Annotated in this window: 56 protein-coding genes and 4 pseudogenes (2 of these 60 only partly in view); 34 read left to right on the forward strand and 26 right to left on the reverse strand. The window is 58.9% G+C overall.

The window, feature by feature from the left end; all coding sequences use genetic code 11:
* A protein-coding gene (locus tag ACVWSC_RS28235; RefSeq protein WP_442110816.1) for a UvrD-helicase domain-containing protein crosses the window boundary here: on the forward strand, window positions 1-1,051 show its 3' portion. The gene continues 326 nt to the left of window position 1, outside the view; only the last 1,051 of its 1,377 coding nucleotides appear in the window; the start codon falls outside the window, past its left edge; it ends in the stop codon at window positions 1,049-1,051.
* An 87-nt stretch (window positions 1,052-1,138) separates the two neighbouring features.
* Here the strand turns inward: ACVWSC_RS28235 and ACVWSC_RS28240 are convergent, their stop codons facing one another.
* Window positions 1,139-2,335, reverse strand: coding sequence for an MFS transporter (locus ACVWSC_RS28240; RefSeq protein ID WP_442110817.1), 1,197 nt, complete (start codon window positions 2,333-2,335; stop codon window positions 1,139-1,141).
* Between the two features lie 135 nt (window positions 2,336-2,470).
* On the opposite strand from ACVWSC_RS28240, the gene ACVWSC_RS28245 reads away from it, so the two are divergent.
* Genes ACVWSC_RS28245 through ACVWSC_RS28255 form a run of 3 tightly spaced genes read left to right on the forward strand, consistent with a single transcriptional unit; the run spans window position 2,471 to window position 4,838 of the window.
* Complete coding sequence (locus tag ACVWSC_RS28245) at window positions 2,471-2,968, forward strand: MarR family winged helix-turn-helix transcriptional regulator (protein WP_442110819.1); 498 nt, start codon at window positions 2,471-2,473, stop codon at window positions 2,966-2,968.
* A gap of 59 nt (window positions 2,969-3,027) precedes the next feature.
* Entirely contained in the window at window positions 3,028-3,543 is a 516-nt protein-coding gene (locus tag ACVWSC_RS28250; protein WP_442110821.1) for an arsinothricin resistance N-acetyltransferase ArsN1 family A, read from the forward strand.
* Window positions 3,540-4,838 (forward strand): NAD(P)-binding domain-containing protein, encoded by a 1,299-nt coding sequence (locus ACVWSC_RS28255; RefSeq protein WP_442110823.1) that lies wholly within the window; start codon window positions 3,540-3,542, stop codon window positions 4,836-4,838. The genes ACVWSC_RS28250 and ACVWSC_RS28255 overlap by 4 nt, the downstream gene beginning before the upstream one ends.
* 268 nt (window positions 4,839-5,106) lie before the next feature.
* Here ACVWSC_RS28255 and ACVWSC_RS28260 read toward each other — a convergent pair whose 3' ends face one another.
* The 6 genes from ACVWSC_RS28260 to ACVWSC_RS28285 all read right to left on the reverse strand — a co-directional run bounded on the left by ACVWSC_RS28260 (window position 5,107) and on the right by ACVWSC_RS28285 (window position 12,999).
* Window positions 5,107-5,457 carry a copper-binding protein gene (locus tag ACVWSC_RS28260; RefSeq protein WP_442110825.1) on the reverse strand — a complete coding sequence of 117 codons (351 nt, stop codon included), beginning with the start codon at window positions 5,455-5,457 and terminating at the stop codon, window positions 5,107-5,109.
* Entirely contained in the window at window positions 5,454-8,612 is a 3,159-nt protein-coding gene (locus tag ACVWSC_RS28265) for an efflux RND transporter permease subunit (protein WP_442110826.1), read from the reverse strand. Before ACVWSC_RS28265 ends, ACVWSC_RS28260 begins: the two co-directional genes overlap by 4 nt.
* Entirely contained in the window at window positions 8,609-10,087 is a 1,479-nt protein-coding gene (locus tag ACVWSC_RS28270; RefSeq protein WP_442110828.1) for an efflux RND transporter periplasmic adaptor subunit, read from the reverse strand. Before ACVWSC_RS28270 ends, ACVWSC_RS28265 begins: the two co-directional genes overlap by 4 nt.
* Entirely contained in the window at window positions 10,084-11,340 is a 1,257-nt protein-coding gene (locus tag ACVWSC_RS28275) for a TolC family protein (RefSeq protein WP_442110830.1), read from the reverse strand. Before ACVWSC_RS28275 ends, ACVWSC_RS28270 begins: the two co-directional genes overlap by 4 nt.
* A gap of 99 nt (window positions 11,341-11,439) precedes the next feature.
* Window positions 11,440-11,781, reverse strand: a complete 342-nt coding sequence (locus tag ACVWSC_RS28280; RefSeq protein ID WP_442110832.1) for a hypothetical protein — start codon at window positions 11,779-11,781, stop codon at window positions 11,440-11,442.
* Window positions 11,782-12,105: 324 nt separating this feature from the next.
* A complete protein-coding gene (locus ACVWSC_RS28285; RefSeq protein ID WP_442110834.1) occupies window positions 12,106-12,999 on the reverse strand; it encodes a cation efflux transmembrane domain-containing protein in 894 nt (297 codons plus the stop codon).
* 100 nt (window positions 13,000-13,099) lie between these two features.
* Between ACVWSC_RS28285 and cadR the strand changes: the two genes are divergently transcribed.
* On the forward strand, window positions 13,100-13,513 hold the full coding sequence (gene cadR, locus ACVWSC_RS28290; RefSeq protein WP_442110837.1) for a Cd(II)/Pb(II)-responsive transcriptional regulator: 414 nt from the start codon (window positions 13,100-13,102) through the stop codon (window positions 13,511-13,513).
* A 581-nt stretch (window positions 13,514-14,094) separates the two neighbouring features.
* Here the strand turns inward: cadR and ACVWSC_RS28295 are convergent.
* The 3 genes from ACVWSC_RS28295 to ACVWSC_RS28305 form a co-directional block, all read right to left on the reverse strand.
* Complete coding sequence (locus ACVWSC_RS28295) at window positions 14,095-14,892, reverse strand: sulfite exporter TauE/SafE family protein (protein WP_075046334.1); 798 nt, start codon at window positions 14,890-14,892, stop codon at window positions 14,095-14,097.
* Between the two features lie 328 nt (window positions 14,893-15,220).
* Window positions 15,221-15,742, reverse strand: a complete 522-nt coding sequence (locus tag ACVWSC_RS28300; RefSeq protein ID WP_442110839.1) for a hypothetical protein — start codon at window positions 15,740-15,742, stop codon at window positions 15,221-15,223.
* Between the two features lie 299 nt (window positions 15,743-16,041).
* A complete protein-coding gene (locus ACVWSC_RS28305) occupies window positions 16,042-16,260 on the reverse strand; it encodes a GDCCVxC domain-containing (seleno)protein (protein WP_442110841.1) in 219 nt (72 codons plus the stop codon).
* Window positions 16,261-16,384: 124 nt separating this feature from the next.
* Here ACVWSC_RS28305 and ACVWSC_RS28310 point away from each other — a divergent pair.
* Window positions 16,385-16,867: pseudogene (locus tag ACVWSC_RS28310) on the forward strand (arsenic resistance protein); the annotation flags it as partial.
* A gap of 29 nt (window positions 16,868-16,896) precedes the next feature.
* Here ACVWSC_RS28310 and ACVWSC_RS28315 read toward each other — a convergent pair.
* Both ACVWSC_RS28315 and ACVWSC_RS28320 read right to left on the reverse strand, forming a co-directional pair.
* Window positions 16,897-19,926 (reverse strand): Tn3 family transposase, encoded by a 3,030-nt coding sequence (locus ACVWSC_RS28315; RefSeq protein ID WP_065761565.1) that lies wholly within the window; start codon window positions 19,924-19,926, stop codon window positions 16,897-16,899.
* Window positions 19,910-20,512 (reverse strand): recombinase family protein, encoded by a 603-nt coding sequence (locus ACVWSC_RS28320; protein ID WP_010465829.1) that lies wholly within the window; start codon window positions 20,510-20,512, stop codon window positions 19,910-19,912. Before ACVWSC_RS28320 ends, ACVWSC_RS28315 begins: the two co-directional genes overlap by 17 nt.
* 191 nt (window positions 20,513-20,703) lie before the next feature.
* Between ACVWSC_RS28320 and ACVWSC_RS28325 the strand changes: the two genes are divergently transcribed.
* The 6 genes and pseudogenes from ACVWSC_RS28325 to ACVWSC_RS28350 all read left to right on the forward strand — a co-directional run.
* On the forward strand, window positions 20,704-21,081 hold the full coding sequence (locus ACVWSC_RS28325) for a type II toxin-antitoxin system RelE/ParE family toxin (protein WP_003151133.1): 378 nt from the start codon (window positions 20,704-20,706) through the stop codon (window positions 21,079-21,081).
* Window positions 21,062-21,397, forward strand: coding sequence for a helix-turn-helix domain-containing protein (locus ACVWSC_RS28330; protein ID WP_001172026.1), 336 nt, complete (start codon window positions 21,062-21,064; stop codon window positions 21,395-21,397). The genes ACVWSC_RS28325 and ACVWSC_RS28330 overlap by 20 nt, the downstream gene beginning before the upstream one ends.
* Window positions 21,398-21,411: 14 nt before the next feature.
* Window positions 21,412-21,747: a hypothetical protein gene (locus tag ACVWSC_RS28335; RefSeq protein WP_000741275.1), complete on the forward strand. Its 336-nt coding sequence runs from the start codon at window positions 21,412-21,414 to the stop codon at window positions 21,745-21,747.
* A 23-nt stretch (window positions 21,748-21,770) separates the two neighbouring features.
* On the forward strand, window positions 21,771-22,097 hold the full coding sequence (locus ACVWSC_RS28340) for a hypothetical protein (RefSeq protein WP_000091614.1): 327 nt from the start codon (window positions 21,771-21,773) through the stop codon (window positions 22,095-22,097).
* Window positions 22,094-22,465: a hypothetical protein gene (locus tag ACVWSC_RS28345; RefSeq protein WP_023103794.1), complete on the forward strand. Its 372-nt coding sequence runs from the start codon at window positions 22,094-22,096 to the stop codon at window positions 22,463-22,465. The genes ACVWSC_RS28340 and ACVWSC_RS28345 overlap by 4 nt, the downstream gene beginning before the upstream one ends.
* Window positions 22,466-22,507: 42 nt before the next feature.
* A pseudogene (locus ACVWSC_RS28350) lies at window positions 22,508-23,020 on the forward strand (arsenic resistance protein); the annotation flags it as partial.
* Between the two features lie 58 nt (window positions 23,021-23,078).
* On the opposite strand, the gene ACVWSC_RS28355 reads toward ACVWSC_RS28350, so the two are convergent.
* Window positions 23,079-24,170 carry an NAD(P)-binding domain-containing protein gene (locus tag ACVWSC_RS28355; protein WP_442110844.1) on the reverse strand — a complete coding sequence of 364 codons (1,092 nt, stop codon included), beginning with the start codon at window positions 24,168-24,170 and terminating at the stop codon, window positions 23,079-23,081.
* 41 nt (window positions 24,171-24,211) lie between these two features.
* Entirely contained in the window at window positions 24,212-24,550 is a 339-nt protein-coding gene (locus ACVWSC_RS28360; RefSeq protein WP_084589153.1) for an ArsR/SmtB family transcription factor, read from the reverse strand.
* 115 nt (window positions 24,551-24,665) lie between these two features.
* On the opposite strand from ACVWSC_RS28360, the gene ACVWSC_RS28365 reads away from it, so the two are divergent.
* From ACVWSC_RS28365 to arsJ, 8 genes are read left to right on the forward strand one after another with little or no spacing between them, the layout of a single operon-like run.
* Window positions 24,666-25,079, forward strand: coding sequence for an arsenate reductase ArsC (locus ACVWSC_RS28365; protein ID WP_442110847.1), 414 nt, complete (start codon window positions 24,666-24,668; stop codon window positions 25,077-25,079).
* An 8-nt stretch (window positions 25,080-25,087) separates the two neighbouring features.
* A complete protein-coding gene (locus ACVWSC_RS28370) occupies window positions 25,088-25,444 on the forward strand; it encodes a metalloregulator ArsR/SmtB family transcription factor (protein WP_028944961.1) in 357 nt (118 codons plus the stop codon).
* Window positions 25,445-25,463: 19 nt separating this feature from the next.
* Window positions 25,464-25,934 (forward strand): arsenate reductase ArsC, encoded by a 471-nt coding sequence (locus ACVWSC_RS28375; protein ID WP_442110849.1) that lies wholly within the window; start codon window positions 25,464-25,466, stop codon window positions 25,932-25,934.
* An 18-nt stretch (window positions 25,935-25,952) separates the two neighbouring features.
* A complete protein-coding gene (arsB, locus tag ACVWSC_RS28380) occupies window positions 25,953-27,014 on the forward strand; it encodes an ACR3 family arsenite efflux transporter (RefSeq protein ID WP_442110851.1) in 1,062 nt (353 codons plus the stop codon).
* Window positions 27,015-27,018: 4 nt separating this feature from the next.
* A complete protein-coding gene (gene arsH / locus ACVWSC_RS28385) occupies window positions 27,019-27,735 on the forward strand; it encodes an arsenical resistance protein ArsH (protein ID WP_442110853.1) in 717 nt (238 codons plus the stop codon).
* Window positions 27,736-27,746: 11 nt separating this feature from the next.
* Complete coding sequence (locus tag ACVWSC_RS28390) at window positions 27,747-28,250, forward strand: cyclin-dependent kinase inhibitor 3 family protein (protein WP_197875463.1); 504 nt, start codon at window positions 27,747-27,749, stop codon at window positions 28,248-28,250.
* A gap of 32 nt (window positions 28,251-28,282) precedes the next feature.
* Window positions 28,283-29,287 (forward strand): ArsJ-associated glyceraldehyde-3-phosphate dehydrogenase, encoded by a 1,005-nt coding sequence (locus tag ACVWSC_RS28395; RefSeq protein ID WP_442110855.1) that lies wholly within the window; start codon window positions 28,283-28,285, stop codon window positions 29,285-29,287.
* Between the two features lie 9 nt (window positions 29,288-29,296).
* Window positions 29,297-30,529 carry an organoarsenical effux MFS transporter ArsJ gene (arsJ, locus tag ACVWSC_RS28400; RefSeq protein WP_442110857.1) on the forward strand — a complete coding sequence of 411 codons (1,233 nt, stop codon included), beginning with the start codon at window positions 29,297-29,299 and terminating at the stop codon, window positions 30,527-30,529.
* Between the two features lie 24 nt (window positions 30,530-30,553).
* Here arsJ and ACVWSC_RS28405 read toward each other — a convergent pair whose 3' ends face one another.
* Both ACVWSC_RS28405 and radC read right to left on the reverse strand, forming a co-directional pair.
* Window positions 30,554-31,630: an ArsO family NAD(P)H-dependent flavin-containing monooxygenase gene (locus ACVWSC_RS28405; protein WP_442110859.1), complete on the reverse strand. Its 1,077-nt coding sequence runs from the start codon at window positions 31,628-31,630 to the stop codon at window positions 30,554-30,556.
* 400 nt (window positions 31,631-32,030) lie between these two features.
* A pseudogene (gene radC, locus ACVWSC_RS28410) lies at window positions 32,031-32,543 on the reverse strand (RadC family protein); the annotation flags it as partial.
* A 132-nt stretch (window positions 32,544-32,675) separates the two neighbouring features.
* On the opposite strand from radC, the gene coaBC reads away from it, so the two are divergent.
* The 4 genes and pseudogenes from coaBC (at window position 32,676) to argB (ending at window position 36,794) form a co-directional block, all read left to right on the forward strand.
* Window positions 32,676-33,884 (forward strand): bifunctional phosphopantothenoylcysteine decarboxylase/phosphopantothenate--cysteine ligase CoaBC, encoded by a 1,209-nt coding sequence (coaBC, locus tag ACVWSC_RS28415; RefSeq protein ID WP_442110861.1) that lies wholly within the window; start codon window positions 32,676-32,678, stop codon window positions 33,882-33,884.
* A gap of 6 nt (window positions 33,885-33,890) precedes the next feature.
* The gene (gene dut, locus ACVWSC_RS28420) at window positions 33,891-34,346 is read left to right on the forward strand and encodes a dUTP diphosphatase (RefSeq protein ID WP_442110863.1); all 456 of its coding nucleotides are present in this window, start codon (window positions 33,891-33,893) and stop codon (window positions 34,344-34,346) included.
* Between the two features lie 136 nt (window positions 34,347-34,482).
* Window positions 34,483-35,859, forward strand: a pseudogene (locus tag ACVWSC_RS28425) (phosphomannomutase/phosphoglucomutase); the annotation flags it as partial.
* Window positions 35,860-35,888: 29 nt separating this feature from the next.
* On the forward strand, window positions 35,889-36,794 hold the full coding sequence (argB, locus tag ACVWSC_RS28430; protein WP_442110865.1) for an acetylglutamate kinase: 906 nt from the start codon (window positions 35,889-35,891) through the stop codon (window positions 36,792-36,794).
* 110 nt (window positions 36,795-36,904) lie between these two features.
* Here argB and pyrE read toward each other — a convergent pair whose 3' ends face one another.
* On the reverse strand, window positions 36,905-37,546 hold the full coding sequence (gene pyrE, locus ACVWSC_RS28435) for an orotate phosphoribosyltransferase (protein WP_442110867.1): 642 nt from the start codon (window positions 37,544-37,546) through the stop codon (window positions 36,905-36,907).
* A gap of 80 nt (window positions 37,547-37,626) precedes the next feature.
* Here pyrE and ACVWSC_RS28440 point away from each other — a divergent pair, with 80 nt between their 5' ends.
* Window positions 37,627-38,406, forward strand: a complete 780-nt coding sequence (locus ACVWSC_RS28440) for an exodeoxyribonuclease III (protein WP_028942456.1) — start codon at window positions 37,627-37,629, stop codon at window positions 38,404-38,406.
* A 168-nt stretch (window positions 38,407-38,574) separates the two neighbouring features.
* Here ACVWSC_RS28440 and ACVWSC_RS28445 read toward each other — a convergent pair whose 3' ends face one another.
* The 4 genes from ACVWSC_RS28445 to rph all read right to left on the reverse strand — a co-directional run bounded on the left by ACVWSC_RS28445 (window position 38,575) and on the right by rph (window position 40,969).
* On the reverse strand, window positions 38,575-39,411 hold the full coding sequence (locus tag ACVWSC_RS28445; RefSeq protein WP_442107850.1) for an IS3 family transposase: 837 nt from the start codon (window positions 39,409-39,411) through the stop codon (window positions 38,575-38,577).
* Window positions 39,408-39,710, reverse strand: coding sequence for a transposase (locus tag ACVWSC_RS28450; RefSeq protein WP_442107852.1), 303 nt, complete (start codon window positions 39,708-39,710; stop codon window positions 39,408-39,410). Before ACVWSC_RS28450 ends, ACVWSC_RS28445 begins: the two co-directional genes overlap by 4 nt.
* Before the next feature lie 143 nt (window positions 39,711-39,853).
* Entirely contained in the window at window positions 39,854-40,222 is a 369-nt protein-coding gene (locus tag ACVWSC_RS28455) for a DUF4870 domain-containing protein (RefSeq protein WP_442110870.1), read from the reverse strand.
* A 24-nt stretch (window positions 40,223-40,246) separates the two neighbouring features.
* Window positions 40,247-40,969, reverse strand: a complete 723-nt coding sequence (rph, locus tag ACVWSC_RS28460) for a ribonuclease PH (protein ID WP_133213791.1) — start codon at window positions 40,967-40,969, stop codon at window positions 40,247-40,249.
* A 241-nt stretch (window positions 40,970-41,210) separates the two neighbouring features.
* On the opposite strand from rph, the gene ACVWSC_RS28465 reads away from it, so the two are divergent.
* Both ACVWSC_RS28465 and gmk read left to right on the forward strand, forming a co-directional pair.
* Window positions 41,211-42,074: a YicC/YloC family endoribonuclease gene (locus ACVWSC_RS28465; RefSeq protein ID WP_442110872.1), complete on the forward strand. Its 864-nt coding sequence runs from the start codon at window positions 41,211-41,213 to the stop codon at window positions 42,072-42,074.
* 13 nt (window positions 42,075-42,087) lie between these two features.
* On the forward strand, window positions 42,088-42,708 hold the full coding sequence (gene gmk, locus ACVWSC_RS28470; RefSeq protein ID WP_442110874.1) for a guanylate kinase: 621 nt from the start codon (window positions 42,088-42,090) through the stop codon (window positions 42,706-42,708).
* A 21-nt stretch (window positions 42,709-42,729) separates the two neighbouring features.
* Here gmk and ACVWSC_RS28475 read toward each other — a convergent pair whose 3' ends face one another.
* The 4 genes from ACVWSC_RS28475 to ACVWSC_RS28490 form a co-directional block, all read right to left on the reverse strand.
* Window positions 42,730-44,280 carry an APC family permease gene (locus ACVWSC_RS28475; protein ID WP_442110876.1) on the reverse strand — a complete coding sequence of 517 codons (1,551 nt, stop codon included), beginning with the start codon at window positions 44,278-44,280 and terminating at the stop codon, window positions 42,730-42,732.
* Between the two features lie 112 nt (window positions 44,281-44,392).
* Window positions 44,393-45,172 (reverse strand): gamma-glutamyl-gamma-aminobutyrate hydrolase family protein, encoded by a 780-nt coding sequence (locus tag ACVWSC_RS28480; protein WP_442110878.1) that lies wholly within the window; start codon window positions 45,170-45,172, stop codon window positions 44,393-44,395.
* A gap of 14 nt (window positions 45,173-45,186) precedes the next feature.
* Window positions 45,187-46,680, reverse strand: coding sequence for an aldehyde dehydrogenase (locus ACVWSC_RS28485; RefSeq protein ID WP_442110880.1), 1,494 nt, complete (start codon window positions 46,678-46,680; stop codon window positions 45,187-45,189).
* Between the two features lie 18 nt (window positions 46,681-46,698).
* The gene (locus tag ACVWSC_RS28490; protein ID WP_442110882.1) at window positions 46,699-48,081 is read right to left on the reverse strand and encodes a glutamine synthetase family protein; all 1,383 of its coding nucleotides are present in this window, start codon (window positions 48,079-48,081) and stop codon (window positions 46,699-46,701) included.
* 243 nt (window positions 48,082-48,324) lie between these two features.
* On the opposite strand from ACVWSC_RS28490, the gene ACVWSC_RS28495 reads away from it, so the two are divergent.
* The 5 genes from ACVWSC_RS28495 to ACVWSC_RS28515 all read left to right on the forward strand — a co-directional run bounded on the left by ACVWSC_RS28495 (window position 48,325) and on the right by ACVWSC_RS28515 (window position 53,061).
* Window positions 48,325-49,203 carry a LysR family transcriptional regulator gene (locus ACVWSC_RS28495; protein ID WP_442110884.1) on the forward strand — a complete coding sequence of 293 codons (879 nt, stop codon included), beginning with the start codon at window positions 48,325-48,327 and terminating at the stop codon, window positions 49,201-49,203.
* Window positions 49,204-49,428: 225 nt separating this feature from the next.
* Complete coding sequence (gene rpoZ / locus ACVWSC_RS28500; RefSeq protein ID WP_028942466.1) at window positions 49,429-49,695, forward strand: DNA-directed RNA polymerase subunit omega; 267 nt, start codon at window positions 49,429-49,431, stop codon at window positions 49,693-49,695.
* A 60-nt stretch (window positions 49,696-49,755) separates the two neighbouring features.
* Window positions 49,756-51,864 carry a bifunctional GTP diphosphokinase/guanosine-3',5'-bis pyrophosphate 3'-pyrophosphohydrolase gene (gene spoT, locus ACVWSC_RS28505; protein WP_442110887.1) on the forward strand — a complete coding sequence of 703 codons (2,109 nt, stop codon included), beginning with the start codon at window positions 49,756-49,758 and terminating at the stop codon, window positions 51,862-51,864.
* Between the two features lie 23 nt (window positions 51,865-51,887).
* Window positions 51,888-52,268 carry a RidA family protein gene (locus ACVWSC_RS28510; RefSeq protein ID WP_038615925.1) on the forward strand — a complete coding sequence of 127 codons (381 nt, stop codon included), beginning with the start codon at window positions 51,888-51,890 and terminating at the stop codon, window positions 52,266-52,268.
* A 58-nt stretch (window positions 52,269-52,326) separates the two neighbouring features.
* Window positions 52,327-53,061, forward strand: coding sequence for a hypothetical protein (locus tag ACVWSC_RS28515; RefSeq protein WP_442110888.1), 735 nt, complete (start codon window positions 52,327-52,329; stop codon window positions 53,059-53,061).
* Between the two features lie 8 nt (window positions 53,062-53,069).
* Here the strand turns inward: ACVWSC_RS28515 and ACVWSC_RS28520 are convergent, their stop codons facing one another.
* Window positions 53,070-53,930 (reverse strand): SDR family oxidoreductase, encoded by an 861-nt coding sequence (locus ACVWSC_RS28520; protein ID WP_442110890.1) that lies wholly within the window; start codon window positions 53,928-53,930, stop codon window positions 53,070-53,072.
* Between the two features lie 195 nt (window positions 53,931-54,125).
* Here ACVWSC_RS28520 and exbB point away from each other — a divergent pair, with 195 nt between their 5' ends.
* Both exbB and exbD read left to right on the forward strand, forming a co-directional pair.
* Window positions 54,126-55,142: a tonB-system energizer ExbB gene (gene exbB, locus ACVWSC_RS28525; RefSeq protein ID WP_442110892.1), complete on the forward strand. Its 1,017-nt coding sequence runs from the start codon at window positions 54,126-54,128 to the stop codon at window positions 55,140-55,142.
* Window positions 55,143-55,145: 3 nt separating this feature from the next.
* Window positions 55,146-55,390 carry the 5' portion of a TonB system transport protein ExbD gene (gene exbD / locus ACVWSC_RS28530; protein ID WP_133213767.1) on the forward strand. The gene runs 181 nt beyond the window's last position, so the window shows 245 of its 426 coding nt (coding positions 1-245); its start codon is at window positions 55,146-55,148; its stop codon lies off the right edge, out of view.

Here is a 55,390-nt window from a genome sequence, read left to right on the forward strand (position 1 = left end):
TGAGGTGGTCAAAACCGTCATCAAGGCATCTTACGACCGCATCTTGATAGACGAATATCAGGATTGTGAGCTACACCAGCATGGAATTGCTATGGCGCTCTCCTCGATCGTCCCGACTGTAGTGTTCGGCGACCCCATGCAGGGGATCTTCGAGTTTGTAGAAACGCGGATCCGATGGAGTGAGCATATCGACAACAGCTTCACCACCGCTTACGAGCTGACAGAGCCTCATCGGTGGAACACTGCGAACGCAGAATTAGGCCAGTGGATTTCCTACGCGCGACAGCAGCTCATGACCGGGCAACCGCTGGACCTGCGCACGGGCCCAATGAATTTCCTGCCATGTAACGACGCTTTCGAGATGGGGCTGTTTTTCAATGGCCTCGAGCAACGAGATGGAACTACGGCCGCGATTCATTGCCGGCGGGGAGTCTGCAACCGACTGGCTCAATCCACAAACGGGGCTTACCAAGCGATTGAAGAGATCGCCGCAGCACGGCTGATGGATTTCGCTGCGGCGTGGGACGGGGCCCAAACCCCCAATGACCGAGCCAACGCCCTTCGGGCCATCCTGAACGACACCATGACTCAGGCGAATGCTGATGGAGAAGTATCAGCGGATTACACAGCGCCCATAGTTGCGGCCTGGCAGTCCTTGCGTCAGACAGGCTCAGCCACCCATGCACTAGAGGTGATTACACGTGAGCGTGCTCATCCGCTGGCTAGGACTTATCGCGCGGAGTTGCTCAATGATGCAAAACGAGCGCTCAAAGACCTTGAAGCTGGAAGGCGTGTGAACCTGGTTGTGGCCTGCGAAGCCGTGCGGCACCGGTTGAGTCATACTGGGCGCGCGCCAACAGTGCGCACAATATCGACGCCTCTACTGCTCAAAGGGCTTGAGTACGACCATGTGCTAATTCCGGACGCCACGCATTTCCTGACAGAAACGGCCGCCGCGAAGCTTTTCTATGTGGCGATATCCCGAGCACGCTGGTCGTTGACCATTGCCTCCCGTAACCCAGTACTTCAGTTCCCGATACCCAACTTGTGAGTTTGTTGCCGCTCACTCTTGCATACCCTCGAAACCGACAAGATGAAAGCGCAGTTCCCCCGAGTCGGTCGCCATAGGAAAGGATGATTACGCTGATGGCCGCGTGGGCAGCATGAGACTGCCGTACAACGCCACAGCGACCATAATCGCCATTAGCACAAGCATTGATGATGCACCCTGACCACTCAGTACAAACGCCGCAGCAAATGGCCCGGCGGCTTGCGCTAGGAGCATGGGACGCGCCAGTGCTCCCATCCGTGCGCCATATCCTTGGGGACCAAAGAGCACCAGAGGCAGTGTCCCTCTAGCGATGGTGAGAATCCCATTACCCGCGCCGTAAAGCGCTGCAGCAACGAATGCCAGCCACGGCACGCCCGGGATGAACAGGCAAATGCCAAGGAGGCTCACAAGGACGCCGACGCGAGACGACCAGGTCGGATGAAGGTGCCGCGCGATAGAAAACTCCAACACCCTGGCCACCACCTGAGCGGGCCCGATGACCATTCCAACCGCCAACACCGTGACGGTTGGAAGCCCCAGTTGCTGAAGCGAGGTCAGCAGGTGGACAGATAGGCTCGCCATCACAAAGGCAATGATCGTCAGCAGCCCTGCAAGGAGCCAAAATAGTCGGCGGCTACCATAGTCCAGCGTGAGGGGCTCCTGAGCTTCCGGCGCTGGCCCCCTTCCTGCGTTGAGCGGCTTGGGTACTGCCAGCCAATGAATCGGCAGGCCGACCAGTAAATGCACTGCAACCAGCACCAAGCAGGTTTCTCTCCAGCCGATCCAGGACTCCAGCGCGGCCATTGCGGGCCATCCGACGGTGCTTGCAAACCCACCAATCAACGTTAATCCCGTGATCGCTCCCCGCGCCCGCTCTCCCAACAGCGTCCCCAGTGTGGCAAACGCTGCATCGTACAAGCCGGTGGCCATGGCCAAACCAAGTAGCGACCAGGCCAGGTAATAGAGCCACAAATTACTTGCCACTGACATCACCAGCAGCCCTGCACTCAGCATCAGCGAACTGAAGACAAGTACAGCACGCCCTCCGCGCCGATCAATCAATCGACCGGCAAGAGGTGAGCAAATGCCCGCAACCAGCATGCCCCCGGACAGGCCACCTACGACAGACGACAGAGACCAGCCCATGTCCCGAGCAATCGGCCCAGCCAGGACTGCCGGCAGGTAGAACGTCGACCCCCACGCCAAGATTTGGGTGATGCCCAAAGCGACCACCAACCGTACGCTGTTCACGCTAACTGGCAGGTGCGATTCAAGTCGAGTCATGGCAATCCACTTTAATAGTTGTTAGTGACAACCAAAGTAGTCGACCAAGCGTCGACAGGTCAATCTGATGGTAGGAGAGTTGACGAAATCAATCAGCGCCCATATTGTTGTAGGTAACAACCAATTGGAAAAGACATGCCCAACAAACTTGACGACGACCTGAGCCAGGATGCGGAAGCCCTTTATGAAGCGGTGAACCAGTTGGTGCGGGTCTACCAATTCAGGGATCGCGACCGCATCTGCTGCTACGACGTTTCCGTCACTCAGTGCTACGCCGTGGAAACGTTGGTGAAGCAGGGACCGCTACGCCTCCAGGCGTTGGCAGAAGAGATGTTCTTGGACAAGAGTACTGCCAGTCGTGTTGTCGATACGCTGGAGCGCAAAGGTTACGTCTCTCGCGTAGAAGATCCGGAAGACCGTCGGGCCGTCCGCGTCCAAGCCACTGACGCCGGCGCCGACTTGTATGAGCGAATTCGCGCTGATCTGATCGCTGAAGAGAAAGCAATGATCAACAGCATGGCACCCGAGGTACGGCAGGGAGCATTGACGCTTCTGCGTCAATTGACCCGCGCCGCTGAGATCCGTTGCGGCTTGGCTAACGACTGTTGCCCGGTCCAACCGAAAGAAAAATGAAGGGGGAAACCCCTTTTTTTACCCATATTGTTGTTACTACCAACCGAAAAGGAAGCCAGATGCATATCCGCCTCGCTCAACTCGGTGATGTTCAGGCCATCGCCGACATTTACAACCAGGGGATCGAAGACCGTAGTTCCACCTTTGAGACCCAACCGCGTACCGCCAAGGATGTGCTGCCCTGGGTTACCGATATGTCTCGCCATCCGGTACTGGTCGCGGAGCTCGACGGTGCTGTGGTGGCCTGGGCAAACCTGAGCAGCTATCGAGCGCGGTCCTGCTATGACGGGATCGCCGACTTCTCGATCTACCTGCGGCGTGATGCCCGGAGGCGCGGCATCGGTAAAGCATTACTAAACGCATTACTGAGCGAGGCAGAGGCACGTGGATTCTGGAAAGTCCTCTCCCGAATTTTCACGTTCAACGAAGCGAGCCTCGCGCTCTGCCAATCCTGCGGTTTCCGAAAGGTCGGCGTCTACGAAAAGCACGCTCGCCTTGAAGGCCGCTGGCTGGATTGCGCCATCGTTGAACGAGTCTTCCCCTCCAACCAACCTGACACAGGAGAACGAGCATGAGCCAATCTAATCTTCCCATCGTAATCATCGGCGCCGGCCCCGTGGGGCTGGCGGCTGCTGCGCACGCACTGGCTCGGGGCATGGACCCAATCATTTTTGAAGCAGGCAGCCAGGCTGGAGAAAGCATCAGCCAATGGAGCCACGTCAGTATGTTCTCACCCTGGGAATACAACGTGGACAAGGAGGCCGCAAAGTTACTGGCGGCAACGGGCTGGCAAGCTCCTAAATCCGACACGTACCCCACAGGACGTGAACTGCTGGATTACTACCTACTTCCGCTAGCTGCGCTGCCGGCTATCAAGGAACGACTTCATTTGAACACCCGCGTCACTGCTGTCACAAAAGTCGGCGCCGACGTACAGAAAACCAAAGGCCGCGCAGTTGCCCCGTTCCTAGTGCGCGTTCAGGGGCCGAAGGGCGAGCAAGACATCCAGGCTCGCGCAGTCATAGATGCCTCGGGCACGTACGAGACCCCCAACTGGATGGGCGCCTCTGGCATTCCGGCATTGGGAGAGCTGAGCGCTAAAGCGCGCATTGCCTATGGCCTTCCAGATGTGAGTGGCAAGGCACACAATCGTTACCTCGGGCGCCGAGTACTGGTTGTCGGCGGCGGACACTCGGCATTCAACGCTCTTCAGGATCTGGCCCAACTGCCCGGTACTCAGGTTTCGTGGGCGATCCGCGGACACTCACTAGACAAAATTCTAGGGGGTGGTGCCAATGACAAATTGGCCGAACGTGGCAGCCTGGGTCTGCGAATTCGTGCACTGCTCGAACAAGGAAAGATCTCGCTGTACCAGGATATTTCCATCAGCCGGGTCGACACCACCGAACAGGGTCTCGTCGTGCACAGCAATGGCCAACCTCTGCCAGAGGTGGATGAAATCATCGTGGCCACTGGCTTCCGCCCAAATCTGCAGCTCCTGGGCGAGCTACGACTGGCAATTGACCCCGCCACTCAAAGCCCTGTCCAGTTGGCTCCGCTAATCGATCCGAACGAGCACAGTTGCGGTACCGTTCGCCCCCATGGCATCGATGAGCTATCCCATCCTGACGAAGGCATCTTTATCGTGGGCATGAAGAGCTACGGTCGTGCACCGACTTTCTTGATGATTACAGGGTATGAGCAGGTCCGCTCAATCGTGGCTGGACTTGCGGGCGACTGGGATGCTGCTCGGCGTGTTGAGCTCGAACTGCCTGAAACCGGTGTCTGCAGCCTTCAGTTCGAGGAGCAGGAAGAAACTTCTAGCTGTTGCGCACCTGCGACGCCTGCCCAAGCTAGCTGCTGTAAATAGCAGGAGCCACTGCCAGCGTATTCAGCACAGAAAGCAAGCTGCTGCACGCCAACGGCCTGCGAATAAAGACGCAATCCTTTGGCTCCGTCGCCCTGCCAGAGGTCAAATCTGGCGGGGCGAAGCTGGCAGCTGGAAAACTCACGTCAATTGATCAGCAGAGAACGACCAGAAGCAGCTATTCACGCTTCGTTTCCGAAATGCTGATTATTTTGAAAAGTAGTTAAAACCGCCACGACGATGCGTGCCGGTTACAAACAACATCAATAACTCATTTTTTGATGGAAACAATCGTTGCTTTTCCACCCTCCAACCGGAAGGAGAACGATACATGGTCTCCCACATTCAACCCTGTCAACTGCTCTTCTGCGACGGAAAAGGCCATGGTCATCGGCGGCCATTGCACAGCAGGAACAGCCCCGTGAGCGAGGGTCACCGTGTGCTTCGCAGGATCGATAGCCTTGATCGTACCCTCGGCACTGGCAACAGGAGCCTGCTTCGATTCCTGCTTCATTTCCATGCCCTCCATTCCGTCCATTTTCATTCCTTGCATGTCTTCTGCACGCGTAGCGAAGGAGAACATAATGGCGGTGCTGGCTACTGTAATAAGAGTCAGTTTCATACGAATTTTCCTTCCAGGACGGCGGGTTTGATCGGGATATTTCGGCGGCGCATCAAGCGATAGGCGGCCGGGATGACAAACAGGGAAAGCAAGGGCGCCGAGACCATGCCGCCGACCATAGGCGCGGCGATGCGGCTCATCACTTCGCTACCCGTGCCGCTGCCCAACAGGATGGGTAGCAGGCCGGCAATGATGACGGCCACAGTCATGGCCTTCGGGCGAACTCGCTGCACAGCGCCTTCTCGAATCGCTGCCAGAAGCCCCTGGTCAGAGTGATCGCCAAGGTCTTCACGTTCGGCCCAAGCATTCTTCAGGTAGAGCAGCATGATCACTCCAAACTCCGCAGATACGCCGGCCAATGCGATAAAGCCTACCCCGGTGGCAACCGACAGGTTGTACCCCAGGAGATAGAGGAACCATGCTCCGCCAGTCAGTGCAAAAGGTAACGTGGCCATGATCAGCAAGGCCTCATCAAAGCGAGCGAACGTCAGGTAGAGCAGCACAAAAATGATTAATAGCGTGGCCGGCACCACCAGCTTGAGGCGTGCGTTGGCCCTTTCGAGAAACTCGAACTGCCCCGAGTAGCTCAGGCTCGTGCCGGGTTGCAACTTGACCTGCTCATTGACGGCCCGGCGGAGATCGGCGACCACCGAGGCAATGTCCCTACCTCGCACATCGATGTATACCCAGCCTGAAGGTCGTGCGTTTTCGCTCTTGAGCATCGGCGGACCGTCGGTGATCCTGATCTTCGCCACCGTGCCAAGCGTGATCTGGCCGCCTGACGAGGTGTAAACGGGCAATTGCTCCAGGGCAACCGGCGAGTCGCGCCACTCACGTGGATAGCGAACATTGATCGGGAAGCGCGCCAGCCCTTCAATTGTCTCCCCGACATTTTCTCCCCCTATGGCACCGGCCACGATGGACTGGACATCGGCGATATTCATTCCATAGCGGGCCGCCGCCTTACGGTCGATGTCCACGTCGATGTATCGGCCACCGGTCAGGCGTTCAGCCAGGGCCGAACTCACGCCTGGCACGCCTTTGGCCACTCGCTCAACCGCCTGGGTGACCGCGTCAATTTCCGTCAGGTTAGTGCCGGCCACTTTCACGCCGATTGGACTCTTGATACCCGTCGCCAGCATATCGATGCGGTTACGAATGGGTGGTATCCAGATATTGGTCAAGCCGGGCACACGCACCACGCGATCCAGTTCCTCCACCAGCTTTTCCTGGGTCATCCCCGGCCGCCATTGCTCATGGGGTTTGAACTGAATCGTGGTTTCAAACATTTCCAAAGGTGCCGGGTCGGTCGCGGTCTCAGCACGACCCGCTTTACCAAAGACGTGTTCAACTTCAGGCACGGTCTTGATCAGGCGATCAGTCTGTTGCAGCAGTTGCGCAGCCTTCTGCGCCGACAGCCCCGGCAGGGCCGACGGCATATAGAGCAGATCACCCTCGTCCAGTGGCGGAAGAAACTCGCCACCCAAACGAGACATCGGCCACAACGCACTGACAAACACCATTAATGCCACCAGAAGAGTGACTTTGGGACGACGCAGCACCGCATCCAGAGCAGGTTGGTAGATCCGGATCAACCACCGATTCAACGGGTTCTGTTGTTCACTCGGAATTCGCCCCCGAATCCAGTAACCCATCAGCACCGGCACCAGAGTCACCGACAACCCTGCCGCCGCGGCCATGGCGTAGGTCTTAGTGAACGCCAACGGCCCAAACAGCCTTCCCTCCTGAGCCTCCAGTGTGAACACCGGAATGAACGAAAGCGTAATGATCAACAGGCAAAAGAACAGCGCCGGGCCCACCTCTGCCGCCGCTTCAGTCATTACATGCCAATGTCGCTCGCCCTTTAACTCCTCTCCAGGATTGGCCGCGTACCACGCCTCGATTTTTTTATGTGCGTTCTCGATCATCACCACAGCGGCATCGACCATGGCACCGATGGCGATAGCGATCCCGCCCAAGGACATGATGTTGGCGTTGATGCCCTGGTAACGCATGACAATGAAGGCAATCAACACACCAACCGGCAGTGAAATGATTGCCACCAGGGATGAGCGCAAGTGCCAGAGAAATATCCCGCACACCAACGCCACGACAATGAACTCTTCGAGCAGCTTGTGACTGAGGTTTTCCACTGCACGGTCGATCAGCTTGCTGCGGTCATAGGTGGTGATGATTTCCACGCCCACTGGCAGGCTGCTTTTCAGCTCGTCTAGTTTGATCTTGACTGCCGCAATGGTCTCGCGGGCATTCTTGCCACTACGCAGAATTACCACGCCGCCGACTGTCTCCCCTTCGCCGTCGAGTTCGCTAATGCCACGGCGCATTTCCGGGCCCAACTGGATCGTGGCGACATCACCCAGGGTCACAGGGACCCCACCCGCACCGAGTTTGAGCGGGATCGCCCGAAAGTCATTGAGCGACTTCAGGTAACCAGAAGCGCGCACGATGAACTCTGTCTCAGCCATTTCCAACACTGCGCCACCGGTTTCCTGATTGGCCTTGCCGATCGCCTCGGTTACTTCCGCCTGAGTGACACCGAGACTCGCCAGTTTGAGCGGATCAAGCTGTACCTGATACTGCTTGACCATCCCGCCCACCGTAGCCACTTCCGCAACATTGGGCAGGGTCTTGAGCTCGAACTTGAGGAACCAGTCCTGAAGTGCGCGCAGCTGTGCCAGATCGTGCCCGCCCGTGCGATCCACCAGCGCGTACTGATAGATCCAGCCTACCCCTGTCGCATCCGGCCCCAGTGCCGGTTTGGCACTGGCCGGCAAGCGGCTTTGTACTTGACTCAAGTACTCCAAAACCCGCGAACGAGCCCAGTACAGATCGGTCCCGTCCTCGAACAGCACATACACAAAGCTGTCGCCAAAGAACGAGTAACCACGCACTGTCCTGGCGCCAGGGACTGAGAGCATGGTGGTGGCCAACGGGTAGGTCACCTGGTTCTCGACGATTTGCGGGGCTTGTCCCGGAAATGGAGTACGGATGATAACTTGCACGTCAGACAGATCCGGCAGCGCATCGATGGGCGTACTCTGTACCGACCAGATGCCCCATGCCGTGACGAACAGCGTCGTAAGTAGTACTAGGAACCGGTTGGCCACAGACCAGCGAATAAGGGCAGCGATCATGGCTGACCTCCCGATTTATCCAGGCTTTCGACCTGCAATCCATCGTCGGTCTGGCTCACCGAGACTCTAACCTTATCTCCCGTTTTGAGGCCTTGCTTCAAAGCCGGATTGGCTAATGGAAAAGTCATCGTCATACCAGGCATGCCCAGTGTCTTGAAAGGACCATGAGCGAGCGTGACTTCTTTATCGCTGATCTCGACAATCTGCCCTTCCGCGTCATGCAAACCGGAGCCTGCGCTGGGTGGCGACACCTCTCCTGAACCTGCGACGATGCCCTTGAGACTGGCCTCAGAGTCGAGCAGAAACTGACCCGACGTGACCACTTTCTGGCCCTCATCCAGTCCATTCACGATGGCTATCCTGTCATCGCTTTCCTGGCCGATCTGTACTTCCACGGGACGATAGCGGCCAGCGTCTTCAGCAACCATCACCAAGGCACGTCGGCCCGTACGGATGACAGCCTCACTCGGCACCCACAACACACTCTGTCCGGTTGAACGGTTCAAGCGTACTTGCGCGGTCAAACCGGGCCTGAGGAGTCCGTCTGGATTGGCGAGTTCCACCCGTACCCGCAAGGTGCGGCTGTCCGGGTTGGTTTCCGGCAGAATTGCGCTGACTTTGCCGTTGACCTTTATCCCTGGAAAGGCTGGCAATTGAGCGTCAACCGTTTGCCCCACGGTTATTGATCCTGCCTCAGACTCTGGGACGGCCACTGCCAGCCAGACACTGCTCAAGCCATTGACGCGCGCCAGTGTCTGGCCTGCGGACACGGTCATTCCCGTGCGGATATTCAACTCTTGTAACACCCCGGCAATGGGGCTGGTTAGCGCCAGGTAAGGTTGAACCTTACCGCTACGCTCTACCTGAGTAATCAGTGCTTCGGGCATTCCCGTGAGCCGTAATCGCTGGCGAGCTGCAGCTAACAAATCGGTATCACCGTTGCGTTTGAGGGCAAGGAATTCGGTCTGAGCTGCCGCCCACTCTGGCACCAGGATTTCCGCCAACGCTGCGTTGGCTTTGAGCACATCCCCGGGGGCATGGGCATAGACTCGCTCCACAAAGCCGGGGGTGCGAGCCTGTATCACCGCGACATCCCGTTCGTTGAATGCCAGGACACCAGTCACGTCGAGAGTCGAATCAAAGACGCCACGGGTGACCGTGGCAAAACGTAGACCGAAATTCTGAGTCAGGCCTGGATCGATGCTGACCGTCGCATGATCGCTGCTTCCACTGGCATATTGAGGGACCAGTTGCATGTCCATGAAGGGCGACTTGCCTGGCTTGTCGAACTTTTGCTGCGGGTACATCGGGTCATACCAATACAATGCCTTGCGTTCGTCCGGCGAATTGACGCTCTGCTCTGGGGCAGTACCAGGCATGCCGCTTAGGCGTTGATGAGCAAACCAATAACCTCCGGCAACACCCAATACCATTGATACGCCCGCCAGCAATGCCCCGCTCCATTTAAGATTCATTGGCTGTACTCCCCGTACGCAAAATAGAGCTTCGCACTGGTCAGCGCCCGTTGTTCCTCCACGTCGACTTGTTTGAGGCGAGCCTCGATGAGCTCACGCCGGGCTGCGACAACAGTATTCAAATCGCCTTTACCAGCACGGTAGCTGGCCATGCTGAGCTCGACCTTTTCCCTGGCCAGCGGCAACAGGCTTTGCGTACTCCGCTGTACCGCACGATTCAGGAGCTCAAGGTCAGCAAGGTCCGCCTCCAGTTGCTGGGTGTGCTCACGTGATAGGGCTTCGCGCTCCGCCTCAAGCTGACTGAGTTCAGCCTGCTTGGCAGCGATTTTCGGATTTTGGCGGGTGTCAGGAAACAGCGGCAGATCCCATGAAAACTGCACGCTGACCATGTCGCCGAACTGACGGTCACGGTGCTGATAATCAAGCTCCCAACTCCAGTCGGACTTTTTCTCTGCCTCTGCCTCCCGGACTTTCGCTTGTGCTTCCCGGCTCATCGGCTCATACGCTGCCAACTCGGGGTGGTGTTTTAGCTTATGGGGCAAGCCTGAAGCATCGATTGACCATTGCGGCAAACTCCCCACTGGCCTCTCGTTAGCAGCGGAACCGATCCAGCGTTTCAGCGCCGCACGCGCTTGAGCGCGCTGGCGAACCAAATCATCCTGCTGCTCTGCCAGTTGAGCCGCCTCCTGGCGGGGAGTTACTGCATCGGCAGGTTGAGCCCGACCGCCTGCAATCTGCGCCCGGACGATATCGGTCAGCAGTCGGTTCTCCTTGTAGAAGTCCTGGAAAAGCGCATCTTTGCGTTCAACCGAATAGCTGCTGATCCAGGCCAATGCAGTGGAACGGCGCACGTTCAGGCGTTCAACTCGACGCTCTGCGGCTGCACGATCAACGGCGGCGTTGGCGACCTCGATACGGGCCTTACGCTTGTCACCGTTGGGCATTTCCTGCCTGACTCCAATCATTTGCATGGTCATGAAGTCGTCGTTAACGCTCCAGCGATCCGGGCCGCCAATGGGATAGTTCTGCACGCCTGCCAGCAACTTGGGGTCAGGTAATTCACCGGCTGGAATAGCCGCGCTGCTGGCGGCCTGAATCTTTGCATCTTGTGCTGCCAGCGACGGCGCGTTGTTTTCGGCCAGCCGCAATGCTTCGTCGAGTGTCAAAGCAGCAGCGAAGCTCGGCAATGCCAGTACGCTTGCCGCCAAGCCGACCGCAAGCGACCAACCTGTGCAAAAGCACTTGGAGTTCATGTTTACGATTCCTGTGATGATCCACTGCTCGCGTCAAAAGATCTGCGCACAGCGATGCCATCTCGCTAAAGCGGGATGAGGTTCAAAGGGGGACAGGAATCAAGCGCGAGGGGGTCGCCATACCCCCGACGGGGTGGGCAAAGGTACGGAATCGCTGGAAAAGTAAAGTACTACGGGACTGAACAAGGTAACGGGAGGCTTGAGGATCGAGACTTGCAGCATACCGCCAGTCTTGCATTCCTGGCCCGGCTTGCAGGGTTTGCCATGTTCGCTCGGGCTTTTCATATCGTTGCAGCAGTCCATCCCCATGTCGTCCATCATCGCCATGCCCATCGCCTTCATCGGGCAAGGTTCTGTCGGCGCCTGAACGCCCGCCATCCCGCTGAGGGGAAGCGACAGGCTAATCAAGAAAATAAGGCAAAACCGCAGATAGCGTTTCATGGGATGGAGTGTAGTCGCCGAAAATTGCTCTTACAATTGGGTGCATGGCATAAACGGCTTGTCGTGAGGCACCGCTTGGACGATACCACCCCACTTGAATTAAACCAGCATTACGGACATTCAACCGAAGCTAGAGGTAGGCTTTTTCAAGTTCCGGTTCAACCGGACCAGTCCACCTTGGTTGACGATTCATGTCTGCTGTAGATGGTGAGTCTCCCGCTGCAGCCCCTACGCCTTGTGCCTGCGCTGCTCTTGCTCACGCTGATCCTTGCTTGTGCATCGGTCGTGCTGAAGTGAATCACGGACCCGCCGGTGCCCGATTGGTCAGGCTTTCAATGCCAGTATTCGGCGTGCACCGTTCAGTACTATGAGGCCCACGACAGTTCCAATTACCAAATCTGGGTAGGAAGAACCTGTCCAGGCAACCAATGCCCCTGCTGCAATCACACCAATGTTTGCGATGACATCATTGGCTGAAAAAATCCAACTCGCCTTCATGTGTGCTCCACCTTCGCGGTGACCATAGATCATCAAGAGACAGCTCACATTTGCGACCAGTGCAACTATGCCAACTCCCATCATCAGCATCGACTCAGGTTCGCTGCCGTAGACGAAGCGTCTAGCCACCTCCACAAGCACGCTCAGAGCCAACACGATCTGAAGGACCCCCGCCAGGTGGGCCGCCCGAACTTGAAGCCGTGCACTCCGGCCGACCGCATACAGAGCAAGCCCGTAGACGGCAGCATCAGCAAACATGTCCAACGAGTCAGCAACCAGGCCAGTCGACTGGGCGATCAAACCTGCCCCCATCTCGATGACAAACATTGCGGCATTGATACCGAGCAGGATCTTCAGCGTGCTTGCCTGTTTCGAAGCAGTCAGCTTTTCATTGGCACGATTTGCTGAGGCGGCTTCCTGACTGGCCGGCTCAGTACCCAACAACGCCGCACCTAGGCCAAGTGACTCCAGCTTGGTAGCGATCTGGTCAACCGCCCCCTCATGGAAAGCGCGTACTTGTCTGCTGGTCAAATCAAAGGACAACGAATTGAGCTCAGGCAAACCATTCAGCGCGAGCCGAATCATTCGTTCTTCTGAAGGGCAATCCATCTTAGGCACAGAAAAACTGCTGACCCATGTGCCTTCATTCAAAGGCGTGGTTGCCGCTCCTGTCGTTGCAGATTTAGGGCCGCAGCCACAGGACTTCTCACAAGAAGTCATGATTCGCTTCTCCTATCAGACGCAATTTTTTCGATTAAAAACCATATAGCAGGTATAGGGTCAAGCATAGGTATACTGGGTGCTCACTCAGGAGAAGGCCATGCGCATCGGCCAACTTGCAAAGCTGACAGGGGTGGAAATTCAGACGATTCGTTTTTATGAACGTCAGGGACTGCTCCCACCTCCTAGCCGTCAGGACAACAGCTACCGAATCTACAAAACAGATCATGTGGAGAAACTGCTGTTCATTCGCCGCTGCCGATCTTTTGGAATGTCACTGGAAGAGATTGGTGTTTTACAGGGTTTCCAAGAGCAACCGCATCAACCATGCACAGCGATCAACACGCTCCTTGATACACATATCGCCCAGGTAAGGGCTCAGATCGCATCCCTACTTGTCCTCGAAAACCAGTTGGTGACGTTGCGGGGCTGCTGCGATAACGAACGACAAAGTCAGGACTGCGGAATACTTTCGGGTCTGCTGGACGGCGGCACTCCACGTCTACAACCCTGAGGTCAATGACCCTGTTTTTGATCGAGGGTCAAGCGCTAGACCTCAGAGGCGTCGGTGATCATCGACCTACCGTACGGGCAAGAAACGCTGACCGTGAAATAACCAGCCTCCGATCCAATGATCTCTACCTCAAGTATGTGGTTACGCGACTACCGACACAGAGGACGCGTGAGATCGGACAATTTCTGCCGCATAAATAAATAGGTTCCAATCGGAACCCACACGAAGAGCTAGAAAATCTCTGCCGATATCGCGCAGCAGGCCTCGATCTTGCAAAAGCGGTATTGGTAAAGCGGGGACCACCCCTTACAGGTAGCGGTTGTAGAGGGCTAGTTATGATCCGAGAAGCATACTACTTCACGATTGCGATGATCACGATAGTGGTAGCTGTGGATCTGCTAGCTATCTACATCTACTTCCGTCACAAGCCTTAAAGCTCGGAGCGATCGAAAAAATGACCCATTTTTCCCTAATGTGGGGAAATAGGTTACTCACCGGCTTCATTCCCCGCTGTCGGATTTCCCAAGGGTGCAATCTTGGAATAAACCCTGGTGGCGAGAGCTGTATTTCAGAGCTTTGCATCACGTGTGCCGCCAAACTTTAACTGATGAGATCAGCAAAATTGCTGCCAACAGGGGAAGAAGGTAGGCCGTTGGAATGAGCCCCAATAGCTGCCCGCCAATAAACGTCCCAGCAATTGATCCCAACGCCATTATCAGAATGAATGGCAGTTGTGCTCGTATTACGGAAAAACTCTTATCTCGACTGTACCGCGTAAAGCCAACAATCATAGTGGGCAGACTCACAGCAAGTGACAGGCTGCCGGCGAGCTTGATATCCGCACCAAAGAGTAGAACGATGGTGGGAATAAGTAGCTCCCCACCGGCGACGCCCATCAGCGCTGCAACTACGCCAATGCCGAAGCCCACGATAATTCCTACCACTGCCAACGTCACCCCCTGAAACAGAGGTGAGCCCGTGCTGCTGGTCTCATGGCCCAACAACAGAGCAAACGCGATTCCTACCAGCATTACCGCTAAAACTCGGTAGAGCGTTTGGCTTTTCAGCTTCGTGGCCCATCCAGCGCCGTACCAAGCACCTGCCAGGCTTCCCGCAAGCAATGTGACAATGATATCCCAACGCTCGAAAACGGCCGTGTAAGGAACACTAACGGCGCGAAAAGGCAGCGCGGTCGCTACCACAACCAGACTCATCGCCTTGTTGAGAATGACAGCTTCCAAGGCACCAAAGCCAAAAATCCCAATCAGGAGTGGCAGCCTGAACTCTGCTCCGCCAAGCCCTATCAATCCTCCCAGCGCTCCAATCAAGGTGCCACTACTAAATACCGTCAGCTTGTTTTCTGTTTTATTAGTGGTCATAGGTCGTCTATCACGCGTGTGAACGCTAGCGCGGCAGTTCCCTTACGCCAGCTGGAGATCATCTGCATCTGGGTGTCAATGGATCTTGGCCGGATTTTCGGCGAGCCAACGTTATATGGCAGGACTGACGATGTCCACGCGCGGGCTTTGCTGAAATGAGACTCGTATTCCTATTTGAGGATGTGCTGACGCGATTGCCGACGCAACGGAGGTATGAGATCGACCAGGTACTGCCACATCGGAGGGGCCTTTCCAACTTACGCCAGGTGAGTTGGAAAGGCGATTAAAATTGAGAATCAGGCGCTTGCCGTGGAATAACCGTGAGGACTTAGTGAATCGGCGTGCCCATGTGTTGCTGATGCTGCATCATCTGATCCATCATCATCTGTTGCATGCCCATGTACCTGTCCATCATGTATTGATGTTGTTTCATCTGTTCAGGTGTCATCTGGGAGTAGTGGCTTCCCATTTGGCCCCAGCCCATCATATGGCCGTTTCCTATCATATGGTCGCCCCCCATCATATGCCGGCCCATCTTACCGCCTCCACAGCAACCCATCATTCCGTCGCCCCACATCCCACTCATCATTTGCATTCCATGCTGCATCATAGCTTCGTGCTGTTGCATCAACTTCTGGCGCTGCGCAGGATCGGTTGTCTTCTGGATTAGGCTCATTTGCTCCTGCATGTTCTTCAGGTTTTCCTGCGCCTTCGCCATCTCTTGGTCAAATTGCTCGATGTTGATCGACTGCTGCGTCGGCTTGGTGGCACTAGCGTCCTGCTGCGCAAAAGCTAGGGCAGGGAAAAGCATGGCCGCTAAAGCGAGGGCGGCGAGTTTGGATGCTTTCATAATTCAGATCCTCGCAGACGATGGGAGTCAGAGAATGGTTTGCCACTAGTTAATATAGGCCTCGGTCATGAGCGTAAATTGATGTAAATCAAAGGCTGTCACTGACACCTCGATACACGTAATGAAGTAGACAGCGCATGCCTGCATTTGGCCAGGTTCTGCCGACAGCGCCGGCGTTTGGGGCTGAAGTCGCCTGGCTGTAGTAAGGATAGAAAGATTCGCCTCGGGAGGATGACGCTAATTCAGAGCATCAGTTTTGAGACAATTCAGGAGCGTCTAATAAAACGAGTAATCATAGGTCAAGTCGCTCCACAGCAACCGCGCTGCTCCTGGATCGGCGGGCACTTCACCGAACCAAACGAACAGAACACACAGCAGTCACCAGGATTCGGGCGTAGCAGAGCCTTGCAGCGGTCACACTCGTAGAAGAACTGGCAGGCGTCCGTGGGCATGACTTCCTGCTTGGCGAAGCCACAATGCGGGCAGGTCAACACAGATTCGAGGATGATGGCGCTCATGGCTGCCCCACTTATGTACGGTGCCTACCTGTAAAATACTGGAGCAGGAGCGATGGCGCGAGCAGAGGATGCTCTAAGTGCCACTATGTGGATCAGTATGCGACGTCTTCAACTTGAGAGCCCCATGAACAGAGATACCCTTGAGCAAAACCAGATACCCATCTACTTCGTCGCGGTGATAGTCGCCGCACTCGGTGGACTTCTGGCTCCATCCTCTGCTCAGGGGTTGTCGACCCTGGTTACCCCTAGCATCGCCATACTGATGTACGCGATGTTCTTGCAGATTCCCTTTCTGAATCTGCGAGAAGGGCTGCGCAACAAACCCTTCATGGCAGCGCTCCTGGTCACCAATTTCATCCTGATCCCACTGCTGGTCTGGGGGCTGACCCGTTTTCTGGAAGGCCAGCCGGCCATTCTGATTGGTGTGCTGCTTGTCCTGCTGACGCCCTGCATCGACTATGTGGTGGTGTTCACCCACATTGGCCGAGGCGACTCACGCTTGATTCTTTCAGCCACCCCCATCCTGCTGTTGCTCCAGCTCGCGTTGTTGCCGCTCTACCTCAGTCTTATGCTCAGTAGTAACTCCGGGGTTGAGATGCAGGTCGGGGTTGTACGCCGGAATCCCAGAAATTTCCGTCAGCCCAGCTCCAGTCCCGCCACGAGCGCATCCAGGTCGATGAACTTGCCGTCAGTCTGGAAGGTGTAATGCCCGTTCAGCAGGATGTGCCGCCAGGCCGCTGGCGACATCTGCGTGATCAACGCCAGCGCCTTGGCATTGCCAGCTGCCTCGTACTTCGTCAGCAGCAGGGACAGGATCGCCGAGTTGTAGAAGATGATCGCGTTGCCGATCAGCCTGGCGCACTGGTTGCTGATCTCGATTTCGATGTCGGTGCGGCCGGTCAATTCCTTCTTCCCACCGACTTGGGCGATGGTCGAGCGTAGCTGGTGATAGGACTCAATGCGGTTCTGCGAGCGGTGAACATTACGCTCCAGTTGCGGGTCGCGCAGGTAGCGCAGTGTGTAGATACTGCGGATGAGCTTGTCGAACTCGAAGATTGCGCGCCGCGTCGGGTTCGGCGCCGTATAGGTGCACAGCTTGCGGATCAGCGTGCCCTGCGTCATTTCCTTCAGGCCCAGTGTGGCGACGATTCGGTCGATGTTCGCCTTCTCACCGACGATGAGTTGCCGGTCGATCTGGCCAGCCGGCCGGATCAGGCATTTCTCGTACAATGCCAGATCATCGGCGCAATACAGCTCCTGCAACTGGTCGTCGAGGTCGGTGAAGCGCGGCTCGAAACGAAGTCCGAACCAGTGCAGGATGGCGAAGTTGGCCTTGTTGATGCTGTGCATGTCGCCGGTGATCGCGCTCGGCACGATGTCCGACGTGTTGCGGTACCAGATGTCGAACACGTGGTGAGCCTCGTACTCGTGTGCGCCTATCAGGTAGCCGTTCAACGGCACGTGATTGCACAGCAGCGTGTAGGCGACGACGCCCTTGCCGCGGCCGAAATATTTGCGCGAGTAGCGCGCCTTCACAGTTGGTCGCTCGACGCCGAATTTCTGCCCATCAACGGCACCGTACAACGAATCGAGGTCGAACGAGTAATGCGGGAAGATCGGCAGTGCGGCGATGGCGTTGCTGATGCAATCGTTGGCCACATGTAGCGTCGCCTGGCGCAGGTACTGCTGGTAGGTACTCTCCAGGACGTGGTACGGGATGTCGCTGGTACGTGCCATAACCTGGTTGCCGTGGTTCATGGCTTGGGCAATGATCACCGCCATCAGACTGTCGGCGTCGGCTACCTTCTTCGCATAGCGTGGCTGCAATGGTGTCAGCGCCGACAGGAACTGGCACTGACCGTTGACGAAGCGAAACACGTCGGCGACATCGCAGTATGGCAGTTGCTCGTAGAGAGCTTGCTCGCGCGCCTTCTGGTTCTCCCCCTTGGGCTTGCGCCAGGTCAGTCTCTGCGTGTCCTTGTCGTATTCCAGGTGCGTCAGCTTGCCCTGTTTCAGCTCGCGATTGAACGCCACCCATTGCGCACGCAACTCGGCCGCCAGTGCATCGAGCTGGGCACTGACCGGCTGCCGCAGGAAGGGGATGTCCATCTGCGCGAGCACGGCGGCTTTCTCGTCCATCGAAACCAACTCGTCGGACAAATGCCGGTGCTGCAAGCTGTCGTCAATGTAGAGCTCGCCCGCCTGGAAGCGTTTCCTGACCTGACGGTAAAGCCAGAATTCGTAACGATCGGCATGCAGGCCTGTCGGCGTGCCTTCGGCATCGAACATCAGCAGGTACGGACGCAAGCGTTTCGGCAGCGTTGCCGCCGGACATTCGTCGAGTGGCCGTTGTGATAGGCGCTGCTGCTTGGCGAACACGCTCTTGGCCCAAGTCAGCGCCGCGAGCCATGGGTTATCGGGGGCCGTGCCGGCGAAGTCGAGCGCGACGTACAGCGGCCGTAGATGGCGTCGAATGCGTTCGGCCAGGCCGTCCACCGCCTGCCAGTGCAGCGCCAGTTTGTTCAGTGGCTTGACGCTCATGCGCTGCGCCGTGTTTTGCAGCAATTCCCTGGACATGATTTTGTAGGCGCGTTGGCGCACCTCGCCGAACGGCGTCGGATCGGCCACGCTGTCGTCCACGTACAGCGACAGCAGGCGGCCAACCTGCGGCGTTTCCTGATGGCGTCGCAGCTGTTCGGCGACAAAGGACTGTTTCGCACCCGTGCGGCTCTCGTCCTCAAGTTTTTTCATGTGGAAGGCCATCGCGTCGACCAGGTTGTCGGTGAGCTGCCGGTAACGTACCCAGGCATAGCACAGCAGGTAGAGCCGGGTCTGCTCCGCCTTCAGGTGGCGCAGGTCATGGACGGTATAGAAGTTCGCCAGGCTCGCGTAGTACAGCAGGTTCTGCTGCGAGATGCCGAGCTTGGGCAGCAGCGCCTTGGCGATCCCGTGCAAGGACTTCAGCGTGGCGCGCTTCTCGCGCTCCCCTGCCATCTGACGCCAGCCGAAATCTTTAGCGTCCTGCTTGAGCGCTGCCAGTTGAGACAGGGTGTCGTCACGCACCAGGAGCTGGCCCAGCGCAGCTTTGGCCGATTCGTCCAACACTTCTGCCAGCAAGCCGCCCAAGCGCCTGCGTTCGGTGGACAGGGCTTCACTGACCAGCTCTTGTAAGGTGGTGTGGCCGGGCCGGATGATTTTGTGCTCGCTGAGCCAAACGATCAGTTCGGCGGCCACGAATCCTGGCATTACGTCGCGCCGCACGATCTGTTCAGCCTGCTGTGCCAGTTGCGGCAGGAAGCTAGCCGCCCACGACCGGTAGCCGAACAGTTCGGCGATCTGACCCCTCTGGCTGTAGTGCTCATGCTTGGTGATCGCCTTGCGTTCGAACGCTTCGCCGTGGAAATAGCGACTCAGCACGAAGGCGCAATCGTCCTCGACCTCATGCCAATCGAAGCGGAAGAAAGCATGCTTGGCCTTGAAGTAGCCGATCTGCAAGACGCAATAGACTTGGGCCTGCAGGCTAGGCCGGCTGCTGGCGAACGCCAGTTCAGATTCGGCCAACGCCAGGTATTCCAGCCGCTGAGCATCGTCGAAGTCCGGTAGGCCGTACAAGGCTTCCTGCTCTGCGTCAGAAAAGACGGTGAGTAGCTTATTCTTGTTGCTCATCGACCGTCCTTCCCGCACCACGCCAACCTGCTCGCGTCAATGTTTCGATCAACGTAGTGCGCTTGACATTGAAGTTGCGGCACACCGCCGCCTTAGACATGCCGCCATCGAGCGCGGCGACGATGGCGTCCAGCTTCTCACCAGTGATCGCCTGCGGCCGGCCGCCGATCCGGCCGCGTTTGCGTGCGGCGGCCAAGCCCGCGACGACGCGCTCCTGAATCAAGGCGCGCTCGTACTGCGCGAGCGCACCGAACACCTGGAACAGGAATTCGCCCGAGGGCGTCGTAGTGTCCAGGTTCTCTGTCAGCGAGCGGAACGCCACCCGCTTGTCCTTGAGCGAAGTCACAATGGCGAGCAGGTGCGACAGCGAGCGACCGAGCCGGTCGAGTTTCCACACCACCAGCACATCGCCGGCTCGAACGAACTCAAGCGCCCGCGCCAAGCCGGCACGGTCATCCTTCGCGCCAGAGGCACGATCCTCAAACAGGTGACGCGGATCGACGCCGGCGGCGAGCAGCGCGTCGCGCTGCAAGTCCGTGCTCTGGCGGTCGGAGTCCGACGACACGCGCATGTAGCCAACCAACATAGGCGGATAACCATCAAAAACAGGTTTCCGCATAATAGTGAATAGCGATAGAGTTTTCCGTACATTTTTGAGGGGGTGTTGCACAGGTAGCACAGCGGCGGCTGACAGCCTGTCGCAAAACAAATGTTTTACGACACCTCCTTGAGGTTGCCGCGTTTACATCATTACCTGAACAGGTATAAAATTCCGTCATGACAAACAAAGAAAAACCGCTCGAATGGATCGCGAGCAGCCACAAGGATTTGATGGCGTTGCCGTCCGACGTGCGTCGCCGTTTCGGTTACGCGCTCTCGTTGGCGCAGATAGGCGATCAGGATGACGCAGCAAAGGTGCTCAAGGGGTTCGGTGGTGCCGGCGTGCTGGAGGTCGTCGAAGACGATGCCGGCGGCACCTATCGAGCGGTATACACGGTCAAGTTTGCGGAAGCGGTGTTCGTCCTGCACTGCTTCCAGAAGAAGAGCAAGAGCGGAATCGCCACGCCAAAGGCCGACATGGACATCATCCGCGCTCGGCTGAAGGTGGCCGAGGTATTGGCACAGGAGCTACGAAATGCAAAAACGAATCATTGAAGGCGTCGAGGTTCAGCGCAGCTCGGGCAACGTCTTTGCCGACCTTGGACTGCCTGACGCTGAAAAGCTCAAGATCAAGACCGGCCTGGTGGTCGAGATCAGGAGGGCCATGCGCGCCCTTGGGCTGACTCAACAAGCGGCGGCCAAACGCATGGGCATCCCGCAACCGAAGGTGTCGGGCATGATGCGCGGCGACTTCACCAATCTATCCGAACGCAAGCTGATGGATTGTCTGAATCGCCTCGGCTACGACATCGAAATCAAGGTACGGCCAGCAGCCGAGCCGATCGGGCATCTAACGCTCGCAACCGCTTAATCGGAGCTCTCCTGATGGCAGCCCGCATCACCGACGACGAATGGGACGAACTGACTCCCGAGAATTTCGATACCACGGCACTGCTGCGTGCAGTCGATGCCGTGGACGTGCTGCGCGGCGATTTGAATGACAGCGCAGACGGCGCACCTCCGCAACTGCGCACCGACCTGTTGAAGCTGCATCAACTGGCAATGGCCGCGTTCAACGAGGGATCACGCAGCCGAGTGGCTGAGCTATTTGATCTCGCCGTGGATCTTCAGGATCAGGTTGATCATCTGATGACCTCGCTGGAACAAGTGCAAGAAACCCTGTCCCGGTTGACGGCGCTCTACCCAGAAAGCCTGTCCTGAATGTTCTTGGAGACAACCACATCATGAGCCGCAGCCGCCGCAAAACGCCCATCGTTGGGCACACGACCTGCCGTAGCGAGCGCGAGGACAAGAAACTCTGGCATCAGCGCTGGCGAACCCACGAGCGCACCGCGCTGGCCAGCGCGTCGCCGGAAGCTCTATGCGCCCATCTGCCTCTACTGGAAAACCAGGTCAGCAACGTCTGGTCGATGGGTAAGGATGGCCGCTCCTACTGGCCCATCAAGCGCCAGGCCGCCACGGCGGATCGCATTGCCAACCACAAGGGACGCAATCCGCAAGAGCGCGCCTCCCTGAAAAAGCGTCTGCTGCGCAAGTGGATGAGCAAATGAACCTGTCCACCATCGAGGCGCTGGCTATCGCTTGGGCGCGAATCGCTGAAGAAGCAGAACTCCCAGCCGGCTACGAGGGCACGGCGACGCCAGAGGCGCATCGGGCCTGCGAGGTGATCCAGGAGCGGATTCGAGAGCACGTCGTCGCCACCAATGACATGCGGCTGTTCGGCCTGCTGCACCTGCTTGGGCAGGCGTCGCTGCGCATGGAGCAAGCGCTGTGGCCGGAAGAATATGTGCGGATGACCCGCGAGGTCGAGGAAGCTCTCCGAGAGGCCGACGACCCCAACGCCAAGTCGTACACCCACGAAGAAGTCATGCGGGCGATGCAGGAACTCATCGACCAAGCGCGAGACAAGCCATGTTGATCGGCTGACGGAAATTTCTGGGTTTCCGGCTTACAACCCCAGGTCGGCCCGTTTCTCGAAGCCTTCCTTGTGCTGATCGTGGCCCCCCTGATTCTGGCCCTGCTGACCGAAACCCTGCTCAAACGCTCCACAGTAGTAAAAGTCTGGGCCGATGCCTGGGCCTGGTTGCCGGTACCGGCAATGGCTGCAGTACTGATCGCAGTGGTCGGCTCCCAGATCGCCCCTGTGGTGAACCAGATCGAACTGCTCGCCCCGGTGCTACCTGTCTATATCGCCTTCGCTTTCCTGGCCCCAATGATCGGCGCCTTGGTCGCGAAGATGTTCAAACTGCCCGTCGGAGCGGCCAGGGCGGTGACATTCAGTACCTCGACGCGCAATTCGCTAGTGGTCCTGCCGCTCGCCTTGGCCTTGCCCGAAGAACTACGCGGACTCGCTGCCGCCGCAGTCATCACCCAGACCCTCGTTGAGTTAGTCTTCGAGCTGATCTATGTTCGAGCGATTCCATCGCTCCTTTGCCGGAATCGATCGGCGACCACAGCGTCTCTCAGTCGCTGACTGCATCACGAAACCGGCGCCTGCAACCTCCACTTTCGCTCTGCTGTCCAGCCAAAGATCAGACCCGGCGGGGTGAAGCTGACAGCTGCGGCGGGCGACTCTTGCCCAGATGATGATGCAGTCGTGGCATCAGGTAACCGGCGTCAATACCCACGCCCCTGAGTGTTGCCGAGGCGAAGTTTCTTTGTTTAGGCAAGCCCACGAAGTACAAACCGGGCACCTGGCTGGCCACACCGTGGTGCTGCAGCACACGCCCACTCCGGTCTGCGACCGGGAGGCCTGTCAGGAAATCAAGGTTTGGCTGGAAGCCCGTCGCAAAGATCAGCGCATCGACCTGGGTCGTGCTTCTGTCCGGCCAGACAACAGAATCGGCTAGCACTTGCTGGAACATGGCCCTGCGCCGGAATCGACCGGAGTTGAGAGCTTTCCGGTACTTACCGGTATCGAGCACGGGCGTACTCTGGTCACTCAACCATCGTGTTTGCTCCAGCTTGGTGAATTTCAGCCAGGTATGAAAATCGAGTCCGAGGATTCGCTGCGGGAAGAAACGGATTTTCTCGCGGGTAGCCAGCACTACCTCCGCGACGCCTGCAAGCTCATAGGCGATCTGGACAGCTGAGTTCGCAGCTCCAACCACTACAACACGCTGGCCAACAAAGGGCTTTGGCGTTCGATAAGCCGAGCTGTGCAAACAAGTCCCTGAAAAGCCCTCCAGCCCAGGAACACTGGGTGTAAACGGACGGCTAAACCCTCCCGATGCTACGACCACAGAACGCGCGGTGAAGATTGCTCCGGTGTCGCAGTGGACCTCAAACATCTTTCCCTTCTGCGCTACGCCCATCACTCGAGTACTTCCCTGAAAAGGAAGTCGAAACTCGACAGCGTAGGCTTCCAGGTACTGCACCACCTCGTCTCGTAGTGGATAGCTCTTGGGGTCACCAGGAAACGGCAGCCCTGGCAACGCCGAGTATTCCGCCGGCGAGAACAACTGCAGGCTGTCGTAGTAGTTACGCCAGTTTCCGCCTGGGCGTGTCTGCTCATCGATGATGAGAAAATCCAAGCCGTGTTGCTGCAAGTGCCAACCAAGCGCCAAACCTGCTTGGCCTCCCCCAACGACAATTACATCCAAAGTACGACTCGATTCATTCATATGTGCACACTCATGCATATATCAAGAGAAAAAAAGCCAAACTACGGGCAGCACAGCGAAACAAGACCCTTGGTTCGCTGGAGGAGTATCTCCAAACGTTCAACGATCGCCCCGCCATTCACTTCATAGAAAACCTGTCTGCCCACTTTGGTGGCTTTCACGATGTGAGCGTCGTGCAGCACCTGTAAGTGCCTTGAGATCACGGAGCGCTCCTGCGGCAAGGCTTTTGCGATTTCGCCGACATCCGCCCTCCCTAGCTGAAGCACGCGCTTGAACACCGCGACCCTAGAGGGTTCGCAGAGAGCTTTGAAGAAGGCTTCATCCAGCGACTCGATGGCAGCATCGATAGCTTGGGCGCGGAGATTATCGGTAGTCATCATGAGCACAATATATGTGCATGAAGACGCACATGTAAAGCCACCCATCATCACAAGCTTGCGATACATTCGGAAAAGCGTATATTCGGAAAACCATATGCACGGAGAGTATCTAGTGATGACTGGCAAGATTCGCGTCCTGTTTGTTTGCACCGCCAACGCTGCTCGCCCCCAGCTCGCCGAAGCATTGCTCCGACACACAGACCCCGTGCGCTTCGAGGCTTTCAGTGCAGGTACTCAGCCTGGCGAAGTCGACCCGCGAACCTATGCCGCCCTTGAGCACCTCGCCATCGACTCCAGCGCCCTGCGTAGCAAGTCCATCGACGAGTTTGCCGGTGAACACTTCGACTACGTCATTACCCTCTGTGACAAGGCCGCCCAGGAATGCCAAGCGCTTCCGGCTTATGGCGAGCAGCTGGTATGGAGCTTCGAAGACCCTGTCACCAGCGACAAACACGACGCCTTTCGCCACACGCTCCACGAGATTCATGAGCGCATCAAGATGTTCGTCCTCGTGAAAACCAAACACTGAGAACCGCAATGACTGACTCGCTGACCCCCACCAAGGTTTTCAAATGTCTCGCCGACGAGACCCGCATTCGGATGATGTTGCTGATCGCTCGCGAGGAAGAGCTCTGCGTCTGTGAACTGACCTGTGCGCTGGAAGAAAGCCAGCCCAAGGTTTCCCGCCACCTGGCGCAATTGCGCACGTGTGACCTGCTGGAAGACCGCCGCCAGGGTCAATGGGTTTACTACCGGCTACATCCCGAGCTGCCCGCTTGGGTACGCGAGGTCCTGGCAACGACGCTGGAGGCCAATCGCGAATGGCTGAGCACCAGCTCCAAACGACTGGACACCATGGGTGACCGCCCACAGCGCGTGGCCTCCTGCTGCTGATCACTGCCGAGAAAAGCCGATGAAAGTTCTGTTCCTCTGCACCGCCAATAGCTGCCGTAGCATCCTGTCCGAAGCCGTTTTCAACCACCTGGCCCCGGCCGGTATGAACGCCTTCAGCGCCGGCAGCCAGCCCAAGGGCGAGGTGCATCCGTTGTCCATCGCCACGCTGCAGCGCGCCGGTATTTCCACCGATGGTCTCAACAGCAAGTCCAGTGATGCACACGCCGAGCTCGCCCCGGACTTTGTCATCACCGTCTGCGACAAAGCCGCTGGCGAAGCATGCCCCGTGTTCTTCGGGCCGGCAGTGAAGGCCCACTGGGGGCTTTCTGATCCGTCCGACTTGCAAGGTAGTGCCGCCGAACTGGATGAGGCTTTCGACGCCACGCTTGAACACATCAAGCGCCGCATTACGGCATTCCTCGCATTGCCTTTTGAACAACTGGATGCCGCCCAGCTCAAGGCCGAGCTGGCACGCATCGGAACGCTCTGACGTTAAGGGAGATTCACCATGAGCAAGAGCCGCCTTTCATTCCTCGATCGCTACCTAACGGTCTGGATCTTTTTGGCCATGGGCCTTGGCATTGGCCTCGGCAGTCTCTTCCAGGGACTGCCTGCATGGCTGAACAGCCTGTCGGTTGGCTCGACAAACATCCCCATTGCCATTGGCCTGATCGTCATGATGTACCCGCCATTGGCGAAGGTGAAATACGAGGAGCTGCCACAGGTCTTCAAAGACAAGCGCATCCTCGCCTTGTCGCTGATTCAGAATTGGGTGATTGGCCCGGTGCTGATGTTCGGGCTGGCTGTCGTTTTCCTCTCCGACAAGCCCGAGTACATGACCGGCCTGATCCTCATCGGCTTGGCACGCTGCATCGCCATGGTGCTGGTGTGGAACCAGATCGCGGGCGGCAACAACCAGTACGTTGCGGGCTTGGTCGCCTTCAACAGCATCTTCCAAATTCTGTTCTTCAGCGTGTATGCCTGGATCTTCTTGGACCTTCTGCCGCCGCTGTTCGGCCTGGAAGGTAGCATCATCGAAACCAGCTTCATCGAAATTGCCCAATCGGTACTGATCTATCTGGGTATCCCATTCCTGGCTGGCTTCCTGACCCGCAAGATCCTGATCAGCCGTAAGGGCTCCGCATGGTACGAGGAGCGCTTCATTCCGAAGATCAGCCCGCTGACGCTCGTAGCGTTGCTGCTGACCATCGTCGCTATGTTCAGCCTGAAAGGCGACATGGTGCTGCAACTGCCTCTGGATGTGCTGCGCATCGCCATCCCACTGACCATCTACTTCGTGGTGATGTTCTTCATCAGCTTCTGGATGGGCAAGCTGCTGGAGGCCGACTACCCACGCACCACCGCGCTGGCATTTACCGCTGCCAGTAACAACTTCGAACTGGCCATTGCCGTGGCCATTGCCACTTTCGGCCTTGCCTCGCCGGTAGCGTTTGCCACCGTCATAGGGCCTTTGGTGGAAGTACCGGTACTGATCTCCCTGGTCGGCGTTGCCTTGTGGCTCAAGCGTCGCTGGTTCGATCAGCCATCTGGTGCCTTGTCCCAGGAGTGAAATCATGACCGAACACCATATCCCCAACATCGACAGTGATCTGATCGATCTGCCTTCTTCCGAAAAGCTGGCTATCGAGCAGCAGTCCACTCACAAACCGCGCATCCTGCTGCTGTATGGATCAACCCGAGAACGCTCTTTCAGCCGCCTTCTGACCGAGGAAGCAGCCCGCCTGCTGGAGCACTTCGGTGCCGAGACGCGGATTTTCAATCCGTCCGGCCTGCCGCTGCCGGATGACGTACCCGACGACCATCCCATGGTCAAAGAGCTGCGCGACCTGGTGCTCTGGTCGGAAGGCATGGTCTGGTGTTCGCCAGAACGCCACGGTGCGATGACCGGCGTGTTCAAGTCGCAGATAGACTGGATTCCGCTGAGCATGGGGGCTGTGCGCCCGACGCAGGGCAAGACCCTCGCGGTGATGCAGGTCTGCGGTGGCTCGCAGTCGTTCAACGTGGTCAACCAACTGCGCGTGCTCGGCCGCTGGATGCGCATGTTCACCATCCCTAACCAGTCGTCAGTGCCGAAGGCCTATCTGGAGTTCGACGAGAAGGGCCGCATGAAGCCTTCTGCGTACTACGACCGTGTCGTCGACGTGATGGAGGAGCTGGTGAAGTTCACCCTGCTTCTACGTGATCGCGCCGACTATATGGTCGATCGATACTCCGAACGCAAAGAGTCGGCTGAAGAACTATCGAAGCGCGTCAATCAACGCTCCATCTGAGGCTTTTGAGCATGCAACTGCACCCGTATTCCGTGCTGACTACTCCACAGTTGATCGGCCAACTGATCTTCACCCCGTGCCCTGGTACCAAGGACACGTCGGTCTCCCAGGCTCTAGCGACACTGCGCGATGCCGGTGCGAGCGCACTGGTAACCCTGATGCCGGATGAAGAGCTGCTGCAGAACGAGGTTGATCTACTGCCTGAGGAATGCCAGCTGTTGGGCCTCGAGTGGTTCCACCTGCCGGTGGAGGATGATCAGGCTCCCGGCGAGCCCTTTGCTGCCGCCTGGGAAACCCATCGGGAGCGCCTAAAAGAGCTGGTGATGGCTGGCAAATCGATCGCTATTCACTGCAAGGGTGGCTCGGGCCGTACCGGCTTGTTCGCAGCCCGCCTGATGATCGAGTGCGGCATCCCTGTGCACGAGGCCATCGCTCAGGTTCAGGCCCTGCGCCCGCGAGCGATTCAAAACCCTGCACACGTCAGCTACATCAATCAGTTCACCAATACCCTCTGACCGCTCGCGAACCGCGACTCGAGAACAAGAACATGGCAATCAAAGTAGGCATCAATGGGTTTGGACGTATCGGTCGCTTGGCGATGCGCGCGTCCTGGGACTGGCCGGAATTCGAATTCGTACAGATCAATGACCCGGCCGGGGACGCTGAGACCCACGCCCACCTGATCAACTTCGACTCGATCCACGGACGCTGGCACCGCGAAGCAGGTGCAGAAGGCGACTCGGTGGTGATCGATGGCAAACGCATCAAGGTCACAGCGAACAAGACCATCGCCGACACCGACTGGTCGGGCTGCGACCTAGTCATCGAGGCCAGCGGCAAGATGAAGTCGGTAGCCGTGCTCCAGGCCTACCTGGATCAGGGCGTCAAACGCGTGGTGGTCTGTGCCCCGGTGAAGGAAAAAGGCGCGCTGAACGTGGTGATGGGCGTAAACCAGCACCTGTTCGACCCGGCTCAGCACCGCATTGTCACCGCCGCTTCGTGCACCACCAACTGCCTGGCTCCTGTAGTCAAAGTGATACACGAGAACCTGGGCATCCGCCACGGCTCGATCACCACCATCCACGACCTGACCAACACCCAGAGCATCCTCGATACACCGCATAAGGACCTGCGCCGCGCCCGTGCCTCAGGCATGAGCCTGATCCCGACCACCACCGGTTCGGCTACAGCGATCGCCGAGATCTTCCCCGAACTGCGCGGCAAGCTGAATGGTCACGCCGTGCGTGTACCGCTGGCCAACGCCTCGCTGACTGATTGCGTGTTCGAAGTGGAACGTGAGACGACGGCTGAAGAGGTCAACGCGCTGCTGAACGCGGCTGCCGAAGGGCCGCTGAAAGACATCCTGGGCTACGAAGAACGCCCTCTGGTGTCCATCGACTACCGCACCGATCCGCGGTCCTCGATCATCGATGCACTGTCGACTCTGGTGGTCAACGGCACCCAGGTGAAGATCTACGCCTGGTACGACAACGAGTGGGGCTACGCCAACCGTGCGGTTGAACTGGCACGCCTGGTCGGCGCAGCGGAGTAAACGGCGATCATGAAGGCGTTGTCAGCCCTGTCTGCGGAAGTGCGTCAGTACCTGCTAGTTACCGGCAACTACTGGGCCTTCACCCTAACCGACGGCGCATTGCGCATGTTGGTGGTACTGCACTTCCATTCGCTGGGCTACACGCCGCTGCAGATCGCGGCGCTGTTCCTGTTCTACGAAGTGTTCGGAGTGATAACCAACCTCGTGGGCGGCTACCTCGGCGCCCGCCTGGGGCTCAACCGCACCATGAACATCGGCCTTGGCATGCAAGTCATCGCGCTGCTGATGCTCACGGTACCAGCAGCCTCGCTGACAGTGCCGTGGGTGATGGCCGCCCAAGCGATGTCCGGTATCGCCAAGGACTTGAACAAGATGAGCGCCAAGAGCTCCATCAAGCTCCTGGTACCGGACAGCCAGCAAGGCACCCTCTACAAGTGGGTGGCCATACTGACGGGCTCGAAAAACGCGCTTAAAGGCGTGGGCTTCTTCCTCGGGGGAGCACTGCTTGCGCTGCTCGGTTTCACCCTGGCGGTGCTGGCCATGGCAACAGTACTGGCTCTGATCTGGATCGGCAGTTTGATCCTGCTGAAAAAGGACTTGGGAAAAGCCAAGGCCAAACCGAAGTTTCGCGACATGCTGTCCAAGAGCCGGGCGATCAACATCCTCTCGGCCGCACGACTGTTTCTCTTTGGCGCTCGCGACGTCTGGTTTGTCGTCGCGCTGCCGGTCTACCTGAGCACCGCATTCGGCTGGGACTTCTGGCTGGTCGGTGGCTTTCTTGCTACCTGGATCATCGGCTACGGCATCGTGCAATCTTTTGCCCCCAGCTTCACTGGCAAGAAGCGTGGCCATGTGCCGGACGGCCGGGCAGCCTTTACCTGGGCCATCGCGCTGGCAGGACTGCCCGCACTCATTGCTCTGGGGTTGACTGCAGACTGGTCGGCTCAGGTGGTATTGCTTGGTGGGCTGATGCTGTTCGGCGTGCTGTTCGCCGTGAATTCATCGCTGCATAGCTACCTGATCGTCAGCTATGCCAAGGAAGACGGGGTCTCACTAGACGTGGGCTTCTACTACATGTCCAACGCTCTGGGACGACTGCTCGGCACCCTGCTTTCCGGCTGGGTGTTCCAAGCTTATGGCCTGGAAGCCTGCTTGTGGGTATCGAGCGCTTTTGTACTGGCTGCCGCCCTCATCTCAATCGCCTTGCCCAGGCACGGCGACACTACACAGCAGCCAAGCTGACCAGCGACCATCAGGCGGGGGCTCTCATGCCTCCGCCTTTACCAGTAATTGTTCGATTTCAGCGATAGTGCTGCGGGCTGTACGGGTAACCCCGATCAAAGTCGCTGACGCCGATCCCGTCCATTCCCCATAGCCCACCAGCCATAGCCTCGGTTCGTTCACAGCGCGAGTCCCCTCGACCGCCACTCGCCCGTCCTCGGTAACCACCCCAAGGCTGGCCAGGTGCCCTAAAGCCGGTTTGAATCCGGTGCACCAGATCACCGAATCGACTGCTGACTCCGAACCATCGGTCCAGACCACACCATCAGGTGTGAAGCGCACGAAAGGGCGCACAGCGTGGAGTACGTCCCGTTCACGTGCTTCGACCACAGGCGGCACCATCACGACATCACCCAACCCACCTACAGGTTGATCAATAACACGCCCCTCCATCTGGGCTTTCCAGCGCTCCGTGGCCCTCTCGAACAGCACACGACCATCCACATCGTCAGGCAGGAAAAGCGGATCGGTTGGTGTTACCCAGGTCGCGTCTGCCACTTTGGAAACTTCCGCTAGAATCTGTGCCCCAGAGTTTCCGCCACCGACAACCAGCACACGCTTTCCCGAGAAGGCCTGTGGTTCAACATAGTGGGCGGAATGCAGCTGTTGGCCAAGGAATAACTCGGCACCAGGGTATGCGGGAATATTGGGATTGCTCCAGGTTCCCGTGGCACTGACAACGGCTTTGGCATCCCAATGCCCCTGCTCCGAGCGCACACGTAACGCGCCGGCGACGCGTTCGACGGAGGTGACTTGCACCGGCCGCTCGATGGGGAACTGATAGCGCGCTTCATACTGCGTCAGGTAATCAATGACATGCGCGCGAGTGGGATAGCCATCCTGCACCGGTGGCATCATCCAGCCGGGAATGGAGCTCCAGGTAGCCGGGGAGAACAATCGCAAGGAGTTCCAGCCGTGACGCCAAGCCCCACCGGGGCCCTTCTCGGCGTCGAGAATAATGAACGAGAGCCGAGTGCGGCGTAAGAAATACGCCGTAGCCAGGGCAGCTTGACCACCGCCGATAATGACCACATCCCACAAGTGCTCTTCATGAGCTTTCATCCGGACGCTCCTACGAACCAGTGATGGAGGTATCTTTTCAGATAGGGAGCTTTACTTCTAACACCCTTAACGCTTCAAGTTGGATGGTGGGTTTTACCCCGATCAGCCAGACGCTGATAAAAATCGTACTTCCCACAAAGGCGAGCACAATGAAGAAATCGAAGAGAGCCCTCTTTGCCCCTTGTTAGCCTATTTTTTCATAAACCACTGCGATTTATAGTGAGAAAATAGGTTAGCACGGCGGCGCGCTGGAGGATTTTTAGTGACCCACGATGATTCCTGTACCGCGACAGATGCAACATCTCTGGATGAAACACCTAGTCAAAGATAATGCTTACAAAATAGCTCTAACTCAGTACCTAGAAGCTCACGCAACATTTTGTTTGACACCATAACCGCGGAGGATCAGCGCTGCTGCATTGTGTGCCAGCGCTCGCTTTATCACTTGTCGTGGGTAAACACTGGCACCATCGATGGTGCCGCGAAACAGCGCCTCGAAACCGAGCAGTCGGTGCTTGGTATCGAGAAACATGCACGCGAACACTTCGTGAGGCTCATGGCGCAACTGGGCCTTGAGAAAGTCTCTGACTGCCTGCGGACTCTGCAGCGCGGAGTCGCGACGCAGCCGGCCCGCCAAATGGCGACGGGACATTTCCATCACGGCCTGTAACTGGGCGAATTTGGCAGGCCCCAGGCCAAACTCCTGATTGAAGCGCTTGGCATCAGCCTGCAACAATCCCCGTAAACCTCCGAATTGCCCAAGTAGATGCCGAGCCAGATCAACAGCGCTGTAACCCCGCACGCCGGTGCGTAGAAATATGGCCAGCAGCTCAGCATCCGAGAGACTGGCTACCCCTTGCTCCAACAACTTTTCCCTTGGCCGCTCCGCCGAAGGCCAATCCCTGATACTCATCCGCACCTCCCTGTCTATCGGTACTGCTCCTGTGTTTCAGCCCTGTGCTACATTACCCGCTCATTTTTACGCGACGATTCGGCCTGGGGAGGCGTCGTCGCCGCGTGCAATCACTGAGCAAAAGGCAAGCCTATGCAGCGGCTGTATCGTAAGCGCATCGTTCTCGGCGTCGGCGGCGGCATCGCCGCCTACAAGAGTGCCGAACTGGTTCGCCGACTCCTGGAACACGGTGCGCAGGTGCGTGTCGTCATGACCCGCGGCGGCGCGGAATTCATCACTCCGCTCACCCTGCAAGCACTGTCCGGTCACCCGGTGCACATGGACCTATTGGACCCTGCTGCCGAAGCGGCGATGGGCCATATCGAACTGGCCAAATGGGCCGATCTGGTGCTGATTGCGCCAGCCACCGCCGATTTGCTGGCGCGCATGGCGCAAGGCGTGGCTGATGATCTGCTGACCACGCTGGTGCTCGCTACCGACGCCACCGTAGCCGTCGCGCCAGCGATGAACCAGGCCATGTGGCGCGATCCGGCCACCCAGGCCAACCTTGAATTGCTGCAAAGCCGTGGCATTCAGGTGTTCGGCCCGGCCTCCGGCAGCCAGGCCTGTGGCGATGTCGGCCTGGGCCGCATGCTCGAAGCCACTGACCTGGCCTGGTGCGCGGCAGAAACCTTCAAGCGCGAGTCGCTGACCGGTAAACACATTGTCATCACTGCCGGCCCGACCCAGGAAAACATCGACCCGGTGCGCTACATCACCAACCACAGCTCCGGGAAAATGGGCTTTGCCCTGGCCGAAGCGGCGGTAGAAGCCGGTGCCAAAGTGACCCTGATCAGTGGCCCGGTGCACCTGCCAACGCCTGACCGGGTTACCCGTATCGACGTGGTCAGCGCCCGCGACATGCTGGCAGCCTGCGAAGCGGCAATGCCTTGTGATGTGTTCATCGCCTCGGCGGCAGTCGCAGACTACCGCCCAGAAGTGGTTGCACCACAAAAACTCAAGAAAGACCCTACGACAGGTGACGGCCTGCTGCTGCAGATGGTCCGCAACCCGGACATTCTCGCCAGTATCTCCACCCGTCCCGACCGCCCGTTCAGCGTCGGCTTCGCCGCCGAGACCGAACACCTGCTCGACTACGCTGCGCGCAAGCTCAAGGACAAAAACCTCGACCTGATCGTCGCCAATGATGTGGCCAACCCCAGCATCGGCTTCAACAGCGAGGAAAACGCCTGCAGCGTCATCGATCGCGAGCTACACGCAACACTCTTCGCACAGACCAGCAAGGGCAAGATCGCCCGTCAGCTGGTTGCTTTTATCGCCGAACGTCTCAACCAGGTTTAACTCTGCATGCACGCTCTACAAGCCAAGATTCTTGATCCACGCATCGGCAACGAATTCCCGCTGCCTCAGTACGCTACCCCGGGCTCGGCCGGTCTCGACCTGCGCGCCATGCTCAAAGAAGACACCGTTCTGGAACCTGGCCAGACCCTGCTGATCCCTACCGGCCTGTCCGTCTACATCGGCGACCCTGGCCTGGCCGCGCTGATCCTGCCGCGCTCGGGCCTGGGCCACAAGCACGGCATCGTGCTGGGCAACCTGGTCGGCCTGATCGATTCCGACTACCAGGGCGAGCTGATGGTTTCCTGCTGGAACCGTGGCCAGACCCCTTTCACCATCGCCATTGGCGAACGCATTGCACAGCTGGTTCTGGTACCTGTGGTGCAGGCGCATTTCGACATCGTCGAAGCATTCGATGAGAGCCAGCGTGGCGCTGGTGGCTTTGGACATTCCGGCAGCAAGTGATCCACCCGCTGCCCACTGTGCGCCAAGGATGGCGAACTCTCTGGCGAAATGACCGTCAAAGCGTTCAGTTCAAGCCTGCCCTGCACGCCCTCGATAATGGAGCCCCCCAGAGATGAACGACATGGCACACCTGGTACCTGCACTCCCAGCAAGCATTTTCCGTGCTTACGACATCCGTGGCGTTGTCGGTGACACCCTGACTGCCGAAACCGCCTACTGGATCGGCCGCGCCATTGGTGCGCAAACCCTGGCCCAGGGCGAACCGAACATTTCCGTCGGCCGTGACGGCCGCCTGTCTGGCCCGATGCTGGTTGAGCAATTGATCAAGGGCCTGGCTGAAGCCGGCTGCCAGGTCAGCGATGTCGGCCTGGTGCCGACCCCTGCCCTGTACTACGCCGCCAACGTGCTGGCTGGCAAATCCGGTGTGATGCTCACCGGCAGCCACAACCCGCCGAACTACAACGGTTTCAAAATCGTCATTGCTGGCGACACGCTGGCCAACGAGCAAATCCAGGCCCTGCTGATCCGCCTGCAAACCAACGACTTGAGCCGCGGCGAAGGCAGCGTCGAGAAAGTCGAAATCCTTGATCGCTATTTCCAGCAGATCACCGCTGACATCAAGCTGGCGAAAAAACTCAAGGTCGTCGTTGACTGCGGTAACGGTGCAGCCGGTGTGATCGCACCGCAGCTGATCGAAGCACTTGGCTGCGAAATGATCCCGTTGTTCTGCGATGTTGATGGCAACTTCCCTAATCACCACCCAGATCCGGGCAAGCCCGAGAACCTGGTTGACCTGATTGCCAAGGTCAAGGAAACCGGGGCTGACCTGGGCCTGGCCTTCGATGGCGATGGCGACCGCGTCGGTGTGGTCACCAACACCGGCACCATCGTTTATCCCGATCGCCTGCTGATGCTGTTCGCCAAAGACGTCATCGAGCGCAACCCGGGCGCAGAAATCATCTTCGACGTTAAATGCACACGCCGCCTGACGCCGCTGATCGAGCAGTACGGTGGTCGCGCACTAATGTGGAAGACCGGTCACTCGTTGATCAAAAAGAAGATGAAACAAACCGGCGCGCTGCTGGCCGGTGAGATGAGCGGACACATCTTCATCAAGGAACGTTGGTATGGTTTCGACGACGGCATTTACAGTGCCGCCCGCCTGCTGGAGATCCTCAGCAAGGCCGATACCGATGCCGAACAGCTGTTCGCGGCGTTCCCAAATGATATTTCCACGCCGGAAATCAATATTGATGTGACCGACGACGGTAAATTCAGCATCATTGATGCACTGCAACGCGAAGCCGACTGGGGCCAAGATGCCAACCTGACCACCATTGACGGTGTGCGGGTCGATTATCCCCACGGCTGGGGCCTGGTTCGCGCCTCCAACACCACACCGGTGCTGGTGTTACGCTTCGAGGCCGACAACGACGCCGAACTGCAGCGTATCCAGGAAGTCTTCCGCGCCCAGTTGAAGCGCGTTGCTCCTGATCTGCAACCCAAGTTCTGACTGACTATCTGTTCCAACTGGAGCCCTGCATGACCCTCGATCGCGATGCCGCCACCCATGTCGCCAAGGTTTTGTCCGAAGCGCTGCCTTACATCCGCCGCTTTGTCGGCAAGACCCTGGTGATCAAATACGGCGGCAACGCGATGGAGAGCGAAGAGCTCAAAACCGGCTTTGCCCGCGATGTCGTGCTGATGAAAGCGGTCGGCATCAACCCGGTGGTCGTGCATGGCGGTGGCCCGCAGATCGGTGACCTGCTCAAGCGTCTGTCGATCGAAAGCCACTTCATCGATGGCATGCGCGTCACCGACGCACAGACCATGGACGTGGTCGAGATGGTCCTGGGCGGCCAGGTGAACAAGGACATCGTCAACCTGATCAACAGCCATGGCGGCAGCGCCATCGGCCTGACCGGTAAAGACGCCCAGCTGATCCGTGCGAAAAAGCTCACCGTCACCCGCCAGACCCCAGAGATGACCACCCCGGAAATCATCGATATCGGTCATGTGGGTGAGGTCACCAGCGTGAACACCGACCTGCTCAATATGCTGGTCAAAGGCGACTTCATTCCGGTTATCGCGCCGATCGGCGTGGGTGCCAACGGTGAGTCGTACAACATCAACGCCGACCTGGTGGCTGGCAAGGTGGCCGAAGCGCTGAAAGCTGAGAAGCTGATGCTGTTGACCAACATCGCTGGCCTGATGGACAAGCAAGGCACCGTGCTGACCGGCCTGACCACCGAGCAGGTCAACGAGCTGATCGCTGACGGCACCATCTACGGCGGCATGCTGCCGAAGATCCGCTGCGCACTGGAAGCAGTGCAAGGCGGCGTCAACAGTTCGCACATCATCGACGGCCGTGTTCCGAATGCGGTGCTGCTGGAAATCTTCACCGACAGTGGTGTGGGTACCCTGATTACCAACAGCAAGCCGCGTTAAGGCGTCATTCATCGCGGGGCAAGCCCGCTCCCACAGTCCAGGTGGGAGCGGGCTTGCCCCGCGATCAACAAATAAAAAGGCGACCTATTAGGGTCGCCTTTTTATTTGCCTCAGACCCCGTACTGGGCCCGATACGCCTCGACGGCCGGCAAGTGCTGCTTGAGCGCCGGATCATCCGCGAGGAATTCCAGCACCTGCGTCAACGAAACGATGCTGACCACCGGAATACCGAAGTCGCGCTCCACTTCCTGGATCGCCGACAGCTCGCCGTTACCGCGCTCCTGGCGGTTCAGCGCGATCAGAACGCCTGCAGCCTTGGCCTGCTGACCCTGGATAATCTGCATGACTTCACGAATCGCGGTGCCGGCAGTGATCACGTCGTCGATGATCAGCACGTCGCCGACCAATGGCGCGCCAACCAGGCTGCCACCTTCGCCGTGCGCTTTGGCTTCTTTACGGTTGAAGCACCATGGCAAATCAAGGTTATGCTGTTCCGCCAGCGCCACAGCCGTGGCTGCTGCCAGGGGAATACCCTTGTAGGCTGGGCCGAACAGCACATCGAACGAAATCTTGCTGTCGACGATCGCCGCCGCATAGAAACGCCCGAGCTGAGCCAGGGCCGAGCCACTGTTGAACAGGCCGGCATTGAAGAAATACGGGCTGGTGCGCCCGGATTTGAGAGTGAATTCACCGAAGCGCAGAACCCCGCGGTCGATGGCAAAACGAATGAAGTCGCGCTGATACGGCTGCATGAAGAGTCCCGGATACCACGGATTTAGCTAAATGAGTACAGCTCGGGTATCATACACGCACGAGATTTTTGGGGCCATTTATGCGGATCATCAGTGTGAACGTTAATGGCATTCAGGCTGCCGTTGAGCGTGGTTTGCTCAGCTGGCTACAAGCCCAGAATGCTGACGTCATCTGCCTTCAGGATACCCGCGCCTCGGCCTTTGAACTCGACGACCCAGCTTTCCAGCTTGATGGCTACTTCCTTTATGCCTGCGACGCAGAAGTTCCCGCCCAAGGCGGCGTGGCGCTTTATTCGCGGTTGCAGCCCAAGGCAGTCATCAGCGGCCTGGGCTTCGAGACAGCCGACCGCTACGGACGTTACCTGCAGGCCGATTTCGACAAGGTAAGCATCGCAACGCTGCTGCTGCCTTCGGGAATGAACGGCGATGAAGACTTGAACCAGAAGTTCAAGTTGATGGACGACTTCGCCAAGTACCTGGACAAACAGCGGCGCAAGCGTCGTGAATACATCTATTGCGGCTCGTTGTACGTGGCGCAGCAGAAGCTCGACGTCAAAAACTGGCGCGACGGCCAGCAGTCGCCGGGCTTCCTGGCGCCTGAACGGGCCTGGATGGACACCGTTGTCGGTGACATGGGCTATGTCGACGCCCTGCGTGAAGTCAGCCGTGAAGGCGACCAGTACAGCTGGTGGCCAGACAACGAGCAGGCCGAGATGCTCAACCTGGGCTGGCGTTTCGACTACCAGCTGCTGACCCCTGGCTTGCGCCGCTTCGTGCGTAGCGCTCGCCTGCCGCGTCAGCCACGCTTCTCCCAGCACGCGCCACTGATCGTGGACTACGACTGGACGCTGACGATCTGATTCGTTCAGGCACAAAAAAACCGACATCACGTCGGTTTTTTTGTGCCTGAAACTTCTGTGGGAGCGGGCTTGCCCCGCGAAGCAGGCACTGCGGTGAATGGCACCGGCTTCGCCCGTGTTCGCGGGGCAAGCTGAACTGGTCAAGTAATCCTGGACACCCGTTAAGGTTTACGCCGCCAGCTTCTCTGCCTCGACCGGCGACCGGTATCCGTTGTAGCTGTGAGGCCTAGTGGTGTTGTAGCGGGTGATAAAGCGCTGCACATCCATTCGGGCCTCATGCTCCGAGTCGTAGCCATCTTCGGGTACCCACTCAGATTTCAGGCTTCCAAAAAACCGCTCCATCGGGGCGTTGTCCCAGCACTCGCCTTTACGGCTCATGCTCTGCCGGTGCCCATGCTCGCGCAGCTCATTTCTGAACTTGTGGCTGGTGTACTGACAGCCTTGGTCAGAGTGAAATAGCACACCCTTGGGGCGTCCGCGCAGCTCGGTTGCCATGCGTAAGGCCGCGCAGGTCAGTTCAGCATCCGAGATCATCGAGAACGACCAGCCGACAATCCGCCGTGCAAACAAGTCCAAGACAGCCGCGAAGTACAGCCAGCGCTTACCAGCCTTGATGTACGTTACATCTCCGCACCAGACCTCATTTGTCGCCCGCACATCGAATTGCCGTTTGAGCTCGTGCGGTGCGGTCAGGGCTTCAACGCCTGAAGATTTGTATTTGTGGCGTCTGCGTTGACGGCTGCTGATCCCAGCTTCTTGCATCAGGCGGCGCGCCTTGAAGCGGCCGACTGGGTGTCCACTGGCTTGCAGCATCTTGGCCAAGGTGCGCGAACCTGCCGCCCCTCTCGACTCACGATGATGTCTGATCAACTGGGCCTTGAGTTTTTCCCGTCCGGGGTAACGCCGGTCCTTACGCTGGCGCCAGCAGTAGAAACTGCTGCGGCTGACCCCAAGCACCCGACAACACTCATTAACGCCGTATTGCTCACCCAGCTCATCGATCAACGCGAGTGATCTTTGGCGTCCAAAAGCAGGAGAGCGCTGGCCTTTTTTAGGATTTCGATATCCCGGTCTTTCTGCTTGAGCAGGGCTTTGAGCCGTTGGATTTCCTGCTGGTCTGCCGTTATTGCCTTGGCACCCACAGGGGTTAAGCCTTGACGCTCCTGGCGCAGTTGATCGACCCAACGACGCAACGCTGTAGGGCCAATGCCTAAACTGGCACAGACCTGTGGAACTGATTGGCCTTCGTCCAGCACCATGCTGGCCGCCTGTAGCTTGAAGTCACTCGAGTAAGAATTACGCATATCCAAACACCTCAGGTTTGGGCGCCATCATAGCGCCCGATTGAGGTGTCCAGGATCATTAGGCCAGTTCAAGCCCGCTCCCACAGGTGGTGCAAGACAGTTGCTCCCACACCGTTGCCCCCACAATTGCATTCAGCGGATCATTATCTGATCAGTCGCAAGGTCAGCGGGTAGCGATAGGCCTGACCATTGTTGGCCTTGACCCCAGCGATGATGGTGAACACCAGCGCGTAGACTACAAGGATGCCGTACAGTACGAAGCCCACCAGCACGTACAACAGTGCATAACAGGCCAGCGAGGCCAGGAACACGGTGAGCTGGAAGTTCAACGCTTCCTTGCCCTGGTCGTCGATGAACGGGTCCAGGTTTTTCTTCCACAGCCACATCACCAACGGCCCCAGCACATGGCCAAACGGCATCAGCAGCCCGGCCAGAGCCGCCAAGTGGCAGAACATCGCCCACTGACGAATCTCGGCATTGGGGGTCGGCAACTGTAACGGCTGCTCGTTCATGTTCCGCTCCTTGCGTTGTCGAGATCAGTCAGCCAGCGATGCCTGCTGCAGCTCGAACAGATCGACCATGCCTTTTTGCGCCAGCGCCAGCATGGCGTTGAGCTCTTCAGGCTGGAACGGCGCGCCTTCGGCAGTACCCTGAACTTCAATGAAGCCGCCTTTGCTGGTCATGACCACATTGAGGTCAGTCTCGGCAGCCGAGTCTTCCAGGTAGTCGAGGTCGAGTACCGCTTCGCCCTGATACATGCCGACCGAAACGGCAGCGATCATGTGCTTGAGCGGGTCACCGCCCTTCAGGCCGCCACGCTTCTTGACCACGCGCAGGGCATCAACCAGGGCCACCATGGCGCCGGTGATCGACGCGGTGCGGGTGCCGCCGTCAGCCTGGATCACGTCGCAGTCGACGTACAGGGTGATGTCGCCAAGTTTGCTCATGTCCAGCGCAGCGCGCAGCGAACGGCCAATCAGGCGCTGGATTTCCAGGGTGCGGCCACCCTGCTTGCCACGCGCTGCTTCACGCTGGTTACGCTCACCGGTGGAGCGCGGCAGCATGCCGTATTCGGCGGTCAGCCAGCCTTGGCCCTGGCCTTTGAGGAAGCGCGGCACGCCGTTCTCGACGCTGACAGTGCAGACGACTTTAGTGTCACCGAACTCGACCAGTACTGATCCCTCGGCGTGTTTGGTGTAGTTGCGGGTGATGCGGATCGAGCGAAGCTGATCGGCAGCGCGACCACTTGGACGTTTCATTTGGGATACCTGTACTGGGTTTGAATCTGCCCAGCATTATAGAGCGCAGCGGGCGTTGAGGACATGCCTATTGTCGCAGCCTCTAGAATGGAGATCCCAGCGGCATCGGTCGGTTTTTTCCGGAAGTTGCCTGAGTGTTTGTAACATCAGTGGATTGGGAGCCAGCGCCGCACTGCGCTACAATCTTGCGCCTTTGCAGCCGGTTGGCTTTTTCTTGACCCTTTTTTGCGAGGTACTCCCCATGGTGCACAGCATGACCGCTTTTGCTCGTGTCGAGCGCGCCGGTAGCCAGGGCACCCTGATCTGGGAACTACGCTCGGTCAACCACCGCTACCTGGAACCGCACCTGCGTTTGCCCGAAGCCCTGCGCGATCTCGAAGGCGCGGTGCGTGAAGCCCTGCGCCAGGGCCTGTCGCGCGGCAAGGTCGAATGCACCCTGCGCTTCAATGAAGAAAGCACCGGCAAGCCACTGCAGGTTGACCGTGAACGCGCCGCCCAACTGGTGGCTGCCGCCGAGACCGTCGCCAGCCTGATCAAGCAGCCGGCACCGCTGAACCCGCTGGAAGTGCTGGCCTGGCCGGGTGTGCTGGTCGCCGACGCCAATGACCCGCAAACCCTCAACAACGAAGCCATGGAATTGTTCGTTGAGGCGCTGAATGAACTGAAGAACGGCCGCAACCGTGAAGGCACCGAACTGGCCCGCCTGATCAATGAGCGCCTGGACGGCATGGCCAGTGAAGTCACCACCCTGCGCGCCCTGGTGCCGCAGATGCTGGCCGCCCAGCGCCAGAAGGTCCTCGACCGCTTTGCCGACATGCAAGCCGAGCTCGACCCGCAGCGCCTGGAGCAGGAAATGGTCCTGCTGGCGCAAAAAAGCGACGTTGCCGAAGAACTCGACCGTTTGAACACCCACATCACCGAAGTACGCCGGGTGCTTAAATCCGGTGGCGCCGCTGGCCGACGCCTGGACTTCCTGATGCAGGAGCTCAATCGCGAAGCCAACACCCTGGGCTCCAAAGCCTTCGACCCACGCAGCACCCAGTCCGCGGTCAACCTCAAGGTACTGATCGAGCAGATGCGTGAACAAGTACAGAACATTGAGTAAGGCCACACCCACCATGAATCACAGCAGCGGCACCCTTTATATCGTTTCGGCCCCGTCCGGCGCTGGTAAAACCAGCCTGGTCAAAGCCCTGATCGACGCAGACAACAGCATCCAGGTTTCGGTCTCGCACACCACCCGCGCCATGCGCCCGGGCGAAGTGCACGGCGTGAACTACCACTTTGTCGAGCACACCGAATTCAAGCTGATGATCGAGCAAGGCGACTTCCTCGAGCAGGCTGAAGTGTTCGGCAATTTCTACGGCACGTCGCGCAGCGCGCTGCAGCAAACCCTCGACCAGGGTCACGACCTGATTCTGGAAATCGACTGGCAAGGTGCTCAGCAGGTGCGCAAGTTGATGCCTGAGGCGCGCTCGATCTTCATCCTGCCGCCGACCCAGGAAGCCCTGCGTCAGCGCCTGACCAACCGTGGCCAGGACAGCGATGAGATCATCGAGGGACGGATGCGTGAAGCCGTGAGCGAGATGAGTCATTACGACGAATATGACTTCGTCATCATCAACGATGACTTCGCCACTGCGCTGGAAGACCTCAAAGCGGTATTCCGCGCCAACCGCTTGCTGCAGGCGCACCAGCAGCAGCGTCATGGCCAGCTGCTCAAGCAATTGCTTGCCTGAGCAACCAGCTACTCCAGCCGCTTAGCGGCGGCTGGAGACCATGGCGTGACGTTGCAGGGTCATGCCCAGGAAGAACGCCGGCGCCCGCAGGCGTGACAGCATCATCAGGCCCAGCCCCAGCAGGGTGATGATCACTGCGATCACGAACACCAACCCCAAACCACCCACGTGCGAACCGCTGCCGAACGACGGCGAAGCACTGTCGTAGGCGGTCTGCAGGAAGATCACCGAGAGAATGCCACCGCCCAGCAGCGGGCACAGGCCACGCATCAGGAAGTGACGCACGCTGTCGAACAGGCTGCGGCGGAAGTACCAGACACAGGCATACGCCGTCAGCGAGTAGTAGAAGCAGATCATCATGCCCAGGGCAGTGATGGTGTCGGCCAGTACGTTTTCACTCAGGGTACGCATGGTCACGTAGAACACGCCCGCCGCCACACCGGCGCAGATCGTCGCGTAACGCGGGGTTTTCGAACGTGGGCAAATGTTGGCGAAGCGCTCCGGTACCGCACCGTAGTAACCCATGGCCAGCAAAGTGCGCGCGGGCGCCACGAAGGTCGACTGCAGCGAGGCTGCGGTGCTGGCCAATACCGCGATCGACATCAGAATAGCCAGCGGGCCCATGACCGGACCTGCCAGGTGAGCAAAGACGTTTTCCTGGATACGCGGGTTGTTCAGGCCCAGGCCATCTTCGCCAATACCGGCAAACTGCAGCGTGGCAATCGCCGTTACCAGGTACAAACCGAGAATCAGCAGTACGGTCAGGGTCGCCGCACGGCCGGGGGTGTCACCGCTGCCCACGGACTCTTCACTGATGCTCAGGCACACGTCCCAGCCCCAGAAGATGAAAATCGACAACGACAGACCAGCAGCAAATGCCGAGAAAGATTCGACGCCGAATGGATTGAACCAGGCAAAATCGAATTCCAGCGGTGGCATCGGCGCCGACTCGCCAAACGCGGCCATGGCAAAGCCCACTAGCACCACCAACTGCAGCGCCACCAGGCTGTACTGCACCGTCATGGTGGTGGTGATCCCGCGGCAGCAAATCCACACCGCCATGGCAATGAACACGCAACAGGTGACGATGTTGATCAATAAGTTATCCGCCAGCGCCGCCACCTCGTGGCTGCCGGTGATCTGCCCAAGGAACAGATAAAAGAAGTCGACGGCCACCCCCGCAAGGTTGGACAGCACAATGGTGGTGGCTGTGACCAACCCCCAGCCGCCGATCCAGCCGATCATCGGGCCAAACGCCCGCGCCGACCAGGTAAAGGACGTACCGCTGTCCGGCTCTGCCGAGTTCAGTTCGCGGTAGCCCAGCGCTACCAGCAGCATCGGCAGGAAGCCGACGATGAACACCGCCGGCAGGTGCGCGCCGACTTCACGTACGGTTGGGCCGAGGGCGCCTGTGAGGGTGTAGACCGGTGCAATGGTGGAGATACCCAGGACAATGCTCGCCAGCAGCCCCAGCCGACCTGCGTCGAGCCCTTTGGTTGCTTTCGATGCACCGCTTTCCTGGGTGCGAGCCTGTCCCATACCTGGGGACAGGCCTGCTTCGTATTCGCTCATGAGTAGTTGCCGCCGCTTTTACTATTGTTTTTCAGGGCGCCCCGCAGCGCGCCCACTTGCACTCAATGAAACTTGTTGCCTGGTAATGCAGCTCCGGATCAACCGGATACCCTCATAGGGTCTTCTCCCGGTGACGCTCACCCCTTGCACGGGCCAGACATGCCTGACGAAACGCCTCGAACAGACGCAACGAAACCGGGTTGTCGGCCAAGCGGTATTCGGGGTGCCATTGCACGCCGACCACAAAGCCTGGGGCATCCTCCATGGATACCGCTTCGATCAATCCGTCCGGCGCCAGGGCCTCGGCCCGCAGGCCGTCAGCCAGGCGATTGATGCCCTGGCTGTGAAGCGAATTGACCATGAAGTGCTGCTCCAGCCCCAGTCGTTCGAACAGCCCGCCGGGCTGCACGGTAACGCTATGGCGTGGGCTGTATTGCTCTTCCAGTGGCGCGTCCTGCGGCTCGCGGTGGTCGAGGAAACCTGGCAGCTCCTGCACCCGCTGGTGCAGCGTGCCGCCCAAGGCAACGTTCAATTCCTGGAATCCACGGCAGATGCAGAACACCGGCACACCGGTGGCAATGGCGGCCTGCAACAACGGCAGGGTCAGCCGGTCGCGAAACACATCGTGCTTCGTACCTTCCACGCTGGGGGCGCCATTGTAATGATGCGGCTCAACATTAGAAGGCGAACCGGTAAAAAGAATGCCATCGAGGCGTTCCAGCACGCGCTGCGGGTCACCCGGCTCGGCACGTGCGGGAAGGATCAAAGGGATGCCGGCAAAGCCTGCCGCTTCGACATACTTGTCGCCGACGGTATGCGACGAGTTATTGCCCAACTGCTGACGACAGGCAGAAATGCCAATCAAAGGCGGCAGGTCATTGGTAGTTTGCATGGGTTCACCCTCCCTTACAGCTTGATCCAGGTCGCCTTGAGTTCAGTGTATTTGTCAAAAGCGTGCAGCGATTTGTCCCGACCATTACCCGACTGCTTGAAGCCGCCGAACGGTGCAGTCATGTCGCCGCCGTCGTATTGGTTGACCCACACGCTGCCTGCGCGCAAGGCGCGAGCGGTGTTATGGGCACGGGAGATATCGCTGGTCCAGACTGCCGCTGCCAGGCCGAACGGTGAGTCGTTGGCAATGGCCACGGCCTCTTCGGCACTGTCAAAGGTGATTACCGACAGCACCGGCCCGAAAATTTCCTCGCGGGCGATGCGCATGGCATTGGTGACGCCATCGAAGATGGCCGGCTGCAGGTAAACACCACAGGTGTCTTCCAGGACCCGTTCGCCACCGGTGAGCAGGGTGGCGCCATCGGCCTTGCCCGCTTCGATGTAGCCCAGCACGGTGTCGAGCTGGGTACCGTCCACCAGGGCCCCGACGCGGGTTTCTGGGTCCAGTGCATGGCCTGGTTTCCAGGCCTTGAGGGCTTCGACCACCATCGGCAGGAAGCGCTCCTTGATGCTGCGCTCGACCAACAGGCGCGAACCGGCAATGCACACTTCGCCCTGGTTGAAGGCGATGGCCGCAGCGGCGGCATCGGCAGCTGCTTGCAGGTCTGGGGCGTCGGCGAAGACGATGTTCGGGCTCTTGCCGCCCGCTTCCAGCCAGACCCGCTTCATGTTCGATTCACCGGCGTACACCATCAATTGCTTGGCAATACGCGTGGAACCTGTGAACACCAGGGTATCGACGTCCATGTGCAGGGCCAGGGCCTTGCCCACGGTGTGGCCATAGCCGGGCAGAACGTTGAGCACGCCCGCCGGCAAACCAGCATCGAGCGCCAGCTGCGCGATACGGATCGCGGTCAGCGGTGATTTTTCGGACGGCTTGAGGATCACCGAGTTACCGGTGGCCAGGGCCGGGCCGAGTTTCCAACAGGCCATCATCAGTGGGAAGTTCCACGGAACAATGGCCGCAACCACGCCGACCGGCTCGCGGGTGACCAGACCCAGCTGGTCGGACGCGGTTGCAGCAACTTCGTCATAAATCTTATCGATCGCTTCGGCGTGCCAGCGAATGGCGTTGGCCGCAGCGGGGATATCAATGCTCAGGGCATCGGCAATCGGCTTGCCCATGTCCAGGGTTTCCAGCAGCGCCAGCTCTTCGGCATTGGCCAGCAGCAAGTCGGCGAAGGCAATCAGCACGCGCTTACGCTGGGCCGGGGCCTGCTTGGCCCACACACCACTGTCAAAGCTGCGCCGCGCTGCAGCCACGGCACGCTCGGCGTCGGCGCTGTCGCAACTGGCGATCGTTGCCAGCAAGCGGCCATCGACCGGGCTTGAACAATCGAAACTGTCACCAGCAACACTGGCGCAATACTGCCCGTCGACAAAGGCGCGGCCTTCGATCTTCAGGGTCTGGAACAGCTGTTCCCAGTGTTCACGTGGTGCAATTGTCATTGTTGTTATCTCCGGGCATCACACGGTATGCAGGTACCAGTTGTATTCGAGGTCGGAAATCGACACCTCGAATTCGGCCATCTCGCTTTCCTTGCAGGCGACAAAAATGTCGATGTAGTCGGGGCTGATGTATTTGTTCAGCACTTCGCTGTCATCGAGTTCACGCAGCGCATCGCGCAGGTTGTTCGGCAGGCTCTGCTCCAACTGCTCGTAGGAGTTGCCTTCAATCGGCGCGCCCGGCTCGATCTGGTTAGTCAGACCGTGGTGGATGCCCGCCAGAATCGCCGCCATCATCAAGTAAGGGTTGGCATCGGCGCCGGCCACACGGTGCTCGATACGCACTGCATCGCTGCTGCCGGTCGGTACGCGAACCGCCACGGTACGGTTGTCCAGGCCCCAGCTTGGCGCATTGGGCACGTAGAACTGAGCACCGAAACGACGGTAGGAGTTGATGTTCGGGCACAGGAATGCCATCGACGCCGGCATGGTTTCCAGCACACCGCCAATGGCGTGGCGCAGGGTTTCGCTCTGCTCGGGGTCATCGCTGGCGAAGATGTTCTTGCCGGTTTTCTTGTCCAGCAACGAAATATGCACATGCAGACCGTTGCCCGCCTGGCCCGGGTAAGGCTTGGCCATGAAAGTGGAGTCCATTTCATGGTCGTAGGCGATGTTCTTGATCAGGCGCTTGAGCAACACCGCGTAGTCGCACGCTTTGATCGCGTCGGCAACGTGGTGCATGTTGACTTCAAACTGCGCCGGGGCGCTTTCCTTGACGATGGCATCGGCAGGAATGCCTTGCTCTTTCGCCGCTTCCAGCATGTCTTGCAGGCAGTCGACGTACTCGTCCAGGTCGTCGATCAGGTACACCTGGGTCGACTGCGGACGCTTGCCGGAAATGGGCGAGCGCGGCGGCTGTGGACGGCCGTTGAGGTTGTCCTGGTCGATCAGGTAGAACTCAAGCTCGAACGCTGCGCAGATATCCAGGCCCAGGGCGTCGAACTTCTCCACCACACCGCGCAGGACTTCCCGCGGGTCGGCGAAGAACGGCGCACCGTCCAGCTCATGCATGGTCATCAGCAACTGAGCGGTAGGACGCTTCTGCCAGGGTTCGTAGCTGAGCGTGCCGGGAATCGGGAAACAGATGCGGTCGGCGTCGCCGATGTCCAGGCCAAGGCCGGTGCTTTCGACGGTCGAACCGTTGATATCCAGTGCGAACAGAGAAGCCGGCAGGTTGATGCCCTTCTCGTAGACTTTGACCAGGCTCGCACGCTCGATGCGCTTGCCGCGTACCACGCCGTTCATGTCTGCAATCAGCAGATCGACAAATTGCACCTCAGGGTGGGCCTGGAGAAATTCACCCATCTCGTCGAGAGGGATGGCGCGCGGGGAGACCGACGTCATGGCTAGGCATCCTTTGATTTTTATCGAACGATTGTGGAGGAGGTACTGCGGCGCTAACGGGAGCGGCGATGGTTCAGTTTGTTCTTTTTAAAAGTGTCCATCGTGGGGACTGCAGAACGCTGTCAAATAGGACTCACGTTCCACATTCTGACAATGTTACGAGTTGATTCACGACTGCTGCCTCACTATAGAATGGCCCCAGCGCAACAGACATTGGCATTTAGGCAAGCAAAGAGTGCACCCATGCAATATCAGATCAGTCACGCCGACCTCTCGCTGGTACTCGCCCTGGTACGCGGCCGCTCACTGGCAAAAGCCGCAGAGCTGCTGCGGGTGGATGTTTCGACGGTGTTCCGCTCGATCCGGCGCATGGAAGCTGCCCTTGGTACCGCGTTATTCGTAAAGAGCCGTAAAGGCTACATTCCCACCGGCACCGCCCAGGCCCTGGCAGAGCAGGCAGAGCGCGCCGAACAGGCACTGGATGCCGCGCGGGTGGCGCTGGAGCACGGTGAACAGGTGGTCAGCGGTACCGTTCGTCTGACATGTACCGATGCGGTGCTGCACAGCCTGTTGCTTCCGGCACTGGCTGAGTTCATGCCCACCTACCCTGCTTTGTCACTTGAACTGGCAACCTCCAATACGTTCGCCAACCTGAGCCGCCGCGATGCCGACCTGGCCTTGCGCCTGACCAACTCGCCACCCGAACATTTGGTCGGCCGATGCCTGGGTTCGGCCTCCTACGTTGTGTCTGGCCTGGAGCACTACCGCGAAAAGCTCAAGCAAGCGCCAACCAGCCTGCCGTGGATCGCCCCGGATGACACCATGCAGGATCACGCCACCGAGGTGTGGCGCCGTGAGCACCTGCCGGGCGTTACGCCGCGCTATCGCTGCAGCAGCATTTCTGCAATTGCCCAACTGGTGACCGCTGGCCTGGGCGTGGCTGCGCTGCCCGACTACATGGCCCATACCCTGCCGGGCGTCGAGCCGCTGAGCGATGCCCTGCCGGGGTGTGACACCGAAGTGTGGCTGCTGACCCGTCCGGATTGCCGCGCGTTGCGTTCGGTGCAAACCCTGTTTGATGAGCTGACACCGCGTTTGCGCGATGCGTTGGCGCGCCAGTAGCCGCTATCGCGGGGCAAGCCCGCTCCTACAGGCTCCGGTGGGAGCGGGCTTGCCCCGCGATGCTTTCAATCAAACAGTTGTGCCAGAGCCCCGGAACTGGTTATCGTCAAGGCATTCAGGGCTCGAAGTGAAATCAGCGCTTCCCTAATGGCTGGTGATTTTTTAAACTATCGAGTCCGCTCGCCCATTCGGGCTGAACACCGCATTTGCTACTTGAGGAAGACCATGGCCCGCGTAACCGTTGAAGACTGCCTAGAACACGTGGATAACCGTTTTGAGCTGGTCATGCTCTCTACCAAGCGTGCCCGTCAGCTGGCCACCGGCGGCAAAGAGCCGAAAGTGGCATGGGAAAACGACAAACCTACCGTCGTTGCCCTGCGTGAAATCGCTGAAGGCATCTGCACCCCTGAATTCATCGCTGCCGAATCCATTGTCGAAGTCGAACCTGCCTTTGCTTTCGGTAGCGAGGAAGAGGCGAACGAGGCCGTTTAAGCCTATGCCTGGTCGACGTGGTGCGGCGCAGGTCCTTTTTCCTCGGCAGGAGGTAATCCTGTGCCGAGCATAGACGCCCTCGCCGATCGCCTGTCGACCTACCTCGGCGCCGACCAGGTCAACCTGGTGCGCCGGGCGTACTTCTACGCCGAACAAGCCCACGACGGCCAACGCCGTCGTAGCGGCGAGCCTTACGTCACGCATCCGCTGGCGGTGGCAAGCATCCTCGCCGACATGCACATGGACCATCAGAGCCTGATGGCGGCCATGCTCCATGACGTGATCGAAGACACCGGCATCGCCAAAGAAGCCCTCAACTCGCAATTTGGCGAGACGGTGGCCGAACTGGTGGATGGGGTCAGCAAACTGACCCAGATGAACTTCGAGACCAAGGCCGAAGCACAAGCGGAAAACTTCCAGAAAATGGCCATGGCCATGGCCCGGGACATCCGCGTCATCCTGGTCAAACTGGCCGACCGCCTGCACAACATGCGCACGCTTGAGGTGCTGTCAGGCGAAAAACGCCGACGCATCGCCAAGGAAACCCTGGAAATCTACGCCCCCATCGCCAACCGCCTGGGGATGCACAGTGTGCGCGTCGAGTTCGAAGACCTGGGGTTCAAAGCCATGCACCCGATGCGCTCGGCGCGCATCTACCAGGCAGTCAAACGTGCCCGTGGCAACCGCAAGGAAATCGTCAACAAGATCGAAGAGTCGCTGGCCCACTGCCTGGCGGTCGACGGTATTGAAGGCGAAGTCAGCGGCCGCCAGAAACACCTGTATGGCATCTACAAGAAGATGCGCGGCAAACGCCGGGCCTTCAACGAGATCATGGATGTCTACGCATTCCGCATCATCGTCGACAAGGTAGACACCTGCTACCGCGTGCTCGGCGCTGTACACAACCTGTACAAACCGCTGCCTGGCCGCTTCAAAGACTACATCGCGATTCCCAAGGCCAACGGCTACCAGTCGCTGCACACCACGCTGTTCGGCATGCACGGTGTACCGATCGAAATCCAGATCCGCACCCGCGAAATGGAAGAGATGGCCAACAATGGCATTGCCGCGCACTGGCTGTACAAATCCAGCGACGACGAACAGCCCAAAGGCACCCATGCCCGCGCCCGTCAGTGGGTCAAAGGCGTGCTGGAAATGCAGCAACGTGCAGGCAACTCGCTGGAATTCATCGAAAGCGTGAAGATCGACCTGTTCCCGGACGAGGTCTACGTGTTCACGCCCAAAGGCCGCATCATGGAGCTGCCTAAAGGCTCCACGGCGGTCGACTTCGCTTACGCGGTGCACACCGACGTCGGCAACAGCTGTATCGCCTGCCGGATCAACCGCCGCCTGGCGCCGCTGTCCGAGCCCCTGCAAAGCGGTTCGACCGTCGAGATCGTCAGCGCCCCGGGCGCCCGGCCGAATCCTGCCTGGCTCAATTTCGTCGTCACCGGCAAAGCCCGTACCCACATTCGCCATGCGCTCAAACTGCAGCGCCGCTCCGAGTCGATCAGCCTGGGCGAACGCCTGCTGAACAAGGTCCTCAACGGTTTCGACAGCGCCCTGGACAAAATCCCCCAGGAACGCGTTCAAGCCATGCTCAGCGAGTACCGCCTGGAGCAGATCGAGGACATGCTCGAAGACATCGGCCTGGGCAACCGCATGGCCTATGTCGTGGCCCGGCGCCTGCTGTCTACCGAGGGTGAGCAGCTGCCAGCACCTGAAGGCCCGCTGGCGATTCGCGGCACCGAAGGCCTGGTACTCAGCTACGCCAAGTGCTGTACGCCGATTCCGGGCGACCCGATTGTCGGCCACCTGTCGGCTGGCAAGGGCATGGTCGTCCACTTGGAGAACTGCCGGAACATCAGCGAAATCCGCCACAACCCGGAGAAATGCGTACAGCTTTCCTGGGCCAAGGACGTTACCGGCGAATTCAATGTCGAGCTGCGCGTCGAACTGGAGCACCAACGCGGCCTGATCGCGCTGCTGGCCAGCAGCGTGAACGCCGCCGACGGCAACATCGAGAAAATCAGCATGGACGAACGCGATGGTCGCATCAGCGTGGTCCAACTGGTGGTCAGCGTGCACGACCGCGTGCACCTGGCCCGCGTGATCAAGAAACTACGCGCCCTGACCGGTGTGATTCGCATCACCCGCATGCGCACGTAGCCTAATAACAGCAAGGAGTCATCATGACCAAGACCGTCATCACCAGTGACAAGGCCCCAGCCGCCATCGGCACCTACTCCCAGGCGATCAAGGCCGGTAACACGGTGTACATGTCCGGCCAGATCCCACTGGACCCAAAAACCATGGAACTGGTTGAAGGTTTCGAAGCCCAGACCGTTCAGGTCTTCGAAAACCTCAAGGCGGTTGCTGAAGCTGCAGGTGGTTCGTTCAAAGACATCGTCAAACTGAACATCTTCCTGACCGACCTGAGCCACTTCGCCAAGGTCAACGAGATCATGGGCAAGTACTTCGAACAGCCGTACCCAGCACGCGCCGCCATCGGTGTTGCCGCGCTGCCACGCGGTTCGCAAGTTGAAATGGACGCGATCCTGGTCCTCGAGTAATACCCCGCGCGGCGAGCCGCCCGGCTCGCCCTCGCTTTGCCCCGGAAAGGACCCCGCCATGCGCCATGCGCTCGCCCTGACCCTGGCTGCCGCACTGCTGAGCGGATGCGCTAGCCACAAACCCGAAGATTACAACGGCATCTGGATCAACCAGAAAGCCATCGATACCGCCGCCAAAGGCGTCAGCCTGCGCCAGGCCCTGCAAGACAACGGCCCGAATTTCGAATGGAAGGTCAATGTCGCCGCCGGCCAAGCCAGCTTCGACAACGGTTTTGAAATTGCTGAAGGCCAGCTGAACGCTGGCGAGAAGCAGTACCAGGTAACATTCCCCGGCAATCTGGTTCAGACCCTGGTGCTCGAAGGTGACGAACTGGTGCAGCAAACCAGTGATGCCATGCCGCAACAAACCTTCGAAAAAGCCGAAACCCCCGCTCCGATGGGCGCGCGCACCGGCACCACCTTCGAACAGGCGCTGTACAACGCCTACCTGGGCGGTGAGTGGAAGGTCATCGAAGGCCCAGGCCAAGGTGGCACGGTGCACTTTCGCGACAACGGCAGCGTCGAAGGCCTGCCCAACCTGGACCGCTACGCCCTGTGCCTGGCCGGCGACTGTGCCGACATGAGCGGTGCCAACGACAGCCTGTGGCTGGAGCGCAACCAGAAAGGCGCGCCGTGGATCTTCAAGCGTGACGGCGATCAGCTGGAAATCCTGCGCGCCGTCAACGGCGCCCAGCCTGACGAGAAACCAATGCTGCAACCTGGTGCTCGTCAGTGGCTGCTTGAACGCGACTGAGCTGACGCTTAGTCGTTGCGCCCTTCAAGGATTGCCGCATAGCCTTCCTTGAAGCTCGGGTACTGAGGCACCCAGCCCAGTGCCCGGGCGCGAGCGTTGCTGCAACGCTTGCTACCGGTGCGACGCACCCGCTCCGATTCCGACCACTGCGTGACGCCCATGTACTGGCGCAGCCAGGCCACCACTTCGGCCAACGGTGCCGGCGCATCATCGACGCCGATGTAGCAATCTTCCAGCGTTTGCCCCTGGGCATCAGCTGTGATCAGGAAGGCCAGCAAGCCCGCGGCGTCTTCGGCATGAATTCGATTGGCGTACAGCGGCGGCTCTTCGGTGACCCGATAACCCTGACGCACCTGACTGAGCAACCATTCACGCCCCGGCCCGTAGATGCCGGTCAGACGCACAATGGAAGTCGGTATGCCGCTGGCCAGCGCCAACTGTTCGGCCTCAAGCATCACCGTGCCGCTGTAGTTTTGCGGCTCGGTCACCGATGTTTCGTCAATCCATTCGCCTTGCTGCTGGGCATACACCCCACTGCTGGACACGAACAGCAAACGCCGTGGCGCCTGTCCGCGCTCGGCCAACCAGCTCAGGACGTGCTTGAGGCCATCAACATAGGCGGCTCGATAACCGGCCTCGTCATGCTGGCTCGCTGCCGCACAGTAGACCAGGTAGTCCGGCGCCTGTGTCGGCCAGGTGGCAGGGCACTGCGGGTCGAACAGGTCGGCAGCGACCGCCGTCACCCCAGCGGGCAGCTCGCCCACACTGCGGCGCAGGCCACTTACTTGCCAGCCGCCAGCCAGCATTTGCTTGGCCAGGCGACTACCGACATCACCACACCCGACGATCAAAACAGACGACGCAGACATTGCCGAACTCCGTAAATCAAAGGCCAAGCCTATCCAAATAAATCGATAGGCGGCTAGCGATGATGGAAAAAAAGTAACTTTATTACTTCTGCTAACAAGAATTACTTGCAATAATGGCCGCCCAATTTTGTTCTCGGCCTGTATCGAGGCCTGGAAGGACAACCACCTCTTTCTTCTTCATCAGGTCCGGCCAGCATGACACGTATCCAACCTTCCGCTTCGCCAACCACGCCGCGCGTATGGCGCGCCATTGCAGCGCTGATGTTCAGCCTGGCAGTGGCCCCGGCTGCATTGGCCGATGAGCCGACCACGCCTGCTGCGACCCCTGCCGCTGCCGTAGCACCTGCTGCTGCCCCTGCAGCACCGGGCACCGAGCCTGCTGCCACGCCAGCTGATCCAGCTGCTGCCGCCGCTGCTCCTGCCGCCGCGGGTCAAGCGCCGATCGAAGGCCAGGTCGCCAGCGAAGCCGCTGAAGTTGAAGCACTGGTTGAAGACACCAGCCTGGGCATGGCCCACGACCTGTCGCCATGGGGCATGTACAAAAACGCCGACATCGTGGTCAAGATCGTCATGATCGGCCTGGTCATTGCCTCGATCATCACCTGGACCATCTGGATCGCCAAAGGCTTCGAGCTGATGGGCGCCAAGCGCCGTCTGCGTGGCGATATTGCCCTGCTGAAAAAATCCACCACCCTCAAGGAAGCCAGCGATGGCGCCAACAAGGAAGGCACCCTGGGCCATTTGCTGGTCCACGATGCCCTGGATGAAATGCGCCTGTCGGCCAACACCCGCGAGAAAGAAGGCATCAAAGAGCGCGTCAGCTTCCGCCTTGAGCGCCTGGTAGCCGCCAGCGGCCGTAACATGAGCAGCGGCACCGGCGTCCTGGCAACCATCGGTTCCACCGCACCGTTCGTCGGCCTGTTCGGTACCGTGTGGGGCATCATGAACAGCTTCATCGGCATCGCCAAAACCCAAACCACCAACCTCGCCGTGGTTGCCCCGGGTATCGCCGAAGCCCTGCTGGCTACTGCACTGGGTCTGGTTGCAGCGATCCCGGCGGTGGTCATCTACAACGTCTTCGCCCGCTCGATCGCTGGCTACAAAGCCCAGGTATCGGACGCTTCGGCAGAAGTCCTGCTGCTGGTCAGCCGCGACCTGGACCACCAGCCAGCCGATCGCGCCACTGCACCTCACATGGTGAAAGTGGGGTAATCCATGGGCCTGCATCTTAACGAAGGTGGCGACGACCTCGCCGAGAACCACGAAATCAACGTCACGCCGTTTATCGACGTGATGTTGGTCCTGCTGATCATCTTCATGGTGGCAGCGCCTCTGGCAACCGTCGACATCAAGGTCGACCTGCCCGCCTCGACCGCCAAACCGGCGCCGAGGCCGGAGAAGCCGGTGTTCCTCAGCGTCAAGGCCGACCAGAACGTTTACGTCGGTGACGAGCAGGTCCA

The sequence above is a fragment of the Pseudomonas sp. NUPR-002 genome (assembly GCF_056322725.1).

Coding starts and splice junctions, on each gene's coding strand:
- ACVWSC_RS28240 (WP_442110817.1), bottom strand. CDS start 2,335: ATGACTCGACTTGAATCGCACCTGCCAGTTAGCGTGAACAGCGTACGG.
- ACVWSC_RS28245 (WP_442110819.1), top strand. CDS start 2,471: ATGCCCAACAAACTTGACGACGACCTGAGCCAGGATGCGGAAGCCCTT.
- ACVWSC_RS28250 (WP_442110821.1), top strand. CDS start 3,028: ATGCATATCCGCCTCGCTCAACTCGGTGATGTTCAGGCCATCGCCGAC.
- ACVWSC_RS28255 (WP_442110823.1), top strand. CDS start 3,540: ATGAGCCAATCTAATCTTCCCATCGTAATCATCGGCGCCGGCCCCGTG.
- ACVWSC_RS28260 (WP_442110825.1), bottom strand. CDS start 5,457: ATGAAACTGACTCTTATTACAGTAGCCAGCACCGCCATTATGTTCTCC.
- ACVWSC_RS28265 (WP_442110826.1), bottom strand. CDS start 8,612: ATGATCGCTGCCCTTATTCGCTGGTCTGTGGCCAACCGGTTCCTAGTA.
- ACVWSC_RS28270 (WP_442110828.1), bottom strand. CDS start 10,087: ATGAATCTTAAATGGAGCGGGGCATTGCTGGCGGGCGTATCAATGGTA.
- ACVWSC_RS28275 (WP_442110830.1), bottom strand. CDS start 11,340: ATGAACTCCAAGTGCTTTTGCACAGGTTGGTCGCTTGCGGTCGGCTTG.
- ACVWSC_RS28280 (WP_442110832.1), bottom strand. CDS start 11,781: ATGAAACGCTATCTGCGGTTTTGCCTTATTTTCTTGATTAGCCTGTCG.
- ACVWSC_RS28285 (WP_442110834.1), bottom strand. CDS start 12,999: ATGACTTCTTGTGAGAAGTCCTGTGGCTGCGGCCCTAAATCTGCAACG.
- cadR (WP_442110837.1), top strand. CDS start 13,100: ATGCGCATCGGCCAACTTGCAAAGCTGACAGGGGTGGAAATTCAGACG.
- ACVWSC_RS28295 (WP_075046334.1), bottom strand. CDS start 14,892: ATGACCACTAATAAAACAGAAAACAAGCTGACGGTATTTAGTAGTGGC.
- ACVWSC_RS28300 (WP_442110839.1), bottom strand. CDS start 15,742: ATGAAAGCATCCAAACTCGCCGCCCTCGCTTTAGCGGCCATGCTTTTC.
- ACVWSC_RS28305 (WP_442110841.1), bottom strand. CDS start 16,260: ATGAGCGCCATCATCCTCGAATCTGTGTTGACCTGCCCGCATTGTGGC.
- ACVWSC_RS28315 (WP_065761565.1), bottom strand. CDS start 19,926: ATGAGCAACAAGAATAAGCTACTCACCGTCTTTTCTGACGCAGAGCAG.
- ACVWSC_RS28320 (WP_010465829.1), bottom strand. CDS start 20,512: ATGTTGGTTGGCTACATGCGCGTGTCGTCGGACTCCGACCGCCAGAGC.
- ACVWSC_RS28325 (WP_003151133.1), top strand. CDS start 20,704: ATGACAAACAAAGAAAAACCGCTCGAATGGATCGCGAGCAGCCACAAG.
- ACVWSC_RS28330 (WP_001172026.1), top strand. CDS start 21,062: ATGCAAAAACGAATCATTGAAGGCGTCGAGGTTCAGCGCAGCTCGGGC.
- ACVWSC_RS28335 (WP_000741275.1), top strand. CDS start 21,412: ATGGCAGCCCGCATCACCGACGACGAATGGGACGAACTGACTCCCGAG.
- ACVWSC_RS28340 (WP_000091614.1), top strand. CDS start 21,771: ATGAGCCGCAGCCGCCGCAAAACGCCCATCGTTGGGCACACGACCTGC.
- ACVWSC_RS28345 (WP_023103794.1), top strand. CDS start 22,094: ATGAACCTGTCCACCATCGAGGCGCTGGCTATCGCTTGGGCGCGAATC.
- ACVWSC_RS28355 (WP_442110844.1), bottom strand. CDS start 24,170: ATGAATGAATCGAGTCGTACTTTGGATGTAATTGTCGTTGGGGGAGGC.
- ACVWSC_RS28360 (WP_084589153.1), bottom strand. CDS start 24,550: ATGATGACTACCGATAATCTCCGCGCCCAAGCTATCGATGCTGCCATC.
- ACVWSC_RS28365 (WP_442110847.1), top strand. CDS start 24,666: ATGACTGGCAAGATTCGCGTCCTGTTTGTTTGCACCGCCAACGCTGCT.
- ACVWSC_RS28370 (WP_028944961.1), top strand. CDS start 25,088: ATGACTGACTCGCTGACCCCCACCAAGGTTTTCAAATGTCTCGCCGAC.
- ACVWSC_RS28375 (WP_442110849.1), top strand. CDS start 25,464: ATGAAAGTTCTGTTCCTCTGCACCGCCAATAGCTGCCGTAGCATCCTG.
- arsB (WP_442110851.1), top strand. CDS start 25,953: ATGAGCAAGAGCCGCCTTTCATTCCTCGATCGCTACCTAACGGTCTGG.
- arsH (WP_442110853.1), top strand. CDS start 27,019: ATGACCGAACACCATATCCCCAACATCGACAGTGATCTGATCGATCTG.
- ACVWSC_RS28390 (WP_197875463.1), top strand. CDS start 27,747: ATGCAACTGCACCCGTATTCCGTGCTGACTACTCCACAGTTGATCGGC.
- ACVWSC_RS28395 (WP_442110855.1), top strand. CDS start 28,283: ATGGCAATCAAAGTAGGCATCAATGGGTTTGGACGTATCGGTCGCTTG.
- arsJ (WP_442110857.1), top strand. CDS start 29,297: ATGAAGGCGTTGTCAGCCCTGTCTGCGGAAGTGCGTCAGTACCTGCTA.
- ACVWSC_RS28405 (WP_442110859.1), bottom strand. CDS start 31,630: ATGAAAGCTCATGAAGAGCACTTGTGGGATGTGGTCATTATCGGCGGT.
- coaBC (WP_442110861.1), top strand. CDS start 32,676: ATGCAGCGGCTGTATCGTAAGCGCATCGTTCTCGGCGTCGGCGGCGGC.
- dut (WP_442110863.1), top strand. CDS start 33,891: ATGCACGCTCTACAAGCCAAGATTCTTGATCCACGCATCGGCAACGAA.
- argB (WP_442110865.1), top strand. CDS start 35,889: ATGACCCTCGATCGCGATGCCGCCACCCATGTCGCCAAGGTTTTGTCC.
- pyrE (WP_442110867.1), bottom strand. CDS start 37,546: ATGCAGCCGTATCAGCGCGACTTCATTCGTTTTGCCATCGACCGCGGG.
- ACVWSC_RS28440 (WP_028942456.1), top strand. CDS start 37,627: ATGCGGATCATCAGTGTGAACGTTAATGGCATTCAGGCTGCCGTTGAG.
- ACVWSC_RS28450 (WP_442107852.1), bottom strand. CDS start 39,710: ATGCGTAATTCTTACTCGAGTGACTTCAAGCTACAGGCGGCCAGCATG.
- ACVWSC_RS28455 (WP_442110870.1), bottom strand. CDS start 40,222: ATGAACGAGCAGCCGTTACAGTTGCCGACCCCCAATGCCGAGATTCGT.
- rph (WP_133213791.1), bottom strand. CDS start 40,969: ATGAAACGTCCAAGTGGTCGCGCTGCCGATCAGCTTCGCTCGATCCGC.
- ACVWSC_RS28465 (WP_442110872.1), top strand. CDS start 41,211: ATGGTGCACAGCATGACCGCTTTTGCTCGTGTCGAGCGCGCCGGTAGC.
- gmk (WP_442110874.1), top strand. CDS start 42,088: ATGAATCACAGCAGCGGCACCCTTTATATCGTTTCGGCCCCGTCCGGC.
- ACVWSC_RS28475 (WP_442110876.1), bottom strand. CDS start 44,280: ATGAGCGAATACGAAGCAGGCCTGTCCCCAGGTATGGGACAGGCTCGC.
- ACVWSC_RS28480 (WP_442110878.1), bottom strand. CDS start 45,172: ATGCAAACTACCAATGACCTGCCGCCTTTGATTGGCATTTCTGCCTGT.
- ACVWSC_RS28485 (WP_442110880.1), bottom strand. CDS start 46,680: ATGACAATTGCACCACGTGAACACTGGGAACAGCTGTTCCAGACCCTG.
- ACVWSC_RS28490 (WP_442110882.1), bottom strand. CDS start 48,081: ATGACGTCGGTCTCCCCGCGCGCCATCCCTCTCGACGAGATGGGTGAA.
- ACVWSC_RS28495 (WP_442110884.1), top strand. CDS start 48,325: ATGCAATATCAGATCAGTCACGCCGACCTCTCGCTGGTACTCGCCCTG.
- rpoZ (WP_028942466.1), top strand. CDS start 49,429: ATGGCCCGCGTAACCGTTGAAGACTGCCTAGAACACGTGGATAACCGT.
- ACVWSC_RS28510 (WP_038615925.1), top strand. CDS start 51,888: ATGACCAAGACCGTCATCACCAGTGACAAGGCCCCAGCCGCCATCGGC.
- ACVWSC_RS28515 (WP_442110888.1), top strand. CDS start 52,327: ATGCGCCATGCGCTCGCCCTGACCCTGGCTGCCGCACTGCTGAGCGGA.
- ACVWSC_RS28520 (WP_442110890.1), bottom strand. CDS start 53,930: ATGTCTGCGTCGTCTGTTTTGATCGTCGGGTGTGGTGATGTCGGTAGT.
- exbB (WP_442110892.1), top strand. CDS start 54,126: ATGACACGTATCCAACCTTCCGCTTCGCCAACCACGCCGCGCGTATGG.